The sequence below is a fragment of the Algibacter agarivorans genome (assembly GCF_039543245.1).
GTDB classification, from domain to species: domain Bacteria; phylum Bacteroidota; class Bacteroidia; order Flavobacteriales; family Flavobacteriaceae; genus Algibacter_G; species Algibacter_G agarivorans.
This window is the reverse complement of record NZ_BAABJJ010000001.1, coordinates 57,672-115,342: the sequence shown is the minus strand read 5'-3', so window position 1 is coordinate 115,342 and position 57,671 is coordinate 57,672. Positions and strand designations below refer to the sequence as shown.

Sequence of the window (57,671 nt, the reverse complement as noted above, 5' to 3'; positions counted from 1 at the left end):
GGTACTGTAGAATTTATGGTATGCGATGATAAAAGGTGTTTGCCTCCAACTGAAGTTGATTTGGTTTTTAGTTTAAATGAAACAAGTGCTACTGAAAAAATAAATATAACAGGTATTATAGATAATGATGCAGTAAACAATGCGCTTTACGGCATGGTTCCAGAGAATATTGAGTTAGCTGCTAGTACAGAAGTGGAAAAAAAATCACTTTGGACTATTTTTGGATTAGGTTTTTTAGGCGGTTTACTCGCTTTATTGACACCTTGTGTATTCCCAATGATTCCATTAACAGTTAGTTTTTTTACAAAAAGTAGCGGTCAAAGTAAAAGCTCAGGTGTTGGAAAAGCATTATTATATGGCTTTTTTATTTTATTAGTTTATTTAATATTAAGCATTCCTTTTCATCTTTTAGATTCTGTAAATCCAGATATTTTAAATGAGATTTCAACCAATGTATGGCTCAATGTTATTTTCTTCGCCATATTTGTTTTTTTTGCATTTTCATTTTTTGGATATTACGAATTAACACTTCCAGCAAGTTGGACAACTAAAACTACTCAAGGTGAAAACACAGGTGGGGTAATAGGTGTTTTCTTTATGGCTCTAACCTTAGCTATAGTCTCTTTTTCTTGTACAGGACCAATTTTAGGATCGCTATTAGCAGGTTCGTTAACAGCAGATGGAGGTGCATGGCAACTTACAGCAGGCATGGCAGGTTTTGGTGTGTCTTTAGGTTTACCATTTGCGTTGTTTGCCATGTTTCCAAATATGATGAATGCCTTACCAAAATCTGGAGGTTGGTTAAATACAACTAAGGTTATTTTAGGCTTTTTAGAATTAGCATTGGCTTTCAAATTTCTATCAAATGCCGATTTAGTAAAACATTGGGGGCTATTAAAAATTGAACCCTTTTTAATACTTTGGATTATTATTTTTGGTGGTTTGGCTATATATCTATTCGGGAAAATTAAGTTTCCGCATGACGCTCTTATAAAAAAGCTATCATTCTCTAGAATTTCGGGAGGGATACTGGTAGCTGCATTTACAATCTATCTAGTTTCTGGATTTAGAGTAAATAAAGAAACGAATACCTTTACGTCTTTAACTTTGTTAAGTGGTTTAGCGCCTCCTGTCGGGTATAGCTGGCTGTATCCTAGTGCTTCAACTAATAACCTTAAAACTTTTAAAGATTTAAAAGAAGGTATGGCTTATGCGAAACAAGTGAATAAGCCAATAATGATCGATTTTACTGGTTATGCTTGTGTAAACTGTAGAAAGATGGAAGAGCATATCTGGCCATTAGAAAAAATTGATAATTATTTGCGAAATGAATATGTTTTAATTTCTTTGTATGTGGATGATAAAAAAGATTTGCCAGCAGATGAAAAAGTTGAAGTAAACAGAGTTAACGGAGGTAAACGATTACTCAAGAATTATGGACATAAATGGGCTAATTTTCAAACACAATTTTTTAAGTCAAATTCACAACCATATTATGTGTTATTGAATTCTGAAGGAAATAAAGTTTTGACTGAACCAGTAGGTTATACTCCTGATGAAGATGAATATGCAAAGTTCCTCGAACATGGCTTAGAAATCTTTAAAAAGCACAGAATTAATAAATTTTCATTAGATTAAATATAAACCCATGTTTAAATCGCTTAGGGATATGGATATTGGGAATTACAGTTTATTAAAAGAATGAGTAAAATATATAAATGGGGTATTATTGGGTGTGGCAATGTTACAGAGCTTAAAAGTGGACCTGCTTACCAAAAAGTAGCTGGTTTTGAGTTGCATGCAGTCATGCGGCGTAATATTGAAAAGGCTGAAGATTATGCTTTAAGGCATCATGTTCCCAAATTTTTTGGAAATGCAGATGATTTGATTAATGACCCCGAAATTGATGCCGTATATATTGCCACGCCACCAGATTCTCATGGCTATTACGCATTAAAAGTTGCCGCAGCAGGAAAAATATGCTGTATTGAAAAACCAATGGCGCCAAGCTATAACGAGTGTTTATTAATTTATAACGCATTTAAAGTAAAGAAAATTCCATTGTTTGTTGCTTATTACAGACGGTCGCTTCCTAGGTTTAAACAGATTAAATTGTGGCTTGAGGAAAACAAAATTGGAACTTTAAGGCATGTAAACTGGCATTTAAGCAAGCCTGCAAATACAATTGATTTATCTAAAGCATACAACTGGCGCACAGATTTTAAAATTGCTCATGGAGGTTATTTTGATGATTTAGCATCTCATGGTATCGATTTATTTGCTCACTTATTGGGAGATATAAAACAAGCACATGGCATAGCAGTTAATCAACAAGGGCTCTATACGGCTATGGATTCAATTACTGGAAGTTGGATTCATAAATCTGGAGTAACAGGCTCTGGTAGTTGGAATTTTGGAACTGAAAAAAGAGAAGACCATGTTCAAATTTATGGTGATAAAGGAAAAATAAGTTTCTCTATTTTTGATGAAGCTCCAATAGTATTAGAACATGAATCTCATAAAGAAAGTGTAACTATAGAGAATCCTGAAAACATTCAGTTTTTCCATGTTCAAAATATGAAAAATCATTTATTAGAGAGTATTGAACATCCTTCAACAGGAAAAACAGCACTACACACTACGTGGGTTTTAGATCATATTTTAAATAAAACAACATGATTGTAATGATGATTCTCTAAGATTTCAGGAAATAATATATTGACTATTTTTTATGGATTTTGAAGAAGGCTTATCAGTTAAATAAGGATGAGTTGGATGTGTTTTATCTATAAATGCATCATTGATTTTTTTGTATTTGATGAATCTCTAACAACCAATTCAGCATCCAATATTATTTTATTCAATGTTTGCTTTGCAGCTGTTTTTTTAACACGCTTTAAAAATGTTTTAGCTGCTTGTTTTCCAATCTCTGCACTATGCTGATTAATACTTGTAATTGTTGGTGTAACCATAGCAGTAAATGGTTCGTCTCCAAAACCAACAAGCGCGATGTCATTTGGCATGTTAATGTTTTGTTCGTTCAGCACTTGAAGTGCGCCTAAGGCAGCATAATCACTAGCTACATAAACGGCATCGGGTCTGTTTTTTAATGTTAATAGACGCAACATTTTCTTTCTGCCATCTTCAATAGTAAGGCTACTTTCAATAAGAAGTTCGGTGTCTAAAGGTAAATCATGTTTTTTTAAAGCATCAATATAACCTTTAATTCTATTATTGAAAATCCGAGTATGTTTGTAGCCACCAATATGTGCAATACGCTTGCAACCTTGTTCAATAAGATGTTCAACAATCATGTGGCTACTGTTATAATCATCAATACCTATATAATCCACATTCAAATCATTTTCACCGCGATCAAATAAAATGAGAGGAATCCCTTTAGATTTTACTTTTTCATAATATTCTAAATCTATAGTTTCATTTGCCATGGATGCTATTATGCCATCAACTTGTGTAAATAGTAAGGTATCTATATTGGCACACTCCTTTTTATAGGATTCATTGGATTGGGTGATAATTATATTGTAACCTTCTTTATTTAAAACCTCTTCAATATTCTGAATAACAGAAGAGAAAAAATTGCTGTTTGTACGCGGAACAATAACACCTACCAAGTTACTTTTTCCTTTACGTAAGGCACTAGCAAGGTGATTTGGTTGATAGTTTAGGTTTTTAGCGACCTGTTTTACTGCTTTTTTTGTTTTTTCACTAATACGGGAGTCGTCGTGAAGGGCTTTAGAAACGGCAGCTGCAGAGATATTCAATACGTTAGCAATATCTTTTATGGTAGTTTTCTTTTTGGTATTCAATTTTTTTATATATTTGCTTAAACGTTTAAGCAAATATATTGCTTTAATTTTTATTATCAAAACAATAAGTTTATATATGGTTTTGATTTATTTTTTAAAAACAGGTTAAACGTTTAAGCAAAACTAAATAACATAAATAAGAGTATTAAAAATGGGAAAAGTAGTAACATTTGGAGAAATCATGTTAAGATTAGCTCCTCAAGGATTTTTAAGATTTTCACAAGCTAACAATTTTGACGCCATTTATGGTGGTGGAGAATCAAATGTAGCAGTATCATTAGCTAACTATGGTGTTGATGTTGATTTTGTAACACGTTTGCCAAAGAATGATATTGGTGAATGTGCCATGATGGAAATGCGTAAAAGAGGTGTAGGTGTTGATAAAATTGTTTACGGTGGTGATCGTTTAGGGATTTATTTCCTAGAAACTGGAGCTGTATCTAGAGGGTCTAAAGTAGTATATGACCGTGCACATTCAGCTATGTCTGAAATTGAATCAGGAATGATTGATTGGGATGTTGTTTTTGATGGTGTAGAGTGGTTTCACTGGACAGGTATAACACCGGCAATTTCTCAAGGATCTGCAGATGTTTGTTTAGAAGCTGTGAAAGCTGCTAGCGCAAAAGGAATTACTATTTCAACAGATTTAAATTACCGAGCAAAACTTTGGAATTTCTGTGATGACGCTCATAGAGAATCTATAATGACAGAATTGACTTCTTACTGTGATATTGTTTTAGGAAACGAAGAAGATGCAGAAATGCATTTTGGAATTAAACCTGCAGGAGCTGCAGTTCAAACGGCTGGACATGATGTAAAAGCAGAAGCTTTCTTATCCGTTTGTCAACAAATGATGGAAAAATTCCCTAGAGCTAAAAAAGTAATTACTACGTTAAGAGGGTCGATTTCTGCATCTCACAATACTTGGGCAGGCGTTTTATATGATGGTAAACAAATGTTACAAACACGTCAATATCAAATTACCGATATCGTAGATAGAGTTGGTGGTGGAGATTCATTTATGGGAGGTTTAATCTACGGATTGTTAAAATACCCAGAAGATGATCAAAATGCATTAGACTTTGCTGTTGCAGCATCTTGTTTAAAACACACCATTAAAGGTGATGCAAACTTAGTTACTGTTTCAGAAGTAGAAAAATTAATGGGAGGTGACGCTTCAGGACGTGTGGCTAGATAATATATTTTTTAAATCCGCAAGGTTTTAAAAACCTTGTGGATTTAACTAAATTTTAAAATCAACATATCCTATGAGAAAATCGATTGCAATAATGTGTGGAGGTGGTCCTGCACCAGGTATAAATACGGTTATAAGCACATTGGCCAAAACTTTCTTAAAGGATGGTTATGACGTTATAGGTGTGCACCATGGTTATAAAGGATTGCTTTCTGATGATCCATCAATAGTTTTTTTTGATTTTCATCGTGCGGATCGTATTTTTAGTCTTGGAGGTTCTACTTTAATAATGAGTAGATTTAAACCAAAAGACAGCGATTTTAAAGCAGATTTTTTTAAGAAACATAATGTAAAATTATTAGTTACTATTGGAGGAGACGATACAGCTTCAACTGCTAATAGATTAACTAAATATGTTAATAGTCAGGATTTGGATGTTGCACATGTTCATGTCCCAAAAACTATAGATAACGACTTACCTTTACCTGACAGAAATCCAACTTTTGGTTTTCATACAGCTAAAGACGAAGGAGTTCGTATTGGTAATACAGTTTATGAAGATGCTAGAACTAGTGAAAATTGGTTTATAGTTGCTGCAATGGGGCGTTCTGCTGGCCATTTGGCTTTTGGAATTGCTTCAGCTTGTCATTATCAAATGATGATTATTCCTGAAATGTTTAACAAAACCAATATCACATTCGAAAAAATCATTAATATGATTATTTCTTCTATAGTTAAATGTAAAATTCAAGGTATAGAATATGGTGTTGCTTTAGTTAGTGAGGGGGTTTTTCATTTTATGGAAGAAAAAGAAATTATCAACTCGGGTATAAATTTCACCTATGATGATCATGGACATCCTGAATTAGGAAACGTTAGCAAGTCTCATATATTTAATTATTTATTGCAAGTTAAATTAAAAGAACTTGGGTTGAATATTAAATCTAGACCTGTAGAGCTTGGCTATGAATTAAGATGTTGTAAACCAATTGCATTTGATTTAACCCTATGTACATTACTAGGTATAGGTGTAAAGAAACTATATGACCAAGGAGTTTCTGGTTGTATCGTTAGTGCAAATTCAAAGGGAGATATAATGCCATTGTATTTAAAGGATTTTGAAGATAATGAAGGTAAGATTCCACCTAGATTGGTCGACATTAATTCAGATATGGCACAACTGTTTATAAACAACCTTTTTTATATTAAAGAAAAGGATTATGAAGAAGCGAAAAAGTTTCTACCAAATCCGGAAGCATACGATTTTAAGAAAATATTAAACTGGAACTAAAAATTAAAAAATAATAAAATGGCACAATTTTCAAGATTAGAAGTAGCGCAAGCAATGAAAGACACAGGAATGATTCCTTTGTTTTTCCACAATGATATAGAATTAAGTAAAAAAGTATTAAAGGCTTGTTACGATGGTGGAGCAAGATTAATGGAATTTACAGCGCGTGGCGATTTTGCTCACGAAGTTTTTGGTGAGTTAACAAAATACGCGATCAAAGAATTACCAGGGATGATTATGGGGGTTGGTTCTGTTACCGATGGTGCAGCAGCATCTTTATATATGGCACTAGGAGCAAACTTTATTGTAACTCCTGTGTTAAGAGAAGATATTGCAATTGCATGTAACCGTAAAAAAGTACTTTGGTCTCCTGGTTGTGGAACTTTAACAGAAATAACAAGAGCAGAAGAATTAGGTTGCGAAATTGTCAAACTTTTCCCTGGAGACATTTACGGGCCACAATTTGTTAAGGGCGTTAAAGGGCCTCAACCATGGACAAGTGTTATGCCAACAGGAGGGGTTTCTCCAACAGAAGAGAACTTGAAAGGTTGGTTTGATGCTGGTGTAACTTGTGTTGGAATGGGATCTAAGTTAATCTCAAAAGACATTATTGCAAACAAAGATTACGCTAAGTTAGAGCAGGATGTAAGAGCTGCGTTGGCTATAGTAAAATCTGTTAGAGGATAAATCCTATTCAAGATATTAGGTAGAACTAAAACGAGTTAATAGATTATATTTTTTATAAAAGAACCTTCCAGATATTCTGGAAGGTTTTCTTTTTTTTACTCACCATAAATTTGTTACATTTGGCGTCAGAATAAAAAAAATAAACAAAAATGAAAATAATGAAATTTTTAAGTCTAGTAGCATTAGCTTTAGTAGTAGTATCTTGTAATAATAACGAAGTTTCTAATAAGCCCTTAAAAACAGAGGTTGATTCTGTAAGTTACGGAATCGGTCTTAATATGGGAAAACAATTAAAAACAGGTTTTGATGAAGCTAATATAGAAATCTATATTCAAGGCCTTAGAAATGCACTTGATTCAACTAATATTTTATTAGATGAACAGCAAACGCAAAAAGTGATTCAAACGTATTTTCAAAAGAAACAAAAAGAACAAGCGGCTATAGCTAAAGAAGAAGGAGAAAAAGCAAAAGCAGATGGCATTAAGTTCTTGGAAGATAATAAATCTAAAGAAGGTGTTAAAATTACTGAAAGCGGTTTACAATATATTGTTTTAAAAGAAGGATCTGGTGATAAACCAACAACAGCATCTAAAGTAAAAGTACATTACCATGGTACTTTAATTGATGGAACTGTATTTGATAGTTCTGTTGATAGAGGTGAGCCAACTGAATTTGGTGTTACTCAAGTTATAAAAGGATGGACAGAAGGTTTGCAATTAATGACTCCAGGTTCTAAATACAAATTCTTTATCCCTAGCGATTTGGCTTATGGAGCAAACCCAAGACCAGGTGGAGTAATTAAACCTAACTCAACATTAATTTTTGATGTAGAGTTATTAGAGGTTAAGTAATCTTAATATACTTTAATATAATTAAAAACAGGAAGTTTAACTTCCTGTTTTTTTTGTTTAAAATGTTTTATAACCAGTATTACAAATCAACATTGTAACTTTGCAACATATAAAAAAGAAGATCATGAAGCATAAAGCAGGTTTTGTAAATATTATAGGTAATCCTAATGTGGGTAAATCTACATTAATGAACGCCTTTGTAGGTGAAAAATTATCTATTATCACTTCAAAAGCACAGACTACGAGACATAGGATTTTAGGTATTGTAAATGGTGACGATTTTCAGGTTGTTTTTAGTGACACACCAGGAATTATCAAGCCAGCCTACGAGCTTCAACAATCTATGATGGGGTTTGTTAAATCTGCTTTTGAAGATGCTGATGTATTAATTTATATGGTTGAAATAGGTGAACAAGAATTAAAAGATGAAGCCTTCTTCAACAAAATAACCAATTCTAAAATTCCTGTTTTATTATTGCTGAATAAGATTGATAAATCTGATCAAGGTCAGTTGGAATCTCAAGTGCAATTGTGGGCAAAAAAAGTGCCCAATGCGGAAATTATTGCTATTTCAGCACTAGAAGGTTTTCAAGTAAAAGAAGTATTTGGTAGAATAATCGAGTTGCTTCCAGAGTCGCCGCCTTTTTATCCAAAAGATCAGTTAACAGATAAGCCAGAACGTTTTTTTATTAATGAAACCATTCGCGAAAAGATTCTTATTCATTATAAAAAAGAAATTCCATATGCTGTTGAAGTAGATACCGAAGAGTTTTTTGAAGAAGAAAACATTATCCGTATCCGTTCAGTGATCATGGTAGAGCGCGAAACACAAAAAGGCATCATCATTGGTCATAAGGGGAGTGCTTTAAAGCGCGTAGGGGTGGAAGCTAGAAAAGATTTGGAAAAGTTTTTCGGAAAGCAAATCCATCTAGAACTTTATGTAAAAGTGAATAAAAATTGGCGTAGCAATCAAAATCAGTTGAAACGTTTTGGTTACAATAACTAGTACATATGAATAACAGTTTTAGCCAAAAACACAAGATTGCTGTTAAGGCGCTTTGTCTTGCTCAATACCTAAAACGTTATACATAAAATCATTTAGTAAACGCATATCACTGGTGCTTGATGCCTTGCCAATACTACCAGCAAAGTATAAAACAACCCAAATGAGTACCATCAGAATCGTTATACTGGCTTGTATAGTAAAAGCTTGTCCTAAAGTCCAATTGGTATAAGTCCAAATTCCGAAGGCAATAAACACCCCTGCAACCATAAAATGCAGAAACATAAAAAGTGTCCAAACGGTTGGGTTGGGGCCAAATAAGCCATGGATTACACTATGGTTTTCGTCAACTTCATTAATTTCAAGATGCAATTGCGGGGACCAAAAACTTTGCTTGTCCTTTGGAAACCTTATAAAAACGTGGTCATCAACCCTAGTAATAATAAAATCTGATTGTGTTGTTTTAGCATTCCTGAAATCACTTAAAATAGCTTGATTATATCGTGGAATTTCCATTTTAAATCGAGGTCGTAAAACAATGTCATTTGGTAGTGGCATCAAATATGAGTTTAGCACAGTAAATTACTATTTTTTATTGAAACTTAAAATACTTTCAATCTTTATTAAAAAAGAACTTTGCGTCGTCTATATTTCCTATTTTTGCAAAATATTTCGGATAGAAATAATAACGGCATCAGATAAGGTGTATCATACAATTTAAAAATCATGAGTAATATAGTAGCCATAGTAGGAAGACCAAATGTTGGAAAGTCAACGTTTTTTAATCGTTTAATCCAACGTAGAGAAGCCATTGTTGATGCCGTAAGTGGCGTTACTAGAGACCGTCATTACGGAAAAAGTGATTGGAACGGAAAAGAGTTTTCTTTAATTGATACAGGGGGTTACGTTTTAGGGAGTGATGATGTTTTTGAGACAGAAATAGATAAGCAAGTTGAGTTAGCTATTGATGAAGCTGATGCCATTATTTTTATGGTGGATGTTGAGTCCGGTGTTACAGGCATGGATGAAGATGTTGCTAAACTTTTAAGAAAAGTAAATAAACCTGTTTTTCTTGTGGTCAATAAAGTGGATAATGGCAAGCGTGCCGAAGATGCCGTTGAGTTTTATGCCTTAGGTTTAGGTGAATATTATACTGTTGCTAGTATTAATGGTAGCGGAACAGGTGAATTGTTAGATGCGCTTGTTGAAGCTTTACCTGAAGTTGAAGAGGTAGAAGAAGTTGAAGCTTTACCGCGTTTTGCAGTAGTTGGTAGACCTAATGCTGGTAAATCGTCATTCATTAATGCTTTAATAGGTGAGGATAGGTATATTGTAACAGACATTGCAGGAACAACACGTGATTCTATCGATACCAAATATAATCGCTTCGGATTTGAATTTAATTTAGTAGATACTGCTGGTATCCGAAGAAAATCTAAAGTAAAAGAAGACTTAGAGTTTTATTCGGTAATGCGAAGTGTACGTGCCATAGAGCATAGCGATGTGTGTCTTATCGTTTTAGATGCCACTCGTGGTTTTGACGGTCAGGTACAAAATATCTTTTGGTTAGCCGAACGTAACCGAAAAGGCATTGTTGTTTTGGTTAACAAATGGGATTTGGTGGAAAAGGACCATAAGTCCATGAAAGAATATGAAAAAGCCATAAAAAAGCAAATGGAACCCTTTACAGATGTTCCCGTTATATTTATTTCGGTATTAACCAAGCAACGTATATTTAAAGCTATTGAAACAGCTGTTGAGGTGTATAAAAACCGTACCAAGAAAATTAAAACCAGTAAGCTTAATGAAATCATGTTGCCTATAATAGAAAGTTACGGACCACCAGCTTATAAGGCAAAATACGTGAAAATTAAATACGTTATGCAATTGCCAACACCGCAACCACAATTTGCGTTTTTCTGTAACTTGCCTCAGTATGTAAAAGACCCTTATAAACGTTTTCTAGAAAACAAACTACGTGAGCATTTCGATTTTAAAGGGGTTCCTATTAGTGTATATATGCGTAAAAAGTAATTTTTATAAAAGATTATAGTTTGATTACCATGCTAATTAATTATTTTTAGAAAAAATAATATAATCATTAGATGAGTCAAACTATTACTTTTGGAGAGGTGCTTATGCGTATATCACCTCGAGGAAACAGAAAATTTATTCAGTCCAATACTGTAGAATTTTATTTTGGAGGTACGGAATTAAATGTGGGAATTTCCATTGCTAATTTAGGAGGAAATGTAAAGCATATTACCTGTATTTCAGATGATTTTATTGGAAATACAGCTTTAGCGTATCTTAATAAATTTGATTTAGACACTACGGCTATTGTGCGTTCTAATAGACCATTAGGAGTTTATTTTTTAGAAGTTGGAGCCGTTATGCGTCCAAGTTCAATTTCTTATAATCGATCACATTCTGCTTTTTCTGAAATCAAACCTAGCATGGTTGATTGGGAAAAATCATTGGCAGATGGTAGTTGGTTTCATTGGACAGGAATAACACCAGCATTATCCAAAGGGAGTTTTGAAACCTTAAAGGAAGGACTGTTATTAGCAAGAAAAAAAGGCATGTGTGTGTCTGCTGATCCAACATATAGGAGTGGCTTATGGAATTATGGCGTTGATCCTAAAGAAGCATTAACAGAACTACTTCATTGTTCTACCATTTTTATAGGAGGTATTAACGAAATGAACGAAGTTCTAGGTACCGATTTTGGTTATAGCAATGATGAGTTTATTGAAGCTAGCAAACTACTTATTGAGAAATTTCCATCCATAGTTAAGGTGTTTGATAAAATAAGAACATCAATCAATTCTTCTTGGCATAAAATTCGAGCTAGAATGTGGAACGGCAAAAAGTTCTGTGAAACGGAAGATTTCGATATTACGCATATTGTTGACCGTATAGGTACTGGTGATGCCTTTGCGGCTGGTTTAATTTATGGTTTGCAGCATTATGATGGTGATACTAAGGATACTAAGGCCATGCAATTTGCAAGTGCCGCATGTGCCCTAAAACATACGTATGTGGGCGATGTCAATTATACTACAATTGATGAGGTTTTACGCATTGTAGATGGGAATGTGACTGGACGTTTTAATAGGTAAAAACCATAATTTTGAAATTAACATGCTTTAATGCCATTTTTTTATAATGGAATCTAAAGTATTATTAATCCCGTTATAGTATTCACCTTTTTTAAAACTAGGAACAATAGTATTGGTAATTAAGTTTTGACAAATAGAATCGGTAATAATTTTTTCGGTCCCATAACCAATACAAATAGAAATTTTTCGACAAGGATTGCACAATATTACTAATAAACCGTTGTTCTTTTCCTTGTCCCCTAAACCCCATAAATTAGCAACATCGGTTCCATATTTCTGGATATTATCATAAGGTTTTATAGAGTCTACAGTAAGTATAGCAATTTGATTCGTTGAAACCTTTTCATAATCAACAATCTTTTTGTTTAAAATCCGGGTTTCTGTAGAATCAAAAACAGAAGATAAATCATAAACCGCTAGTTGTTATTCGTTTATCGGAAGGCTTTGGTGATTAATTGAAGTATATTGAGTTGATGAGCTTTTTTTGGTTTTACAAGAAAAAACAACTGTTAAAAAGACAAGAATTATGACTAATTTTTTCATCTAAATAAATATTTGAGTTGAATAAAACTGAAAACTAACTTTTACCAACCACCAGAAGCGCCACCGCCACCAAAACCACCACCGCCGAAGCCGCCACCAAAACCACCGCCACCTGAACTGCCGCCAGAGCTACTGCCCCAACCGCCAGATGATCTTCTACGGTAATTACCGCGTCCCATGTTGCTAAGTATGATAGCTTCTAAAAGGCCACCTCCATTAGATCTATTACCACCGTTTCTACCGCCACCGCGTCTGCTTTTAGAAATAGAGATTAGAATAATAATAAATATAAAAACGAGAATAAATATAAATCCAATTGGAAACTCATTATTTGATGATACTCTAGAACCTTTATACTCACCATTAAGAACCTCAAAAATAGCATCAGCACCTCTATTTAATCCACCAGGGTAATCATTTTGCTTAAAATATGGGATAATATCGCGTTCTATAATCCTTTTTGACATAGCGTCAGTAAGCAAGTGCTCCACGCCATAACCTGTGTTTATAGCTATTCTTCTATCGTTTTTAGCCAGTAAAATTAAAATGCCATTATCTTCTTTTTCCTGACCAATGCCCCATGCTTGTCCCCATTTGGCACCTAAAAAGTTAATGTTTTCACCTTCGGTGGAATTGATTATAGCGACAACAATTTGAGTAGAAGTCGTATCTGAATATTTAATAAGTTTTTGTTCTAAATTTGATTTCTGAGAAGCAGAAAGTAAATTAACATAATCATAAACACTGGTTTGAAACTTTGGTTTTTCAGGGACTTCAAATTGCGCGAATGAAACACTAAAAGAGAAAAGTGCTATAAGCAAGGTGAGTATAACTTTGTTTTTTTTGTTATACTGTGATTGCGACTGAATACTGCCAACTGAATACTGCATAATGAAAACCTATCCTTTAGAAATCTCGTTAGTTAATTCATTAGTATCTAAATCTTTATAAGGAAAATGCTTTTTAAGTTGTTCGCCGGATTTTAAAATACCATCAACCAAACCTTGTTTAAAATCACCTTGTTTAAAATGCGATTGCATAAGGTCTTTAGTGCTATCCCAAAAATCAATGCCTACAACCTTATTAATGCCTTCATCACCATAAATTACAAACGATTTTTCTTCAACAGCTACATAAATTAAAACAGCGTTTTGAAGTTTCGTATTGTCCATTTTCAAAATGTGAAAAAGTTCTAAAGCACGATTTGTGGCATCGCTGTTAGAAGTTTTTTCTATATGCACACGTATTTCCCCCGACGTATTTAACTCTGCTAATCGAATTGCTTCAACAATGTCTTGCTCTTCGGCTGCAGTAAGAAAATCTTCAATTTTAGACATTAAAATTCTACTTTAGGAGTGTTTTCGCTACCTGGTGCACTTTTAAATCGTGCCATTTCTTCAAATCCAAATAAGCTGGCTAATAATTTTCCAGGGAATTTAGTTGTAAAGATGTCATATTTGTTTACCGCGTCGTTATAGCGGTCTCTGGTAACATTAATTCTGTTTTCAGTACCTTCAAGCTGTGATTGTAATTCTAAGAAACTTTTGTCTGCTTTTAAATCGGGGTAACGTTCTACGGTTACTAATAGCCTAGATAAAGCGCCACTTAAACCTTGTTGTGCCTGCTGAAATTGCGCCATTTTTTCTGGTGTTAGATCACCAGCATCAATAGTAGTTTTTGTAGCTTCAGAGCGTGCTTTAATAACGCCTTCTAAAGTTTCTTTTTCATGAGCGGCATATCCTTTTACGGTAGCTACTAAGTTGGGTATCAAATCTGCACGACGCTGGTAGGCACTTTCAACATTAGACCAAGCTGTTTTCGCATCAGCTTCATATTCTACGGCAGTATTGTTAAATCCTTTAGCCCAAGAATAGATTCCAATTACAACAATTGCTATAATAATTAATGGTAGAAATTTTTTCATAATAAATTATTTAGTGAGTGTTTTTTAATTCCTATTAATAAGACACTAAATTTATGAAAAAGTTACTTGTTTTAAGTGTTTTTTTGAATAAAGTAAGTAAATTAATGAACACATTTAAGCTTTTTGGATTGAAGCGAAAATTAAACATTTTGTGACCAGTTGAAGGTTTTTATGAGTTGCATAGCATCGTTACGGAACGAAAAAAAGACAAAAAATGGTTGCAAAAAGACAATTTTTTAGCCAATTAGAAAAGTTTAAATGAGTTCAATATGTCGTTTTAAAGTAATGATTAACGTTTACAGGTGTTGTTTTATTTTAATAAGTTGATTTCTTACATCTTCAAGCTTATTAATAATTTCAAAATTATTAAGCGCTTGTTTTTTTTCTTCTTTCAAATGCGTTTTCGCACCGTCAAGGGTAAATCCACGTTCTTTTACAAGATGATAGATGAACTTAAGGTTTTTTATGTCCTCAGGTGTGAATTTACGGTTGCCTTTAGCGTTCTTTTTGGGTTTGAGAACATCAAATTCTTTTTCCCAAAAGCGTATTAATGAAGTGTTTACGTTAAATGCTTTAGCAACTTCGCCAATGCCATAATATCGTTTTTCTGGTAAATCTATATGCATTAATCTAGAGATTGATTTTCTAAAGAAGCATGCTCCAATAGTTTATTGAATTCTTCCGCAGTTAAACTACCATAATAAAAGTTTATAGGGTTTATGCGGTTTCCGTCTTTAAATATTTCGTAGTGTAAATGCGGTGCTTGAGAACGTCCTGTGCTACCCACAAATCCAATTAGATCACCACGCTTAATTTTTTGGTTTCTTCTAACATTGTATTTGTATAAATGCGCATATAAGCTAGTGTAGCCATAACCATGGTCTATTCTTATATGCTTACCGTAACCACTAGAACCAGAATCGGCACGTACAACAATGCCATCGCCACTGGCATAAATGGGTGTTCCTCGTGGTGCGGTAAAATCCATGCCCCAATGCATTTTTCTAACTTTAGTAAATGGGTCTGAGCGCATGCCGTAACCCGATGCCATACGTGTTAAATCTTCATTGCTAACTGGTTGTATAGCAGGAATAGCAGCTAATAGCTTTTCTTTTTCTTCAGCGAGATCTGCAATTTCATCAAGAGATTTAGATTGGACTACAATTTGTTTTTGTAAAATATCTAAACGTTTGTTGCTTTCAATTATTAATTTAGAATTATCAAAACCTTCTAAGTTTTTGTACCTATTAATTCCGCCAAATCCAGCTTTACGTTGCTCATCAGGAATAGGGTTTGCTTCAAAATAAACACGGTAAATATTATTGTCTCTATCGGCAACATTTGCTAAAACAGCCTCTGCATGTTCCATTTTTTTGTTGATTAATCCAAACTGTAGTTGCGCATTTTGTAGCTCTCTCTTTAAAGCACGTTCTTTAGGTGATTCAATATATTGACTTGCAATAAAAACGAATATAAAAGCGAAAAGAACAGATGCTAAAATAAATATAGACGCATACTTAAAAGTAGTCCGTTTTTTGCGTTCTATTTTTCTGTAAGAAAGCGAATCAGAATCGTAATAATATTTTACCTTACTCATTTCTTAAATTATACTATTTTTGCGCTTTATAAACTTTAATTAAAGTGTGTAAATTTGTAATCTAACGAGCAAACAATAATAATATTATAAACAAAAATGTTAATGATATTTATCGTGTTGGTTTGCACTTTTCAAAAATCAATGCGATATTTTGGTGAGTAAAGATAAAAATTGTTTTGTAATTAATATAATATAACAGAAAAGAGCGTAATTTATATATGAAGTCTCAAGATATCCGATCTAAGTTTTTAAGTTTTTTTGAAGATAAAAAGCATAGTATAGTGCCATCTGCACCCTTGGTTTTAAAAGATGACCCTACTTTAATGTTCGTAAACTCGGGGATGGCACCTTTTAAAGAATATTTTTTAGGACATGCTAAACCTAAAAATAATAGAATTGCAGATTCTCAAAAATGTTTGCGTGTTTCTGGAAAACATAATGATTTGGAAGAAGTTGGTTATGATACTTACCACCATACCTTATTTGAAATGTTGGGTAACTGGAGTTTTGGTGATTATTTTAAAAAAGAAGCCATTGCTTGGGCCTGGGAGTTGCTTGTTGAGGTTTACGGCATTGATAAAGATATTTTATACGTTACGGTTTTTGAAGGTAGTGATGATGCCGACAACCTCGATATGGATACAGAGGCTTATGATTTTTGGAAACAATATATTTCTGAAGACCGTATTTTAAAAGGTAATAAGAAAGATAATTTCTGGGAAATGGGAGATCAGGGCCCTTGTGGTCCATGTAGTGAAATACATGTCGATATTCGTTCTGCTGAAGAAAAAGCAAAAATTCCAGGAAGGGATTTAGTGAATATGGATCATCCGCAAGTCGTAGAGATTTGGAATTTGGTTTTCATGCAGTACAACCGAAAAGCAAATGGCTCGCTTGAAATTTTACCAAATAAACATATTGATACAGGTATGGGATTTGAGCGTCTTTGTATGGTTTTACAAGGCGTTCAGTCTAATTATGATACCGATGTGTTTACGCCAATAATCAGAGAGATTGAAACCATTACCAATAAAAATTACGGAAAGGATGAAAAGGCAGATGTCGCCATTCGAGTTATTTCAGACCATGTTCGTGCGGTAGCATTTTCAATAGCCGATGGGCAGTTACCTAGTAATACAGGTGCGGGCTATGTGATTAGAAGAATTTTGCGTCGCGCAGTACGTTACGGTTTTACGTTTTTAGATAAAAAAGAACCTTTTATTTATAGGTTGGTTGATGTTTTAAGCAATAAAATGGGAGTCGCTTTTCCAGAATTAAAAGCGCAAAAACAACTGATTGAAAATGTTATAAAGGAAGAAGAACAGTCGTTTTTAAGAACCTTAGATCAAGGATTGGTTTTATTAAATAGAATTGTTGAAGAAACAAAAGGAGATATCGTTTCGGGTGAAAAAGCTTTTGAATTATATGATACTTATGGGTTTCCTATAGATTTAACAGCATTGATACTTTCTGAAAAAGGATTGAAATTAGATGAAAAAGGATTTAATGAAGAACTTCAGAAACAAAAAAATCGTTCTCGTGCAGCAAGTGAAATGTCTACTGATGATTGGACGATTTTAAATGATGACGCCGAAGAAGAGTTTATAGGATACGATACGCTTGAAGCTCATGTGAAATTAACCAAATACAGGAAAGTAACCTCTAAAAAGGATGGCGATATGTATCAATTGGTATTTAATTTAACGCCATTTTACCCTGAAGGCGGAGGGCAAGTTGGTGATAAAGGCTATTTAGAAGATACGCATGGCGATGTGGTTTATATTCTAGACACTAAAAAGGAGAATAACATCATCATTCATTTTACAAAAAATTTACCAGAGCATATAAACGAGGTTTTTAAGGCTGTTGTAGATAGTAAACAGCGCCATAGAACGGAGTGCAATCACACGGCTACACATTTGTTGCATCAAGCTTTAAGAGAAGTTTTAGGGACACATGTAGAACAAAAAGGATCTGCGGTACACTCTAAAAACTTGCGTTTTGATTTTTCGCATTTTTCAAAGCTAACAGTAGAAGAGTTACGTGAAATAGAAAATTTTGTAAACAGAAGAATAGAAGGGAAATTACCACTAGTAGAAAAACGAAATATCCCTAAAGAATCAGCCATTGCAGATGGTGCCATGAGTTTATTTGGTGAAAAGTATGGGGATACCGTACGCTCCATTCGATTTGGGCAATCTATTGAATTGTGCGGAGGTACCCATGTGAAAAACACAGCTGATATTTGGCATTTTAAAATAGTATCAGAAGGTGCAGTTGCCGCAGGAATTAGACGTATTGAAGCCATTACAAACGATGCTGTTAAAGATTTTTATTTTGAAAATAACAGAGCTTATTTTGAAATGAAAGATTTACTTAATGCGCAAGAACCAGTTAAAGCACTTCAGAATTTACAAGAAGAAAATGCCAATCTTAAGAAGCAAATTGAGGGTTTGTTAAAAGACAAAGCTAAAAACATAAAAGGCGAGCTTAAAAATGAATTAACCGAAATTAACGGTATTCAGTTTTTAGCTAAGAAATTGGATTTAGATGCTGGAGGCATAAAAGATGTCGCTTTTGAATTAGGCGGTCAGTTTGATAATTTGTTTTTATTATTTGGAGCAGAACAAAACGGAAAAGCATTGTTGTCGTGCTATATTTCAAAAGAATTAGTGGCGAGCAAAGGTTTAAATGCCGGACAAGTGGTTCGAGAACTTGGTAAATATATCCAAGGCGGCGGCGGCGGACAACCATTTTTTGCAACAGCGGGAGGTAAGAATCCTAACGGGATTGATGAGGCGCTAAAGAAGGCGCAAGAGTATTTGAAATAGTCGCGCAAAGACGCAAAGTTGAATGCAGAAAATAGGACGCAAAGTTGTATGAATGAAAAGGGGGCATTTTGAGAATTATTTGGCTACAATAATTGTTGATTGCTGTTATCAAATCCATGTTGGTTTAGGTCCTGGTTTATTAGAATCAGTTTATTAGGAAATTTTATTTTCTGAATTAACGGAAAGAGGATTAAAAGTAGAACAGCAAAAACAATTGCCTGTTATTTGGAAGGATAAAAAATTAGATTTAGGATTTAGAACCGATTTAATAGTCGAAAATAAAGTCATTATTGAAATTAAATCAGTACTAGAAATCTATCCAGTTTACTCAAAACAATTAATTACATATTTAAAGTTATCTGGGTTGAAATTAGGACTATTAGTTAATTTCAATAGTCCTTTAATAAAAACTGGAATTACAAGATTAGTAAATGGTTTAGAATAGAATTTCATGTTTTTAAACTTTGCGTCTTTGCGCCTTTGCGCGAAAAAATATTTATGAGATGAACCTTCAAACCAAAATACCATTAGAAAAGCAGTCTAAAAACCTAATAGACTACAATTCTAATATCTTATTAATGGGGTCTTGTTTTTCAGAAAACATTGGTAAAAAGTTAGAGTACTTCAAGTTTCAAAATCTTCAAAACCCTTTCGGGATTCTATTTCATCCAAAGGCCATAGAAACTTTAATTAGCAATGCGATAAATCAAAAAGAGTATTCAGAAGATGATATTTTTTTTCATAACGAGCAATGGCATTGTTTTAATGCACATTCAAAATTAAGTAACACTTCAAAAGAAGACTTACTTAATGCGCTGAACACACATATCAAATTAACGCATCAACAAATAAAAAAATCAACACATATCATAATCACATTAGGGACTGCTTGGGCGTATCGTTTTCTTGAAACCAATAATTTGGTTGCCAATTGCCATAAAGTGCCGCAAAAGCAATTTAAAAAAGAAGTGTTGTCTGTTGAAGATATATCGAGTTCGTTAAAGAATATTTCAGATTTAATCCAAAACATAAATTCAGAAGCATCTGTAATTTTTACAGTATCACCAGTCCGTCATTTAAAAGATGGTTTCGTTGAAAATACCCAAAGCAAAGCGCATTTAATTACCGCGATCCACGAGTTCTTTAATCAAAAATCGTCAATCGTTAATCGTCAATCGTCCTATTTTCCCTCCTACGAAATCATGATGGACGAACTTCGAGACTATCGTTTTTATAACCAAGACATGATTCATCCTAATCAAACAGCCATAAATTATATATGGGAAAGTTTTAAAATGGTTTGGGTTTCAGAAAAAACTTCAAAAGTCATGAATGAAGTTGATGCCATTCAAAAAGGACTTCAGCATAAACCATTCAATGCTGAATCTCAAGCACACCAACAGTTTCTTCAAAATTTAGAAGCTAAAATAAACCAGCTTCAATCTCAATATCCAAATATTAAGTTTTAATATGCATCACGCTAGTTTTTTGGTCTTGGTTGTCCCCTTGAGGGGACTTTAGGGGTGTTTTTTACTCGTTGATAAGTAGAGGGTTATAGATTGTGCCAATGGAAGAGAGCTTTAGGTTGTTTATAGGGGGGTATTGCTGTACTGTTTGTCAACTTCTACTATAAATAACAGGTAATCCATTTAAACTAAATAGTTTTTTTCTTCAGTTTTTATATTACGTATATCAAAATATACGTAATTCATCGTATTGATTTCACTTCCTTATTGTTGCAGTTTTGTAGAACTATTAACCAATAAAACATTCAACAATGAGACATTTAAAACAAATGATGTTATTCGTAATGGTGGGATCATTACTAACAATTACATCATGTTCAAAAAGTGATGATGGCGGAGGCGGAGGAAGTGCAGCTTCGGGAACTCTAACAGCAAACGTTGGCGGAGCATCTTTTCAGTCAATGGAAATTTCATCGAAAGCAACCCTAGCGAATGCTGGTGGAATTAGCAATTTAATCATTATTGCTTCTAATAGCGATGGTAACGCCTTTGCTATTACTATTTCTGGTTATACTGGTGAGGGAACTTACGATATTACAGGCGCTAGCATAGGAGGAGTTGTAGGGTCTTATACTGAAACCAATGTTAACTTAAGCAACCCAACAGCTTCAACAACTGAAATATGGCAAGCGCCTTATGACGATACTAAGGTTGGAACGATATCTGTTTCTGAAGAAACCGCTACAAATGTAATAGGTACTTTTAGTTTTAAGTGCAAGAATGTAAACGGTGATGGTTCTGTAAAGAATATTACTGACGGTTCTTTCAATTTATCAAAACAAACCATTTAGATATTAAATAATAGAGTTATGTGAATTTCACATAACTCTATTTGTTATTATTAACTAAACAAATTCAACAATGAGACATATAAAAATATTTGTTTTTCTATTAGCCGGATCACTAATGTTAAACGCACAAAAAGCAGAAACACCTGATTTTACATATGATATAGGTGGAAAAATTGATCAAATGACTTTGACTAGCTCAGGAGTCATGTTAATTACTCACGGTAAGGGTTTAGCTGGTGTAAAACCAGGACAGGATGGCTTAGTATTTAACTTTGATGATTACGGAAAAGTAAAACAGGAAGAAATATTTATAGTTCCAAATACTCCATATGTTATGGTTGGTCAAGCAGGTTTTGGTGGTATTGCCGCAAAACAAAGCGTTATAGACGTTGTTTCTGGAAAACGTTTGTTCGATACCAAAGCAAATGGATGGAAAGCTGCAGGCAGACCAACTTTAATGATGCCGGAAAATAAATTAATTGTTTCCGGACAACGAACAGCAAAAGAAAAGTACACTCAAGCAGTTGGTATTTATGATATGGGTACAGGTAAAGAAATAAAGCTGTTTAAATTAAAAGGTTCAAATTCACTTACAGGAAGACCAAGTATCATTGATGGAGGCGTTATACTGCCAACTTTTAAAGGTATTTATAGAATAGATATGAATACTGGAGCAGAAAATTGGGTAGTAGACTTAAAAAATGTGGCTTACGTTATTCCTGATAAGGATGGAAAATCTATGTATGCCGTTCAGGGCAAGGGTAAAAATCACATGGTTCATAAAATCAGTGCTTCTGGTGCTCAAATATGGGGAGAAGGTAAAAAACTTAAGGGTGTAGTGTCTAATTTTGAAGTGACTCCTAAAGGTTTGGCTATAGTTAGTGATGTGGCAGATTCTGGTAAAAAAGGTTTAGGAAAATTAGCGTCGGCCAAAGCACAGAGTAATATTTCATTTTTATCTTCAAGTACAGGCGAAGATTTATGGGAGAAAGCACCAAAAACTAAGGGCTATGTACAGCATTTTTATATTGTAGATGATGGTATTTTATTTGGAGTAGGCGAAGGTGGTATCAATAAAATTTCTTTTGATGGAAATCCATTATTCAAAAAACCTTTAAAGACAGGTGAAAACATTCATACGATGGCATTAACCAAACAGGGTATGATTTATATTACCGATACTGATGCGGATATCATTAATTTGGATACAGGGGAGTCTATTTGGAGTAAGCCAATTAAGTATAAAAAGGCAAAAGCGGTTACTAGTACTTATGATGAAGCACATAGTCGGTTTTTAATCAGCACAGGTGATGAAATGATTGCCATAGATGAAAACTCTGGTGATATTAGCACCTTAGCAACCTATAAATTTGATGAAAAGGAATATCCAACAGGTATTGATGCTAGAAATGGTGGTTTGTTATTAACATCAGATCAAAATATGATGATGCTAGATTTTGATGGTTCAGAAAAATTTCATGAGTATTATAGGTCTCCGGGTAAAAGTGCTTTTGCTATTGTTGCTTTAAGCGCATTAGCTTTAGCGTCAACAGCGGCAATGGCTGATGCCAGTTTTCAAGCAGGGGCTAATAAAAATTATTTAGGTCAGTACAATCAATATGGTGCTCAAAAACAAAGAGAGGCAGATGCTTTTGCCGCTATTGCTACAGCATCTTTTAACGAAATGGCAAAACGTTTTAATGCCACAGCAGCTACTGAAAACGCACAATTTATCTTAACTAAGCTTGATGATGGCATTGGCTTAGTAAAAGTTAATAAAGATAGTGGCGTTGTAGAAAAAGAAATTATCCTAAAAGATAAGAAACCAACGTATGAAGTTGATGGTTTTGGTGGGTACTTATATTATTTGGCTAATAGCAATAGTATTTACGCTTATAACCTTAAAAAATAAATCTTGTTGTTGAGATTTGTTGATTGGGCGTGATAATCAGATTATTGCGCTTAATCTTTTTTTATAATATTTGGTCGGAAATTTATCCAACATATCACTTTTAGTTGTAGATTTAAAATGCTATTAATCAGTTCATATCAAAAAACATCAATGATTTTAACCAATAAAATGGTTGATAATTGGTGTTTTTTTTTGCATCTATTTTTGATTTTAAAGTTTATAGAAAATCTTCATAAGGATGGACTTGGATTTTTTTAGCTTATTAATTTATTTACTCATAGTAGTATCAGTTGCTTTTGTGGTTAAAGCTTATTTAGATACTCAGACAATAAAGGAAAACACGTATAAAAACTATTTGTTATTGCAAGAACAGTTCGTGTTAGAAAAGAGTAAATCTAAAGTAAATATTGAAAAGCTGCAATTGGCCGACAACCTATATGGCTTACTTTTTAAAAGACTTTTCAAAATAACAAAAGAATTTCTTTTGTTACAAAAACTTATATTTGATAAGCAATCTTAATTTTTATGAAGCATAAGTGTCTTTTAGTCATATTGATATTGTTCAGTTTTTATAGTTTTTCTCAAAAACCTGTAAAAATTATTGATAGTTTAAAACAGGTAGTTTCTTCCAATATATCAGATTCTTTAAAAATATTAGCTTATAGCGATTTATGCTGGTATTATAGAAACATATCTATTGATTCTGCATTTAATTATGGTAATTCCACATTAAAGCTTTCTAAAGAAACAAATAGCAAGAAAGGTGAAGCTCAAGCCTATAACGATATTGGGATTCTGCATTATGGTTTAGCTGAATACGATAAGGCTTTAGGCTATTATAAAAAATCCTTAAGTATACGAGCAACTCTAAATGACACAATGGGTTTGGCAGCACTTTACAATAAGATTGGGCTCGTACATCAAAATAATTTTAAAATGGATTCCGCAATTTTTTATGCTACCAAGGCCTTAAAAATATATGAAGATAAAAACCATACTAGATATGCAGCATTAATTAAAAATAATATTGCAAATATTTATAAAGGATTAAAACAATATAGGAAAGCTTTAAATATTCATCTTGATTTAGCGAGAATAAATAAGGGAAATAAAGATTATTTAGCGCTTACAAAATCGTATAATAATATAGCCAACGCCTACTTGTTCTTAAAGGATACGATAGGTAGCATTGATTACTATAGAAAAAGTATTGAGTTAGCAGAAAAATACAATTATAAAAAGGAATTAGCCGCCTTATATAATAATTATGGTGGTGTTTTACACGCTAAACAAGAATTTATAAATGCTATAGAGTTTACTTCTAAATCTTTAAAATTAAGAGAAGAATTAAATGATAATTATGGTATTGCAAGTTCATCGCTTCATCTTGCTGGATTATATCTTGATTTAAAGGAATTTAATAAAGCAAAAGAATATTTGTATTCCGGATTGCAATTATCGGAAAAATTTAATGCTAATGAACTCAAATTAGATGCTTATGATAAAATGGTTTCCTACTACGCCTTTAAAAGGAACCCAGATAGCATTATATATTATAAAGAATTATTCAAAACGTTAAAGGATACTATTTTTAGTCAGCAAGTAATCAAAGAAGTGACCGAAGTTCAAGAAAAATATAATACAGCAGAGCGTGAAAAGAAAATCCTAACTCAGCGCACTGAAATTGCCGAAAATGAATTAAGCCTTAACAAAAAGAACACCCAGCTAATTGGTTTAGGGGTTCTAGCAATTGTTCTGTCTCTTTTAGGTTATTTATTGTATAACCAACAAAAACTTAAAAACCAACAACTTAAAAAAGAAAGCGAACTTAAGGAAGCTTTAGTTAAAATTGAAACCCAAAATAGATTGCAAGAGCAACGCTTAAGCATATCTAGAGATTTACACGATAATATTGGCGCACAACTCACTTTTATTATTTCGTCCATTGAAAATTTGCAATATGGATTTAAAATCAAAAACGAAAAGCTTATTAATAAACTTTCAAATATTGGTGTTTTTACTAAAGACACCATTTATGAGTTAAGAGACACTATTTGGGCCATGAATACAGGCGAAATTTCTTTAGAAGATTTACAAACTAGAATTTCAAATTTTGTTAGTAAAGCCAAGGTCGTGTCTAATAAAACAAGTGTTAGTTTTAATATTGATGAAAATGTTCCTAAAGATTTAAAATTCTCTTCAGTTAAAGGCATGAATATTTATAGAATCGTACAAGAAGCCATTAATAATGCTTTGAAATATGCCGATGCAGAAACGGTAACGGTTAATATTTCTAAAACCAATCAAGATTTTCTAATTGAAATAAATGATGACGGAAAAGGATTTGATGTTGGTAATCAAAAAGATGGTAACGGACTTAATAATATGAAAAAAAGAGCCCATGACATTGATGCTGAAATTAATGTTGTAAGCGAGTTAGATAAAGGAACTGTAATATCCCTTGTAATATAAAATATACGACAAATTACGTATGGTATAGTACGCTAAAAATGATGACTTTTATATTTGTAAACCAATCGAAATGAATATTAAAATAGCCATAGTAGACGATAATTCCTTTTTAATTACAGCAGTAAAAGAAAAACTTTCTTTTTTTGAAGATATTAATTTGAAGTATTCTGCAATGAATGGTTCAGATTTATTGGGAAAATTAGAAGATAATCACAACATAGATATTATTCTAATGGATATTGAAATGCCTGTTTTAAATGGTATTGAAACCACCGAAATTGTCAAACAAAAATATCCGCACATAAAAATTATAATGCTCACGGTTTTTGATAACGATGAGAATATATTCAATGCTATAAAAGCAGGAGCCGATGGTTATTTACTAAAAGAAGTAAACCCAAAAGATTTGCATGATGGCATTGTTGAAACTCTAAAAGGGGGCGCAGCAATGAACCCTTCCATAGCAATGAAAACCCTTAAGCTTTTACGTAATCCCATTCAAATTCAAAGCCAGCAAGACAAAGAAGATATTACCTTAACTAACAGAGAAACCGAGGTCCTAGAGCAATTAAGTAAGGGCCTAAGTTATAATGCTATTGCCGATAATTTAATTCTTTCAACAGGAACTATCAGGAAGCATATTGAAAATATCTATAAAAAATTGCAGGTTCATAATAAGTTAGAAGCGGTTCAAAAAGCAAAAAAGAATAACTTGATATAATGTTAGTTTAACGTTTTCATAATATAGGTTTTAGAAGTATTACGTATGTTTGTGCTGTTATTTAAAAATAACAAAATATGCATTGGTTAGACTTCTTATGTCGAAGGAAACTAATGTTTTTTTTGTTTAAAGAAGTTTCTACTGAGGTTTACGAAGAAGTAACCAACGAAAATGTCATTCCTCGAAAGGCGGGAATCTATCCTTGATAAATATTTGTCATTCAATAAAGTTGCTACATTTAAAATATTTCTAACTTAGCCTATGCGAAAAATTCTATTTGGTGTCATTATCACTTTAATTGTTTTGTTTACTTTCAAATATTGTGAAGATAAGAAAGAAGATAAAATAGTGCTTCAAGAAAGCTCTACACTCATCCAAGAGCAAATTAATAAGGTTGGAAAATTAATTGTAACCGAAGGCCATTTTAGTGAGGTTTTCAATTATAAAAATTCTAAAGATATTTTTGGCGATTATTTTACTTCCGAAAAAAAAGCACTTATCGTTGTAAATGCCGACGTTACTATTGCTTATGATTTGGGCAAAATTGAATTTGAAATAAATGAAAAAACTAAAACCTTAACTATTTTAAGTATTCCTGAAGAAGAAATAAAAATAAATCCAGATTTTGAATATTATGATATTCAATCCGATTTTTTAAACCCTTTTGAAGCTAAAGATTATAACGATATTAAAAATATTGTAAAACAATCCTTGAACAAAAAAATAGAAGCTTCGGATATTAAAACAAATGCAAAAAACAGGTTAATCAGCGAGCTTTCAAAATTTTATATACTAACCAATTCACTCGGTTGGACTTTACAATATAACAATACGCCAATCACTAAAAATGAAGAGTTGCAATTCATAAAGCTATAGTTTCTGAGTACATACCAAAAATTAAAAAGTGTGACATTGAGACACGAGAAAATAAATTCACAAGCGGTAGGAAAGACCTAAAATGAATATTTGTTTTCATATTTTTTAAAGCCCAACGATTTTTTTTATCAAATTGATAAAAAAAATGAAGTACAAAAGATAGCAAAGATAGTTTACGGAGTGATATTTATACGTTAAGTTTCTTGGTAAGGATTGTCCCCTTGAGGGTTATCGAAATGAAAATATATTTTCATTGAAGATACCGAGCGTAGCTCATTAGGGGTGTTTTTTTTGACAAGCTGATAAATAATATAGTAGCAAAACACGTCAGTGGTAGCGCACTCGAAACCTATAAAATTTAGACTCTACCCTAAAAATAGAATTGCTTTTATGTCGAACTCACCTGTTATAACTATAGCTTACTGTTTAAGCTTGCCCAGCCACCGCCGTTTACAGCGTCAATACCATTGTTTTTTAAAATTGAAGCAGCACTTCCAGAACGCATGCCACTTGCACAACAAGTAATAACTGGTTTGTTGAGTTTTTTTATCTCCTGAATTTTAGTGCTGATGTTTTGTAGCGGTATATTTTTTGAACCCTTAATAGCACCTTGGCTATATTCCTTAGTGGTACGAACATCTATAATAATAGCACCTCTAGTTTGAAAATCTTTAATCATGTTATTTTTATTACCAAATAGTAAATCTAATAAGCCCATAGTTTAATTTTTAATGCAAATTACTTTATTTTTTTTTAATGTGTACGTAACAAAAGTTGCATGACAATGCATTAAAATTTTATGTATATTCAACCTTTAAAATTTGAGTATTTATGGAAGCCTATGTTACGCTTACTATTGAAAATGAAGTTGGTTTTATCGAGTTTTTTCATCCTAACAGAAACTCAATGCCTAGTGCTATTTTAGCACTATTAGAGCAAACTATTATCGATGCTGGTAAAAATGATAATGTAAAAGTTATTGTTTTAAAAAGTGGTGGAGACAGAACCTTTTGTGCAGGAGCCAGTTTTAATGAAGTCATTGCTATTGAAAATGAAGCATCTGGAAAACGATTTTTTATGGGTTTTGCTAATGTTATCAACGCCATGCGTAAATGCCCTAAGTTGATTATTGGTCGTGTACAAGGCAAAGCTGTTGGTGGTGGCGTAGGATTAGCAGCTGCAACCGATTATTGTTTGGCTACAAAACATGCATCCATTAAGTTAAGCGAATTAAGTATTGGTATCGGACCATTTGTTATAGAACCGGCTGTTTCTCGTAGAATTGGAGCAACAGCAATGTCTCAAATGACCATTGATGCTGAAACTTTTTTTTCCACAGAATTTGCGAAAAGTAAAGGCTTGTATTCTGATGTTTTTGAAACTGTTGAAGCATTAGACGAAGCCGTTAAAACAATGGCTGAAAAATTAGCAAGTTATAATCCTGAAGCTTTAAAAGAAATAAAAACCGTTTTTTGGAAAGATACCGAGCATTGGGACACATTGTTAGCTGAACGTGCCGAAATAAGTGGCAAACTTGTTTTAAGTGCGTTTACTAAAAAGACTTTGAAGCGGTTTAGGTAATTGTATTTCCGCTTTTAAACATAAATACTTATGGCGTCCAGAACCTGCCAAACAGACATCGTGGCACAAATTGGCAATATCTTGAATTCAAGTTTCAAATAATCTTAAAACCCGGATAGTTTTCTGTTAGTGATTTTTGTTTTTTCGTACAGAAAATTAATTATCTTTACGGAGTAACAGTAACAAAAAAGTTACCATATCCTGATTTATTTACGGGATATCGGTAATAAAAGTTACTATATAACGAGTTTGCAGTAAGCTGAAAAAGAACTTAATTTAACAATGAGTATAATTACAAAATCACATCTTCGAGGATTTAGAAACGCAACAAGAACCTTTAGTAAAGGTATAAATGAAAGTTTGCTAGAATTTTCAAGTGAAACTAAAGCGGAAAAAGTAACAATTTTCTTATCTCATAAACACGATGAAACAGAAGAATTAGATAGTGCTATTTCTTTATTAAAAAGTTTTGGAGTATTAGTTTATGTAGATTGGCAAGATGATGGAATGCCAAAGCATACAAGTGGGACTACAGCTAATAGAATCAAAGAAAAAATTAAAGAAAATCAAAAATTTATATTTTTAGGAACAGAAGGTGCAATTTCCTCAAAATGGTGTAATTGGGAATTAGGTTATGGAGATTCTCACAAGTATCTAAAAAATATTGCGATTTTACCTATTAGAAATGATATTAACTCTAGTTATTCTGGTTCAGAATATATGCAAATATATCCTTCAATAGAACATTTAGATGGAACAAGAAAGAATAACGCAGGAGATTATATTCCAAAAGGTTACTACGTTCTTGAACCAGCAGATTCAAACGGAAGTCAATCATTCGTCACATTAAAAAAATGGATAATTAGATAAAAATGGAAAATAAAATTAAGCACCTTGAATTTATTCAATTAGTGATTACTAGAATGAATGTAAATTCATTTTTACTACGTGGTTGGTCTGTTACATTAGTAGCGGCCCTTTTTGCATTTGCTGCTAAAGACACTAATATTGAATATGTACTCATTACCTACATTTCTACACCTTTGTTTTGGATTCTTGATGGCTACTATTTAGGCCAAGAAAGAAAATATAGGGATTTATATAATTCAATTAGATTAAAAGATGAAAGCGAAATTGATTTTGATATGAATGCAACTATTATGAACAATAATAAAAATAGTTGGATATCAAGTTTATTCTCAATTACAAATTTGATATTCTACGGAACATTAATAGCGATAACTTTGGTAGTAATGCTTATAATTAATTAAGATGGCAAAAAGAATATTTTTTAGTTTTCATTATCAGGATATTATAGATTTTAGAGGCAATGTTGTAAGAAATCATTGGATGACAAAACCTAATAGAGAAACAGCTGGTTTTTTTGATGCTTCAATATGGGAAACAGCAAAGAAAACAAGTGTAATGGCTTTAAAAAGATTAATTAATAGTGGTCTTAAAAACACTTCAAAAACGTGCATATTAATAGGTTCTGAAACTTATAATAGACGTTGGGTTAGATATGAAATTTTTAGAAGTATTTATGACGGAAACGACTTAATTGGAGTTCATATAAATAAAATTAAAGGAAAAAATGGTCTCACTAAAAATTATGGTCCAAATCCTTTCGAATATTTAGGTTTAGAATTTAGTTCTGATGGTTGGTATGCACAACCAAGAGAATATAAAATTAGTTCGTGGGGAAATAGTCGAGATTTTGATAGATATAAACTTAATGTCAGAATATCAGAGGATTTAAGAGGAAAGTCAATAAACCTTACTCGATGGTCTACTACATATAAATGGATAAAAGACGATGGGTATAACAACTTTGGAAAATGGGTTTCGTAAAAAGCCTACTGCCAACAAAGTACTGTATAAAACATAGCTAGTAAGTGCTAAATCGTAAGGTTTGTGCCTATTTTCATAGACCGCCAAATTTTTAAATTTGGCTTTTAAAATAAAAAAGATAAAACAAAATATAAAAATTCGGCTCTGTGTTTATCCGAAAAGTTAGCGTTTATTTATACGCTACGTTTCATACACAAGACCGTTAGGTAACATATCGCTGAATATGATAGCAGAAATCAATAATAAAATTCCATCTAAACTTTCGAATAGCGAAGATTTATTAACAGGTAACTTTTTTGGTATTATGAGATATACTAATATTGAAAATACAATTCCTTGTATATTTGAAGCAAGTACTTTTAATAAAGCAGAAGACAAAAATATTTTTGACAAAGCAATAAAATCGATTTGTAAAACACAAGATCCATTTATTTTTTGGCCTAAATATGAGGAAAATGAAATCGATTTAATTATTGAATTAAGTGAATATGTAATAGGTGTAGAAATAAAATACAATTCGGGTTTATCATCTGATGATGAAGTTTCTAATCTCGAGAATAATGAAATTCAAAATAGTTGTAATCAGCTAGCCAGATATTCCAGAATGTTAGAAAGCAAATATCCCTTTAAAAAAAAGGTATTATTATTTTTAGCCAAAGAAAACAATGCATCTCATATATATTACTCTGTATTAAATCGAAATATAATTAGTAATAATGTTTCATTTGGGTTTCTATCTTGGCAAGAAATTCTCATTTCTTTAGAAAAATACAACCCATCTTCAAATGAATTAATAATAATAAATGACTTAATTATATATCTTAATCAAAAAGGATTTGATACTTTTAAATCCTTTATTACAAAGGAAAACATTTCTAGAAATAGCTTCTTCAAATTTAACTTTAATGAAAAATTTTCCTTTCAATTAAAAAGAAAAACATCTAAATTATTCTATAAATATGAATGATACAGCAAAAAATATAGACAATGCGTTTTTAGTAGTCAGAGAAACTTATACTAACCTAAATAAATTATTCTCTGCACTTGATAATGAATGTATTGAGAATGGATTTATTAATATTATTAAGGACCAAAAACCCTTTTTAAGATGGAAATCAGATAACGAACCTTTCGGTTGGTTAATTAATTCATTTGTGAAATTATATCAAAAGAAAGATTCTCCAAGAAAAAATGAGGATTCGCTATCAAACGAAATAAGAAAAGATAATAATATTTACGCATTAGAATTTAATTTAGAAAGTTCTCCTGTTATTAGAATTGCTAAATTTTCATTTAGTTCAAATAGTTGGACAACATCACCTACAGTTTCTGAACATTGGATATTTTATTGGCCGTTAAAAAAAACGAATTCTAAGGAATTTGAATTTTCAACTGATAACGATTTACAAACCTCCACACCTAAAAACGAAACAACCATAAAAAAATTCAAAAAGCTAAAAAGTGTAGAGTATAAAGAAATATTACTTACAGAAATTACATCTAAAAATTTTAGTGAAAAAATATTTAAGGTATTTGATGAATTATAAAAATACGTTACCTAACATGCGTATAAAACAAATAAAAAAATAACTCGATAGCATTCGTCTGAAACGAGTGCCGTTACAGTAATAATAAAAACTTAATTTTACTGTCATGTCGAACGATAGCGAGACATCACATCATATATAGAAAAGCTGAGTGCATGACAAAAATTAATTTTTGAGAAATAAACTTTTCGCAATTTTATGGATAACCAAGACCTCACAGGTTTTTAAAACCTGTGAGGTCTATATGCCGAAGTAGTCTAAAGGTGTTAAATATGGCGGTTTATATTTCTATTCTAAATTTTTGTCCTGTACTAAAATAGAAAAGTTAAATTGAACTGATTCGATTTGTCTTTACAATCTCCAACCCATCATCAATCAACCGACCTAATTCTGGTTTATTTTGTTTTATAGTTTCTAAATGGTTTACTATTTTTTCACACAATTTAGTTTCATTTCCTAGGTGTGCTAATTCATAAAGTTCAACAGGTAACAGCCAATCATTAGGGTGTTTTTCAATAAGTTGTTCTAAAACTTTAGTTCTGGAAATCGTTCTGTTTTTTCCTTCTCTATAATCTCTAACTTGTTGGTATAAAGCTTCAAGCTGAATACGTTCCTCAGATTTTTTTACATGAATGGTATGTGTAGAAGGGACATGTGTAATTAAATTAAAGCTATTTAAGTCTGCAGGCCCTGAAAAAGCTGAGACAATATTTTTGCCAACAGCCATATCATAAACGCCCCATTCAGGTTTAAATAGCGTGTTATCATGATGCGTTACCATGCAGTTTTTAAAACTAATCAATATTATTTTTCCTTGAAGGTTTCTTTTGCCCGTAATAATTTCTCCCGAAACCGTTATCCCGCCTTCAAATACAAGCGTTACAATCTTCTCTTCATAAATGTTATAGGCAGCCAAATCGCGTGGACTCATATCTTCAATTGCAATATTAATGCCCTTTAGTTTTCCTATGGGGGAGCCAAAACCTTTAGTATGATATGCTGTGCCATGACCCACCAATTCTTTTTCTCTGTATGATAAAGCCGTTTTTCCTTTGGTTTGAATATAAATGGCGTTCCCGTCGGCATCAATAACATTAGAAAACACGCCAGAAATTTGAAGTCCTGTACTCAGTTCAATGGTGCCTAAAGCTTTTGAGTGTATCAACTTTTTAACTCCTGAAAGGCCCCCCCTTCGTAATGCCATGGTATTGGCAAATTCTTCTAAAATCAAACTTAAATGCGCAAAATCGGGTGTTACAAATAGTTGGGGTTGCGGTTTTGTAATATCAAAATCTTTGTAAGCTGCATTGATGTTGTACGGGAGTTTTTTAACGGCGTCGGTCATGCACCAAGCACTTTCGCCAATAGATGATAATAAGCCAGCACCGTATATTTTGGGATTCTCAACGGTGCCAATCAAACCATATTCAACGGTCCACCAATGCAGGTTTCTAATCAGTGCCATTTCACTAGGTTTGCCCATGTTTTGTTGCAAATCTTCTACTTTTTTTTCAGCGGAAGCGATATCTGTTTCTAAAGAATTCGGGGCTTCTTTAATAATGGATAAATGCCTTACGGCTTCATACAGTTCGTAATCTTTAGCCGATGATATGGCTTTACATCCAATTTCGCCAAAGCGTCTTAAATATTCAGCATATTCCGGATTAGCAATAATAGGAGCGTGTCCAGCACCTTCATGAATAATATCTGGCGCAGGTGTGTATTCAATATGCTCCAATTGTCTAATATCACTAGCAATAACCAATACATTGTAAGCTTGAAATTCCATAAAAGCATTTGGTGGAATAAAACCATCTACAGCTACTGCTGCCCAGCCAATATCCTTTAAAATGCGGTTCATGCCATACATGTTTGGAATGCTATCAATAGAAATGCCTGTTTGTTTTAAACCTTCTAAATAGGAGTTGTGCGCCACCTTACTTAAAAAGTCTACATTTTTTCGCATCACGTAACGCCACACGGCTTGGTCGACAGCTGAATAGTCCTCGTAATTTTGAGGTTTTATAAACTGTTTCAAGTGTTTTGGTAACTTTTGTAGTATTTCGTTAGATTCAAATAAATTCGACATTGCTGATTTTTATATGATAAACCTATATAAAAATACGAATAATTCATTAAAATAGTAAATTTTTAACTTTTCTTTCAATAATGCTGTTTAAGAATGATGTCTGATTAATTAATCATTAAAGATTTCCATATATTTAGTAAACAAAATTTCAATTAATAAAACATGTATACCAGACGTATATTTCCTGTTGCCGGAGTTTTAAAATGGACACGCAGGCACATTTTTTTATTCCTAATTATAGCTTTAATTCCTGTAGTATTATTTGATGTTGTGGGTTTAAAATGGTTGCATGTGCCATGGTTGCCCTTGGGTGTTTTGGGTACAGCCGTAGCGTTTATTGTAAGTTTTAAAAACAATGCGTCGTATGACCGCCTTTGGGAAGCTCGTAAAATTTGGGGTGGCATTGTAAATGCATCGCGTTCATGGACCATTATGGTAAAGGATTTTATAGATAACACGCATGTAAAACAAGTAAGAACGGATGCAGAATTACAAACTATTAAACGCGAATTAGTGCACAGGCATGTGGCTTGGTTAACGGCATTGCGTTATCAAATGCGCCAAGATAAGCCTTGGGAGATGCATTTGAAGTCGCAGCGTTCTAATCAAGAATTTAGGGCTTCTCACTTTAGAGTTTGCGAGGATGAAATTACGGTTGAAGATGAGATAAAAAATTATCTATCTGAAGATGAGTTTAAAGCTGTTTTTGCTAAAGGAAATCAGGCATCACAGATTTTGGGAATTCAATCCAAGCGGTTAAAAGAATTAATGGATGACGGGTTGATTGAAGATTTTAGACACATGGAAATGGTTAATTTACTAGTCGAGTTTTATAGTTTACAAGGGAAATCTGAACGGATTAAAAATTTTCCATATCCAAGACAGTTTGCAACGCTAAATTATATGTTTGTCTGGATATTCATCATTCTGTTGCCATTTGGTATCATGGAAGGTTTTGAGGTTATTGGCGATCATATTCTGGAAGATTTAGCGATGCATGAAGAACATACGTCTTTGGCGCATAGAATACAAGAGTTTATCGCCAAGCATTTTGTTTGGTTTTCTGTTCCATTTAGTGCTTTAATAGCTTGGGTGTTTCATACTATGGAAGTTATTGGAGAAAATACAGAGAATCCTTTTGAAGGCGGTCCAAATGATATTCCTATAACCGATATGAGCAGGGGCATTGAAATTGATATCAGACAACTTATTGACGATACCGATATTCCAGAACCTTATATTTGGACAAATGATATTGTAATGTAATAAAAAATGCAACTCAATAAGTTGCATTTTTTATGGAATTTAGTATTTGTCTTTTTTGAATTTTAACACCTCGTGGGCTTGCCCAGAGGTAGTTTATTGCTGTGCTCCAGGAGGATATTTCTCCATAATTTTAGTAACAAACTCTTTTATACGTTCCTCTTTTTTCTCCATGTTTCTGCTTAAATAGCCTGTTCCCATACCTTGCCAAACCAGTTCTTTTTTATTAGCATCAATCAAATCTACATACAATGTGCCCTGAGTACTTGTTGATACACTAGGTTGGTTCCAACCCCAGCCCCAACCAGGACCAAAGCCGCCGTAACCACCCCAACCCCAGCCACCATAGCCCCAGGAGTTGTTGTAAACATCAACACGTTGTTGTGATTTTGTAAAAAGACTGACTAACAAATCTGGGTTGTCAGATTTTGTAAAGCCTTTAGCTAAAAGTTCAGCTTCAATAGCACGCAGAATTCGGCGTTTATCTAAATCGCTAATTTCTGCTTTGTCAATACCTGTCTTAAAAAATGCAAAGGTTTTGTATTCGCTAAACTTTGCTGCTTTATCGTAATCTGCTGCAACTCTTACGGAGCTACAAGACGAAACCACTATTAGTAACGCTAAGAGTGGCAGTATTTTTAAAAGTTTTTTCATAGTACAATTTTTTAATGGTTATAGTGAATTTAACAAACTATCATCAACAGTGTTCGGTAATGTTACTTTTAAATTAGGCTCAGCTTCCATAGCGCGTTTTATTGCAAAAATGGCCTCTTCGTTTCTTGCCCAACTTCGTCTTGATATACCGTTATTTACATCCCAGAATAACATAGACTTTAAACGCTTTTCGGCTGCTTTAGTACCATCAAGAACCATACCAAATCCGCCGTTAATCACCTCGCCCCAGCCAACGCCACCGCCGTTATGTATGCTTACCCATGTTGCCCCTCTAAAGCTATCGCCAATAACGTTGTGAATAGCCATATCTGCAGTAAAACGTGAGCCGTCATAAATATTACTGGTTTCCCTGTATGGCGAATCGGTTCCGGAAACATCATGGTGGTCTCGACCTAAAATAACATATCCAATTTCATTTTTTGCAATAGCGTCGTTAAAAGCTTGTGCTATTTTCATGCGCCCTTCAGCATCAGCATATAAAATTCTAGCTTGCGAGCCAACCACTAATTTGTTCTCTTGAGCCCCCTTAATCCATTGTATGTTGTCTGCCATTTGTTGCTGGATTTCTTGTGGTGCATGTTTTTTAATGTCTTCTAAAACACGACAGGCAATAGTATCTGTTTTAGCCAAATCTTTTGGTTTTCCTGAAGCGCAAACCCAACGGAATGGTCCAAAACCATAATCAAAACACATAGGCCCCATAATGTCTTGTACATAACTCGGGTATTTGAATTCTCTACCTAAACTAGGGTCTTCAGACAGCACATCTGCACCCGCCCGAGAGGCTTCTAGTAGAAATGCGTTTCCATAATCAAAAAAGTAAGTCCCTTTTTTAGTATGTTTATTAATTGCAGCAGCATGTTGACGCAGGGATGCTTGTACTTTCTCTTTAAATACTTCAGGGTTAGTTGTCATTAAGCTATTGGATGCTTCAAAAGAAAGTCCAACAGGGTAATACCCGCCAGCCCAAGGATTATGAAGTGATGTTTGGTCGCTTCCTAGGTCGATATAAACATTAGCTTCATCAAATTTCTCCCAGACATCTACAATGTTTCCTAAATAAGCAATGGACACCGTTTCTCTTTCAGCTTTAGCTTTATTGACTCGAGTAACTAATGCATCTAAATCGGTAATTTTTTCGTCAATCCAACCTTGGTCTAATCGAACTTGGGTGATTTTAGGATTCACTTCTGCACAAACCGTAATGCAACCCGCAATATTTCCAGCCTTTGGTTGTGCACCGCTCATACCACCTAGTCCAGAAGTAACAAATAAGTTGCCTTTAGGTGGTTTGCTTATTTTTCTAAAGGCATTTAATATGGTAATGGTGGTACCGTGAACAATACCTTGCGGACCAATGTACATATAGCTTCCAGCGGTCATTTGCCCATATTGTGATACGCCCATGGCATTGAATTTTTCCAAGTCGTCTGGTTTGGAGTAGTTAGGGACCATCATCCCGTTTGTAACCACGACTCTTGGCGCTTCTTTATGACTAGGAAATAAGCCCATAGGATGACCAGAATACATAACAAGCGTTTGCTCATCATACATTTCTGCTAAGTATTTCATGGTAAGCCTGTATTGTGCCCAATTTTGAAAAACTGCACCATTGCCACCATAGGTAATCAATTCATGAGGGTGTTGCGCCACGGCATAATCCAAGTTGTTTTGAATCATAAGCATGATGGCGGCAGCTTGTTTTGATTTTGCTGGATACGCATCTATAGGACGCGCATACATTTGGTAATCAGGACGAAAACGGTACATGTAAATACGCCCGTAAGTATCCAATTCGTTTTTAAATTCAGTGATTAATTTGGCGTGATGTTTTTTGTCAAAATACCTTAGTGCGTTGCGTAGTGCTAGTTTTTTTTCTTCAACAGATAAAATGTCTTTTCGCTTTGGTGCATGATTAATGGAGGCATCATAAGGTTTTACTGAAGGTAATAAAGTAGGGATGCCGTCCAGTATTTGTTCTTGAAATGTCATTTTATGAATATTTTAATTACTACTAATTTGTCCTGTAAATTAGTGTTAACTATGGGAAGCGAATATCTACACGGTGGTAGGTGTTCGCGACTTTAATTCTATATGTCATTAACATAATATCCAAATCTATTTTTTATTAATGGAGTTGGTTGCTTTGTTATATCCGTATGGGCAATGTCTGCATCCGCTTTCGCAACAATAGCCACGTTTTAAGTGGTATTGCTCGGTAAAACAGCGATAACCTTCAGGTGTTAGGTAGTAATCGCCTTCTTCAATGGGGATTATTTTTTTCAATTTTTGCTATTTAGCCAAGAATACACGAATAATTACTTTTAAAAGCTTGTTTTCGGTATATTTATTAATCATAAGATTTGTGAATTCGTGGCAATAAAAACAAAGATACTATTATTTGGATTGATTTTTGAAACCCTTTAAATTATGATTTTTATTTCGAAATATTTAGTACCCAAAGGATATACGGGAATGACCATTTTTCCTTTTGTTTTTTTAAAATCCAAGCCATTGAAAGCTAATCGTGTCTTAATAAACCATGAGAAAATTCATTTAAGACAACAAATAGAATTGTTGATAATACCCTTTTATGTATGCTATATATTCGAATTTTTAATAAGACTAATTCAGTATAAAAAATGGCATAAGGCCTATAAGAATATTTCATTTGAAAGAGAAGCTTATTTCAATGAAAATAATTTAGAATATATCAATAATCGCCCATTATGGGCTTTTTTGAAGTACCTTCGCACGTATGATATTTGAGTTCGAAAATACCGTAAATGAACTGGTAAATCTTCCTAAAGAAACCGGTGTAGAATTATTTATAAAACGTGAAGACCAATTGCATGCGTTTGTGTCTGGGAATAAATACAGAAAACTTAAATACAATCTTCTGCAAGCTGAAAAATCAGGTTTTAAAACCTTATTGACATTTGGAGGGGCGTTTTCAAACCATATTGCTGCTGTATCTTCCGCTGGAAATATTTTGGGTTTTAAAACTATTGGAATTATTAGGGGAGAGGAGTTACGAGATAAGATTTCCGAAAATCCAACCTTAAATTTTGCAAAGGAAAACGGGATGCAATTTAAGTTTGTTTCAAGGGGATTGTATAGAAATAAAACTTCTGATGATTTTTTAAATGAGCTAAAAAACGAGTTCGGAAACTTCTATTTAATTCCTGAAGGCGGGACAAATAGTTTGGCTATAAAAGGTTGCGAAGAAATTTTAACAGATAATGATGAAACTTTTGATTATATCTGTTGTGCAGTTGGAACGGGCGGAACAATTTCAGGACTCATAAATTGTTTAAAACCTAGTCAACAAGTTTTAGGTTTTCCTGCCTTAAAAGGCGACTTTTTACAACAAGATATTAGTAAATTTGCAAGACAAACGAATTGGAAATTAATAAGTGATTATCATTTTGGCGGTTATGCTAAAATAAATGAAGAATTAGTAACGTTTATCAATCAGTTTAAAATAGATTTTGATATACCCTTAGACCCTGTTTATACTGGTAAAATGCTTTATGGAATTATGGATTTAATAGAAAAGAACTATTTCCCTAAGGGTTCCAAAATTTTAGCCATTCACACAGGTGGCTTACAAGGTATAGATGGTATGAACGTGGTTTTAAAAAATAAAAGTTTACCAATAATTGAGTGATTAATTGAGTAATTAAATGAAGAGAATACTGTTGTTATTTTGTTTTGGGTGTTTGCTTTTTAGTTGCAAGTCTAGAAAAGGTATTGTAACTAAAAAACCTAGAGATGCTTCAAAACAAGTAGAAGTAAAACAAGAAGAAAAAGTAACGCCTAAAGTTTACGCTAATAATACCGAGCGTTATATTGATACTCACAAAAGCACTGCGCAACAAGAGATGAGCCTATACGGTATTCCTGCAAGTATAACTTTGGCTCAGGGTATTCTTGAGTCTGGTTCTGGAAAAGGAAGGCTTTCTGTTAAGGCAAACAATCATTTTGGAATTAAATGTCATGAATGGACGGGTAAAAAGATTTACCATGATGATGATAAAAAACAAGAATGTTTCAGGAAATATAAAGATGCTAAATATTCGTTTCGGGACCATTCTTTGTTTCTAACAGAGCGAAAACGGTATTCAAAACTTTTCAAATTAAAAAAGGAAGATTATAAAGGTTGGGCTAAAGGCCTGAAAGCTGCTGGTTATGCAACAGATAGAAAATATCCGCAAAAGCTGGTTAGCTTGATTGAACGTTATGAATTATATGCGTACGATAAGGAAGTTATGGGCGATGACTATGTGAAATATGATAATCCTGTAACGCAAGAACGAACAACATATAAGGTATTAAAAGGAGATACGTTGTATTCCATTTCAAGAAAATATAAAATTACAGTAAAAGAACTTCAAAACATAAACGGTTTAAATGATACAGCTCTTAATATTGGACAGGTATTGGTCGTTAAACCATCATCAAAAAACTAATTCATGATTTATAAGAGAAGCAGTGCGTTGTTTGCTGAGGCAGAAAAAGTAATTCCAGGAGGTGTAAATTCCCCAGTAAGGGCATTTAAAGGTGTTGGCGGAACACCTATTTTTGTTAAAGAAGCCAAAGGCGCTTACTTATATGATGAAGATGGAAACCGTTTAATTGATTACATAAATTCATGGGGTCCTATGATTTTAGGACACGCTTATGCCCCTGTAGTAAATGCCGTTGTTGAAAAAGCTAAGAAAGGAACGTCTTTTGGCATGCCAACAGAAATTGAAACGCAAATAGCAGAATTGGCTGTTTCTATGGTGCCAAATATTGATAAAATCCGTTTTGTGAATTCAGGAACCGAGGCCTGTATGAGTGCCGTGCGTTTAGCTAGAGGCTACACCGGAAAAGATAAAATCATCAAGTTTGCAGGTTGTTATCATGGACATTCAGATTCGTTTTTAATTCAAGCAGGAAGTGGAGCAAGTACTTTTGGAACACCAAATAGCCCTGGAGTAACAAAAGGAACTGCTAAAGATACTTTACTGGCGCGTTACAATGATATTGAAAATGTGAAAGGGTTGATTGATGCAAATAAAAACGAAATAGCCTGTATTATTATTGAGCCAGTTGCTGGTAATATGGGGTGTATTCCTCCCAAAGATGGTTTTTTGAAAGGATTGAGAGATTTATGTGATGCGAATGATATACTGTTGGTTTTTGATGAGGTGATGACTGGTTTCCGTTTAGCCAAAGGCGGGGCGCAACAATTGTTTAATATACATGCTGATATTGTTTGCTTCGGAAAAGTGATTGGTGGCGGATTGCCTGTTGGTGCTTTTGCAGCAAAAAATGAAATCATGAATCATTTAGCACCATTGGGACCTGTTTATCAAGCGGGGACTTTAAGTGGAAATCCGTTGGCCATGGCAGCAGGTTTAGCCATGCTTACGGAATTGAACAATGACGCTGAAATTTTTAATCGATTAGCTAAAAAAACCGAATATCTACATCAAGGAGTTTCTAAAGTTTTAATAGAAAATAATATTACACATACCATTAATAGAACAGGTTCTATGATTTCTGTACATTTTGATGAAGGCCATGTTGTAGATTTTGAAACCGCAGCCAAAGGTAATAATGATACTTTTAAAAAATTCTTTCACGGGATGCTTCACGAAGGTGTTTATATTGCGCCTAGTGCTTTTGAAACTTGGTTTATAACAGACGCTTTGAGTTACGAGGATTTAGACTTTACCATAGCAGCTGTAAATACTGTTTTAAAAACGCTATAAAAGGGGGTGGGTATCAAATAATTATGAGCTAGACCAGAATTGGCTTAGGTTTATGTTACTGTTCCTCGAAAAGATTAACAGGAGATAGGTTCGTAAGATGAAATAATAAAAAAGTGTTTTTACAGGATAATAGTCACAAAAAAACCCATTATATCCTGACCTATTTACTGGATATAATCAATAAAAGTTATTATATGACACGTTGTCCAACATTTGAGGAATTAATAAACCGAAAGACCAATTTTCAAGATTTAGAATTGCTTGTAGACAAGCAATTCAAAAAGACTTAATAAGCGTAAAACAAAAATATTTTAAGAAAAATGCTAAAAAAAGTAAAGTGAAATGTCAAGAATCAGGCGAATATTTAACTTATGAAGAATTAAATGTAGACCATCGACAGCCGAACACTTTTTCTGTAATTGTAGATAGATTTATTGAAATTAAAAAACTGAATGTAAAAGAAATCGAATTATTGCAAATCGAAGGAGGACCAAATGAAATTGCAAATAAAGATTTAAAAACTGAATTTAGAGAATATCATAAAGAAAAAGCGAATTTAAGGTTAGTAAAACGTGAATTAAATTTAAGTAGAACTTATCAAGGAAGATTAGGAAAAACAATAAAGGATTTAACAATTGAATAAAAACTTCATGTCCTGATAGTTATGTCTAATCCTAAAATACTGCTAAATGTTAAAACTAAACTTTTCTTTCAAACCTAAAAACTTTCCCACTTTGCTTTACATGAAAGAATTTACAATTTGAATAATGTATAAATTCGAATTCTAAATCATAATCAAAAGTATCGTCTTCAACAATAAACCTATCATGCACATCAATATTCCCATAGGGTGAGATACGTTTAAAATGATACTCTAAGTTATGTCCTGTTTTATGTAATTCAAACCAAGCACCAGCAGCAATACCAGGTAGCCATTGTGCTTTTTTGTGCAAATCAACTACAGGTTTTGATTCTAAGGTTCCAACAAAATTGACTTTATGGTCTTTCAGTTTATCCAAAAAACAGCGCACATTTTCACTTTTTTGAGAGCCTTTAAATTCTGAAATAACTCCAGTTTCTGAGACTTCATAAGGATGGTTTTCAGTGTCAGCAAGTAACACATTACCAACAGTACTTGGTGTAAACCATTTGGAGTTTTCAAGATTCTTTTTCATTTTAGAATCTGTTACCGAAGCAATCAAAGTATCCGTTACAAAACGCGCACAATTACAGGCGTCTTTTATAAACGCTGCATATCTAATAAAATGCTTTTCTTGCATTTTGGTAATGTGGGTTCGTGCTTTTTTATAATTAACCGCATTACAAATCGAAGCTACTAATTTACCCTCACCATGTGTAAGCTTTGGATGCGTTCCTAAAAATTCTAGAATGTTGTCTAAATTTTTAATGTCATTGTTTTCAATGTCTGCTTTTAAAGGAAAATGTAACTCATTATCTGTATCGCTACCTCGAACTCTTCCATTAGGTTCAGAGGTGATATATCGTCCGAAATCATGATATTCTAAAATGCCTGTTTCTTTATCGATCAATACCAAAGCGGCATGACCTGCTCGTAAATAATTTTTTTTTCCAACCCCAATAAATCGTAAATACGGAGAAAACCATTCTTCAGAAACCATAACAATAGTCTCTGGATATGCCAATGTTAAAATAATACCTGTATTATCCATTGACTACCTGTGGAAGATTGAATGTTTTAGTGGTTACCATCTTGTTTTCAATATTTTTATATCGCATGTCAACATCATTACCTCGTTTTTCAATTTGTGTAATACTTGTTGTTTTTACAAAACCACGATTCATAACTACACCATAATCCATATTATCGGCATCAGCAGTACTATGGAATTCTAATATAGAATCGGCATTTAATTCATTAAACGCTTCAAAATTTTCAAACCATTGCTGACGTTCCTTCATCATCCCTTCAGAATATAATGTAGAAGACGACCATATTCTTGAGTCTTTAGGCAATTCAATAAAATGTTTGTTTTTTCCATCCCAAACCAATTCATAAAACTTTAATGTTGCATTCCAATCCGCAATAACTATGGTAAATGGTTCAATATCTTCAAGATTATAAGCCTCAATGGTTGCAACAATATCATTAGATATCATAAAATCATTAGCCACGATACCTCTACTCTTTCTATAACTCGATTGTCGCTTGTGTTTTTCAAAAGCCCCATTAAGTACACAAACAACTCGATTTTTTTCGCTTACACCAATCCAAGTGCCTCCCATTTTGTCTTTTGGAAACAATAATTTGGTGTTGTCGATAGTATAAAAATCTGGAACTAGTGATACTCTGTCTGGAGCTTCGTCTCGATTTGTGGTTAACACAAAATCATTATTGCCAATGGGGATTATTGTAACTGTACACATATAAAACGTAGTCTTAAAACGCTTTGGCAACTTACAAAAAATAAATAAAATTTAACGCACTTTTAAAAACTGCAAAATTCAAATTATCATTTAATAATTCGTAAATTTGTACCGTGTTTAATGAAAATACAATAATGAAAAACCAATAATCATGGGAAAAGGCTTTTTTAACGTACCAATTGCTATAAACGAACCTGTAAAATCTTATGCTCCTGGGTCACCAGAACGTGATGCAGTACTTAAGACCTACAAAAACATGTTTAATAGTAAAATTGATGTGCCTTTATATATAAACGGTAAAGATGTAACTACTGGAAATACCAGAACGATGTCGCCACCACATGACCATAAACACGTAGTCGGAACGTATCATTTAGCTGAACAAAATCATATTGATGACGCTATTTCTACTGCGTTAGAAGCTCGGAAATCTTGGAGTCAAATGCCTTGGGAGCAACGTGCTGCTATCTTTTTAAAAGCTGCCGAACTTATTGCTGGTCCTTATCGTGCGAAAATAAATGCCGCAACTATGATTGCGCAATCTAAAACCATTCATCAAGCTGAAATTGATGCTGCCTGTGAGTTTATAGATTTCTTGCGTTTTAATGTGCAGTTTATGACGGATATTTACATGGAACAACCAGAAAGCACAAGTGATGCTTGGAATAGAGTTGAATACCGTCCGTTAGAAGGATTTACCTATGCCGTAACCCCATTTAACTTTACTGCTATTGCCGGAAACTTACCAGCATGTATGGCATTAATGGGGAATGTAGTAGTTTGGAAACCCAGTGATAGCCAAGTGTATTCCGCAAAAGTTATTATGGACGTTTTTGAAGAGGCAGGTGTACCTCCCGGAGTAATTAATGTGGTTTTTGGCGACCCGGTTATGATTACCAATAGGGTTATGGCGAGTCCCGACTTTTCAGGATTGCATTTTACGGGTTCAACGTTCATCTTTAAAGAACTTTGGAAACAAATAGGCGACAACATACACAATTATAAAACCTACCCACGCATAGTTGGTGAAACAGGCGGAAAGGATTTTATTGTTGCACATAAATCAGCTAATGTGAAACAAGTAGCCACTGCTATAGTTCGTGGTGCTTTTGAGTTTCAAGGTCAAAAATGTAGTGCTGCATCCCGTGCATATATTCCAAAGAGCCTATGGAGCGATGTGAAGAATTATGTTTTAGAGGATTTAAAATCATTTAAAATGGGGTCTCCCGAAGACATGAGCAATTTCATAACTGCCGTAATCCATGAGGGTTCATTTGACAAGCTAGCAAAATATATTGATGGCGCAAAAGCTGATACCGATGCGGAAATTATTGCTGGCGGGAATTACGATAAGAGCAAAGGTTACTTTATAGAACCAACGGTTATTCTAGCTAAAGATCCAAAATACACCACCATGTGCACGGAGTTATTTGGCCCAGTGATTACTATTTATGTTTATGAAGATAATGACTATGTAGAAACATTGCAATTGGTAGACGGCACCAGTGAATATGCCCTTACAGGTGCTATTTTAGCTAAAGACCGATATGCGATTACTCAAGCTACGGAAGCATTACAAAACAGTGCCGGTAACTTTTATATTAACGACAAACCAACAGGAGCCGTAGTTGGTCAGCAACCATTTGGTGGTGCTCGAGCATCGGGCACGAACGACAAAGCAGGAAGTGCGCAAAACTTATTAAGATGGGTGTCCCCACGATTGATAAAGGAAACGTTTGTGACGCCTACAGATTACAGGTATCCGTTTTTGGGGGAATAAATAATCCGCAAAACAAGCTCTCAAGAAATCAAACTAGATTGAGAATAAAATGAGTGTAAAAAAATCCTTCATGTTAAATTAATTTGAAGGATTTTTTTAATACCTTAATATCATATTTCAAAATAAATAATCATGGTAAAAAAATACATTTTAGGATTACTATTATTTCCTGTTATTGCTTATACGCAACCTGGTACTGAAAGCGCAGTTACCATAATAAACTCGACACTTACTCACCAAGGTTTTGGTGAGACTATGGCTCATGCTGGAACAGCAGAATATAAAATTTATTACGATAATGTTGATGGTGTTTTAGACAAACCCATTTTTATTTTGGACGGTTTCGACCCTGGGGATTCCAGAGGTATTACTGCATTATATAATTCATTTTATAATGCTCCAACAACAGATAACATGGTGACTGAAGTTAGAAATGAAGGTTATGATTTAATAATTGTGAATTTTCCATCTTACACAAGTTCTACCGATGGCACAACTTTAATTGATGGAGGAGCCGATTTTATACAGCGAAATGCTTATTCTGTAATCGCATTGCTACAACTCATTAACGGCATGACAGACGCTACAAGCGAAAATGTTGTGATTGGAGCAAGTATGGGTGGGCTCATTGCCCGATATGCTTTAAGCTATATGGAGCAAAATACGATTACTCATGATACACGATTATATATCTCTTTTGATTCGCCACATCAGGGTGCCAATATTCCGATTGGTATACAATATTTATTTAATTATATGGTAAATGGTGTTGGTTTAACTGCATTTCAATCTGGTTTAAATGATTTAGATAGTGCCGCTGCAAAGCAAATGTTAGTCGATCATTATTTAGCTCATGTTGGAGGAGATGGTATTTCACAAGCAGGTTCTAATCTGCCAATGGGAGCTCCTAATTTTAGAGATGCATTCCAGTCAGAGTTAAATGCGATGGGTTTTCCACAAACCGTACGTAATGTAGCCATGATAAATGGCAGTGGCTTAGGAGCAACTTCAGGCTCTGCAGGAGCCAACGTTATTAATCATACATTTGTAACAACCCTATTACCAATTATCATAAATCTCAACTTTGCACCAGTTGCTGCGCAATCAAATACTGCCGTATCTGTGGGCACAATACTTGGCACTTATACCGCAATTGCCGAATCCCCAATATTTACGGACGGTGTTGATAGTTCGCCAGGTGGGACCACAAACTTAAATACGCTTAGCGGAGATGGAAGTAATGCAACTCTTAACGAATTTGTTGCTAATTTAACTGAAACTGAATATTGTTTTATCCCTACCGTTAGTAGTTTAGCAATGGCTTCAACTAACAATTGGTATACATTGCCTGATAATACTACACCTTTTGCAAACACATATATTCCAGATACAAATGAAGGACATGTTATGGTTACCAATGGCAATGTGGCTTTTGCTTTGTCTGAAATTAGAGAAGAAAACTTAAGTAGTACTGATTTCTTAGCGGAACAAATGGTTAAACTCAGTTTAAACCCTATTAGCAACTCGCTTGTTTTGTTGAATAGTTCGTATCAAACACAAGCTCAAATTTCTATTGTGGATATTACCGGTAAGTTGGTATTTCAAAATAAAATAGAGCTGCAAGAGCGCACAAACATTCCTTTAAGTTTATCCTCTGGATTGTATATACTCGATGTGAGAGCTGAAAATATGTCTTTATTAAAAACAAAGTTAGTGGTGAAATAAAATTTAAACATGTCCTTCCAAATAAAATGAACTCTCTGTATTCAAAGGGGGGGGATAGTCGTTCTTTCTGGGGCTGAAGATATCAATTTTAGACATTATTCAGATTACGATTTGGAAGGTACTTTAGAGATTTGTGAAGTTAAGGTTTATTACGCCAATATTTCTGCTATTTCGTAACTTGGTTTTTTATTTTTAAACTCAAATAATTTGGTGTAATCCATAATATTTGAAACATTATCCATGTTACATAAAAGTTTAACCACTTCTGATAATCCATTAAACAAGCTATCTTTATTTGTTGGGTTTTGTGGTTTGTTGTTTTTATAATGAAGTGGAAGTTTGTAACCACATGCCTTTAAAAAAGTGGCTTCAATCTGTAATAATTCCAGAGGAGTATAACCATTAAATTTACGTCCTAAGTTTTGATGAACAATACCAACATAATTTAATTTTAGGTCACCATGAAGGTCTGAAAGGTGTTTCCAGCTATCCTTATTATCCAAAATATTACCGACTGCACATTGCTTACAACATTCTGGGTGTAATGTGTTATTATGAAAAGCAACATATAGTTTTTTTAAAGCCTGCTCTAAGCGAATGGGAGTTTTCATCTTTTTTTGTTATTAAATTACAAAAAATAAAATTGAATGATAAAAAATATTGAAATGGAAGTGTTAACTTTAAAATAAATCCTATTCCATTTCAAATTTTTTATAAGTTCTCTGTTCGTATTTCTTGAACTCTTCTATCAAGGAAACACCCCTGTGCAAAGCTTTCATTTGGTTAAGAATTTAGAAAATTCAAATATATCGCCTCGGTACAAACTAAATAAAGACAGCATTCTTCCAGTTTCCAATGACGAATTTGGGAGTTCTAAATTTGTAAGGTTCAAATGATTTTTAAATTTTTTATGCTCACATTTTATGTTTTCGCCGATGTAGTAATAATGAACAATAAATTCGATCAAAGTGTTAGTCTGTCAGTTCTAAAAGAACTGTTTTGCCTTTATCTGTATTACTTAAACTAAGATGTTTTTTTGCAAGCTCTAAATTCCCTTCTTTTAAATAGGCTAATCCTAAGTAAAAATACGCATCATTTAAAAATACAAAATTATCTTCTGCTTCTACTGAGCGTTCCAAAAAAGGAATGGCTTCAATAATATTTTTATTTGCTAAGTGAGCAACTCCTAAAAAATAATTTATAGTATCATTTTCAGGTTTGTTTTCGCTTAAAATTTGCCATTTATCAATAGCCGTTTTATAATCACCGTGTTTGTAATTTACCATAGCGTCGTAAAAATCAAAATTATCTGCACTACTCATGGTGGTTGGTAATCCTGGGGCTGGTTTAAAATACTTGTTATAGAGGCTTCTGTTTGGGATATTACTAAAAAACCAAATACTACCAACAGCTATAACAATTGCAGCCGCAATAGCTATTTTACTATAGTTTAAGAAAGGTTTTTTTTTTGATGAAGATTGTTGTGTTTTTAATTCTGGAATATTTTCATGAAAGTTGCCTAACTGTGGCTTCAAAGACTTTGTTTCTGTGTCAAGAAGCATGGTTTTAATGTCTTCAACTTGAGCTTTGAATTCTGCATCAATTTTAAGATAGTCATTAAAATCTTTCAATTCTTTAGCATCCATAGTCCCATTGACATAGCGCTCTATGGCTTCAAACAATTCTTGTGGTATGTCGCTATTGTTATTCAACTTTTAATTATTTTGAGGGTAAAAAAGTAGCGCATAATTTTCCCATCCATATGTGTTTTTTTATTCGTGCTGTTGTTTCTTCAATATTAAATTTTGTTGCGTACTCTCTCAAGGATTTCTTGTCAAAATAGATTCGACTAATTAGTTGTTTGTATGGTTGTCCCATAATTTAAACCGAAAAATTATAAGAAAAATACAATTATTTCATGCTAATACAAATACAATGCTATTAAAGGATTAATAATTCGTTTATCTACTTCGTGTCATTTGTTTTTAATTGCTTTAGTTTGTGTTTAAGGTTTTTTTTAAGACAACGGAATTAAACTAAAATGTAATCAATTTTTTTGTAAAATCAGTTTTCAACCTCTTTATTCATCCCTTTTTTAAGGGTTGTAGTGTCGTCCGTCAGTAGGTTTGTAAAGCGGGTTTTTGATAATGTATAGAAACAGGTTAAAAATGTCATAAACACTTCAACTTTTATATTAAATTTGCATTATGAGCAAACCACTTACAGAACAAGAATTACATAATCTAGCCATGAATCATGTTGGTAAAGACTTAGAACAACGTGGTTTTGAGTTTATTGCCGTAAATAGCAAGCTTAAAAAACATCCACAGTTTGTGTGTATGGATAAAACTAAGCAATACTATTTTGTGATTGTGCGCGCCATAATATTACCCGAAAACCCAAATAATTACGACGTGGTTTGGATGGAAAGTTTTAAAAAGCATGCTCGAGAAAATGATGCCAAAGTGCTATATGCAGGGGTTGGAATTGGAAGTGTTGATGGTGCCGAACAGCCTATTTATCTTGATGAGGAATATTTATTAGAATATAATGGTATTCAGGTATTAGAAACAAATTTGAATTAGGATTCCATGCTAAAATCAAAATATAAATCATTTCGAACAAAAGGAGAATTCACATTATTTTTAATGAAGAGTTTTGTCTTATGGTTATTCGTTTTGTCAGTTTTTGTTTCTTGCGAAAAAGAACAACGCAAAAATATTAAGCTTTCGGGAACCGTTTTCGGAACAAGTTATTCCATTATTTATGATTCTAAAGTTAATTATGAAACGCAATTTGATAGTTTGTTCTATGTTATTAATAAATCGATGTCTACCTATCAAGCAAACTCAGATATTTCAAAATTGAATAGGAATGAAAGCAATGTTGTAGATGATCATTTTATTAAGGTTTATGAAACATCTAAAACCATTCATAAGGCAACTGAAGGGGCTTTTGATCCTACAATAGGAGCGGTTGTTAATGCATGGGATTTTGGTCCTGAAGAAAAAATAATGAATTTGAATAAGCTTAAAATTGATAGCTTAATGATGTCTGTTGGTTTTAATAAAGTGCAACGTATTCAAAATAGAATTAATAAACCAAGTGGGACTTTTATTGATTTTAATGCCATAGCAAAAGGCTACGGTGTTGATGTTATTGGAGCGTATCTAGAATCTCAAAAGGTTAGAAATTATTTAGTTGAAATTGGTGGCGAAATTCGAGTTAAGGGCAAAAATACCGAAAAGCAATTGCCTTGGAAGGTAGGTGTAGAGAGCCCAAATTTTGATGAGAAACAATCTATCTTAAAGACTGTTAGCTTGCATGATGAAGCCATGGCAACTTCTGGAACGTATAGAAAATTTAAGATTGATGAAAATGGCAATCGTTATGCTCATATTATCGATGCCAAAACTGGCTATCCAAGTAAAACTAATCTATTAAGTATTTCGGTAATTGCTGAAAATTGTATGACAGCAGACGCTTATGCCACTGCTTTTAAAGCTATGGGCGTTCAAAAAGTAAAATCATTTTTAAAATCGCATCTAGAACTTAAAGTGTTTTTGATTTTTGAAAATAACAAAAAAGAATTGGAAACCGTATCATTTAATAACTTCCCTGAAAGTTAAATGTGTACTATTTATGTACTACAGGAATAACCTCTCCCTTAGCTAAACAGTACTTGGTAATATCTACTTCGGAAAGTTTTGAAGTGTAATCAACTGCTTCAACCTTGAAACCGATACTTCGAAGTTTGTCAAAATAATCTAAACCATAAACCCGAACATGGTCATACTGTCCAAAGATTTTGGCACGTTCTTTTTTATCAGTAATCGTATTATCTTCAAAGGTTTTTTCTCGGGATAAATCTTGAGGGATTTGAAATATGCCCATACCACCAACTTTCAAAACACGATACAATTCTTGCATGGCTTTTGTATCGTCTGGAATGTGTTCTAAAACATGGTTGCAAAAAATAATATCGTAACTATTATCTTCAAAAGGTAGATTGCAAATATCTGCTTTTACATCTGCAATTGGAGATTCTAAATCGGTAGTTGTATAATCTAAATGGGTTAATTTTTTAAAACGTTTTAAAAAACATTGTTCAGGTGCAAAATGAAGTACTCTAAGTGTTGTTTCGAAAGCTTTCGGGGTTGTGTCGGTATCTTTTGAAAAGAAGTTTGTTTCATTCTGAAGATACAACCATAATAATCTATGGCGCTCTAATGAAAGGGTAGAAGGTGATAGCACATTATGTCTTTGTTTTCCATATCCGTAAGGTAAAAACGTTTTAAAGCTTTTTCCATCAATAGGGTCAGTGAATGTATCTCCTTTAAGAAAAAATGCTAAAATAGGACGTACTAAATAACTTAACCTGATTAATAAAGGTCTGGGGACTGAATTTAATATGAACTTGAAGAGTTTTTTCATAGTTGTACACCGAGATTCGCAGAGAGACACAGAGGCTCACAGAGTTCTTACTCAGTTGAGTTTATGAATCGTTTAATCCCGTTTTTTAAAAGTTTAGTATTAAAGTTGATCAACAATCCTAAAGGGTAATTACCTAGTTTCATATATGTTAAGATTTGAGCATAGTGGACATCGGTAAATTTCTCTACAGTTTTTAATTCTATTTTCAATGAGTAGATCAATTCTGTATCCTTGATTTAACTTTAAATCTTTGTAGATGATAGGTCGTGAAACTTCTTTTTGAACTGAATATCCAATAGATTTTAATTCGTAATACAAACATTCTTGATAAGCAGATTCCAACAAGCCAGGGCCAAGTGTCTTATGAACATCAATAGTGGCTCCAATAATATTTTCTGTAATCTTGTTATACATTAATGTTTTTTAATAGAAGTTGAGAATTCTCTGTGTCTCTCTGCGAATCTCAGTGTAATGACTATAATATCAAGGCTTTTTGACGAAACTCATCCTCCTCATTAGAAATAATTCCCAATGCCTCATAAATATATGCAAAGGTTGATAGCAATTCAGGTTTACCATCAACAAGGGCTACATCGTGCTCGAAATGTGCAGATGGTTTATTGTCTAAAGTAGTAATTGTCCAACCATCTCTATGTTGTTTAATACGATGTGTTCCCATATTAATCATAGGTTCAATAGCGACAACCATGCCTTCAACAAACTTTTTGCCTTTGCCACGTTTTCCGTAATTTGGCATTTCTGGGTCTTCATGCATTTTACTGCCTAACCCATGTCCAACTAATTCTCTTACTACGCCATATCCATGGTCTTCGCAATATTTTTGGATAGCATAACCTACGTCTCCCACGCGATTATTGGCCTTAAATTCTCTTATTCCAACGTATAATGATTCTTTAGTGACTTGAAGCAATTTTTCGGTTTCAGTAGCAATTTCCCCAACAGCAAAAGTGTATGCATGATCGCCATAAAACCCATTTTTAAGCGCACCACAATCAATGGAAATAATGTCACCTTCAATCAAAGGGTCTTCATTTGGTATACCATGAACTACTTGTGTATTAGGACTCATACATAGCGTATTAGGGAAATCGTATAAGCCTAAAAAGCCTGGTGTGGCACCATGGTCTCTTATGTGTTCTTCAGCAATTTTATCTAACTGAAGTGTAGTAACTCCTGGTTTTATTGCCTTTGCAACTTCTCCTAGTGTTTTAGATACAATTAATGCACTTTCGCGCATTAACTCAATTTCTTCTTTTGTTTTTACTATAATCATACTTGAAAAATATTGGCAAAGATACTTAATTTTAGCAATTGTTTTTTTAGCTGTTTTTATGACTTTTGACATTTTTTTTCATATTTGAAATGAATAGTTTTGGTAAACTAAATTAAGGACGATGTATCAGGTTGTAAATCTAGAAGACGCAGTTAAGGTCATAAAAAGCAATGATAGGGTTTATGTTCAAGCTGCCGCTGCTGCTCCTCAGTTATTAATGAAAGCTATGTCTGATAGGTATGAGGAACTTCAAAATGTTGAGGTTTGTCATTTGCATGTTGAAGGAGAAGCACCTTATGCTAATCCTGAATTACGTGATAGCTTTCATGTAAATTCTTTTTTCATTGGAAATAATGTCCGTCATACATTAGCTGCTGGCAATGGGTCTTATACTCCCGTTTTTTTAAGCGAACTTCCTTTATTGTTCAAAAGGAATATTTTGCCATTGGATGTCGCTTTAATTCATGTTTCGGTTCCAGATAAACACGGGTATTGCTCATTAGGGGTTTCGGTAGAAGCAACTTTAGCTGCAATTGATAATGCTAAAATTGTAATAGCACAGGTAAATGAACAGATGCCAAGAACTCATGGAGATGGAATTATTCATTTTACTGAAATTGATTTGTTTGTAGCATGTAACGAACCTATACCAACGCATATTTATGGAAAACCCAGCATTATAGAAGATAAAATTGGCGATTATATTGCCAATTTGATTGAGGATAGAAGTACTTTGCAAATGGGAGTTGGAAACATACCAAATGCCGTATTATCGCGACTTACAAATCATAAAGATTTAGGGTTACATACTGAAATGTTTTCTGATGGTGTTATTGATTTAATTCTAAGCGATGTCATAAACGGAAATTATAAAAGTATTAATCCAGGGCGTGCTTTAACAACATTTATAGCAGGATCTAAGCGTTTATATGACTATATAGATGATAATCCATTTATAGAAATGCGCGCTTCAGATTATGTCAATGATGTTTCGATTATTAAGCAAAATCCCAGAATGGTGGCAATAAATTCTGCTATTGAAGTGGATGTTACTGGTCAGGTTTGTGCAGACTCTTTAGGTGCAAAAATGTATTCAGGAGTTGGTGGACAAATGGATTATATAAGAGGAGCTTCTTTAAGCGAAGGCGGTAAGGCTATTATAGCATTGCCTTCTGTTACTAAAAAAGGTATTAGTAGAATTGTACCATCGTTAAAACCGGGAGCTGGCGTGGTTACAACAAGGTCTCATGTACATTATGTGGTTACAGAATATGGAGTTGCTAATTTGTATGGAAAAACAATTAAAGATCGAGTAAAGGCGTTAGTTAACATTGCACATCCTGATCATAGAGAATCTATTGATAAGGGCTATTTTAATTTAATATAATATTAAGCTATTTAAAGAAACTGAATAACCCTTTTTTCTTTTCCGGTATAGGTGGCGTTGAGTTTGTTAGCAATTGATATATTTCGCCCCAGCCATAAAAGCCACCAATATTTCTATCGTCAATAAATAAATCGGCATTAATTTTTCTGCTCACCTCATTACTGTATTCTTCTTCTGGGAAACTACTATTTACAGCATAAAAATGAATGTCGTTATCTTCACAAAATTTTACAGCTTCATCTAATCTATGACCAGATCTGTACGTCCATAAAATAAGGCGATGCCCTTCGGATTGAAGTTTTTTTAAAGTTTCGAACGCAAACAAGATAGGCTTACCTATTCTCGGGTAGGCATCCTCTACAATAGTACCATCAAAATCGACTGCAATTATCAGCGTATCACTAAAATTCATTTAAATCAAAGACTTGAGTTGAATGCAAAATTAAACAATTTATTTTTTGATAATTATACTAGTGGATGCTGTGTCATGGCTTCCGGTTGTTCTACGCCCATAAGTTTTAAAATGGTCGGGGCCATATCTCCTAATAGGCCATCTTTTATAGTCTCTAATTCATTGTCGATTAAAATAACTGGAACAGGATTTGTTGTATGCGCCGTATTTGGCGAGCCATCTGGGTTTATCATAGTTTCGCAGTTTCCATGGTCGGCAATAAGAAGTGTGGTATAACCATTTTCAAGAGCTGTGGTTACTACGTCTTTTACGCACTCATCAACAACTTCGCAGGCTTTTATTGCAGCTTCCATAACTCCAGTATGTCCAACCATATCACCATTTGCAAAATTTAAACAAACAAAATCTACATCCCCTTTTTCTAATTCAGGAATTAATGCATCACGTAATTCGTAAGCGCTCATTTCAGGTTTTAAATCGTATGTGGCAACCTTAGGGGAATTTCTTAAAATTCTTTTCTCTCCTTCAAAAGGGGCTTCTCTTCCGCCAGAAAAGAAAAATGTAACATGAGGATATTTTTCTGTTTCAGCAATTCTGATTTGTTTTTTTTTGTTTTTTTCTAAAACTTCACCTAAGGTTTCTGTTAAATTTTCTTTGTTGAAAATAACGTTAATATTCTTATAGGTATCGTTGTAATTTGTGAGCGTTACGTAATGCAAATTAAGTTTATGCATATTTTGTTCGTGGAAATCGGTTTGCGATAAAGCTTCCGTTAATTCACGTCCACGATCTGTTCTGAAATTGAAAAAGATAACTACATCATCATCTTTAATATTAGCTACGGGGTTACCAGAATCATCAATCATTATGATTGGTTTAATGAATTCATCTGTAATATCATTATTGTAATGTTTTTGGATAGTGTCTGTAACATTGGTGGATTTTTCTCCAACACTATTAACCATACCATCATAGGCTAGTTTTACACGTTCCCATCGTTTATCTCTATCCATGGCATAATATCTTCCAGTAACGGTTGCCAATTTGCTATTGGTTTTTTCTAAATGACTTTCTAATTCTGTTAAGAAACCATACCCAGCTTTTGGATCTACATCGCGTCCATCTGTAAAGGCATGAACATACGTGTTAGTTAGTCCAAAATCGTTAGCAGCATCTAGTAAGCCGTATAAGTGATTGATGTGAGAGTGTACACCGCCATCACTTAATAGTCCTAAAAAATGAACATCCTTATTATTAGTTTTCGCATAATTAAAAGCATCAACTAAAACTTTCTCTTGATTAAGTGTTTTGTTTTTAACAGCTAAATTAACTTTAACCAAATCTTGATAAACAATTCTACCTGCACCTAGATTCATGTGGCCGACTTCGCTATTTCCCATTTGACCTTCTGGTAAACCAACATGTAAACCATCCGTTCGTAAAGTAGCGAATGGGTATTTTTTATATAAAGTGTCTATAAAAGGTGTATTGGCATGATCGATTGCAGAAACTTTTGGGTCTGGAGAATTGCCCCAACCATCAAGTATCATTAAGATGACTTTTTTGTTCATTTTGTTAAAATTTTAATATTCAACAAAGATAGCTAAGTTTAATAAAATAAGCTTAAAAATATACTTGAAATACCCCGATATTCAAGGCTTTTTATGATTTTTTAATAAAGCAATCATTTCGTTAATGTTATGTAAATTAAACGTTAAAAATGTGTTATAAATCATTTTTTCTGTAACGAATTAAAATTATTATCGTCTCTTTAGTATATCAAAAAACGTAAATCAATAATCAAATTAAAATCTTTCATCATGAAAAAAACAATCATTATTTCCGCAATCGCATTATGCTTTTCAATGGTATCTGTAAATGCTACCCCAGTAAATCCAACTGTTAAAAATTACGATGTAGAAACGTATTTTAAAGTAAACTCATTTTGTGTTTCCATAGCAAAAGGTGATTTAGAAACTGTACAAAAACTGATTAGCAGAGGTGCAGATGTTAATGCTAAATCCGATGGGATGACACCTGCAATGTATGCCGCAAAATTTAACAGAGTTGAAATTTTAAAATTGTTAATAGAACAAGGAGCTAATTTAAAAGTGAAATCTGATAAAAAGATGACAGCAGCTAAGTACGCAGAATTACATGGAGCTACAGATGCAGTTGTAGTTATAGAAGCGGTATTAGCAAAATCTAAAAAGAAAAAATAATTATAAACGTATCATAATTATTTTGAGTTAGTCACTCGTAAAAGCCTTGTTTTTAAGGCTTTTTTTATTTT

General features: G+C 33.4%; 56 protein-coding genes and 2 pseudogenes (2 of these 58 cut by a window edge). 35 read left to right on the top strand and 23 right to left on the bottom strand.

Translation table 11 applies throughout. From position 1 onward, the window contains the following. Both ABD935_RS00590 and ABD935_RS00585 read left to right on the top strand, forming a co-directional pair. On the top strand, positions 1–1,638 hold the 3' portion of the coding sequence (locus ABD935_RS00590; protein ID WP_345189514.1) for a protein-disulfide reductase DsbD family protein. Its footprint begins 366 nt before the window's first position; 1,638 of the gene's 2,004 nt are visible here — the last part of the coding sequence; the start codon falls outside the window, past its left edge; the stop codon is at positions 1,636–1,638. 63 nt (positions 1,639–1,701) lie between these two features. After that, positions 1,702–2,679: a Gfo/Idh/MocA family protein gene (locus tag ABD935_RS00585; RefSeq protein WP_345189513.1), complete on the top strand. Its 978-nt coding sequence runs from the start codon at positions 1,702–1,704 to the stop codon at positions 2,677–2,679. A gap of 107 nt (positions 2,680–2,786) precedes the next feature. On the opposite strand, the gene ABD935_RS00580 is transcribed toward ABD935_RS00585, so the two are convergent. Beyond that, positions 2,787–3,830: a LacI family DNA-binding transcriptional regulator gene (locus ABD935_RS00580; RefSeq protein WP_345189512.1), complete on the bottom strand. Its 1,044-nt coding sequence runs from the start codon at positions 3,828–3,830 to the stop codon at positions 2,787–2,789. A gap of 151 nt (positions 3,831–3,981) precedes the next feature. On the opposite strand from ABD935_RS00580, the gene ABD935_RS00575 reads away from it, so the two are divergent. From ABD935_RS00575 to era, 5 genes are all read left to right on the top strand, one after another. After that, entirely contained in the window at positions 3,982–5,028 is a 1,047-nt protein-coding gene (locus ABD935_RS00575; protein WP_345189511.1) for a PfkB family carbohydrate kinase, read from the top strand. 70 nt (positions 5,029–5,098) lie between these two features. Further along, complete coding sequence (locus tag ABD935_RS00570; protein ID WP_345189509.1) at positions 5,099–6,316, top strand: 6-phosphofructokinase; 1,218 nt, start codon at positions 5,099–5,101, stop codon at positions 6,314–6,316. 18 nt (positions 6,317–6,334) lie between these two features. After that, complete coding sequence (locus ABD935_RS00565) at positions 6,335–7,003, top strand: bifunctional 4-hydroxy-2-oxoglutarate aldolase/2-dehydro-3-deoxy-phosphogluconate aldolase (protein ID WP_345189508.1); 669 nt, start codon at positions 6,335–6,337, stop codon at positions 7,001–7,003. A gap of 158 nt (positions 7,004–7,161) precedes the next feature. Beyond that, entirely contained in the window at positions 7,162–7,854 is a 693-nt protein-coding gene (gene bamJ, locus ABD935_RS00560; protein WP_425550186.1) for a BamJ family beta-barrel-assembly machinery protein, read from the top strand. 124 nt (positions 7,855–7,978) lie between these two features. Further along, positions 7,979–8,860, top strand: coding sequence for a GTPase Era (era, locus tag ABD935_RS00555; RefSeq protein WP_345189506.1), 882 nt, complete (start codon positions 7,979–7,981; stop codon positions 8,858–8,860). A gap of 42 nt (positions 8,861–8,902) precedes the next feature. Here era and ABD935_RS00550 read toward each other — a convergent pair whose 3' ends face one another. Next, positions 8,903–9,415 (bottom strand): GTP-binding protein, encoded by a 513-nt coding sequence (locus tag ABD935_RS00550; protein WP_345189505.1) that lies wholly within the window; start codon positions 9,413–9,415, stop codon positions 8,903–8,905. Positions 9,416–9,583: 168 nt separating this feature from the next. Between ABD935_RS00550 and der the strand changes: the two genes are divergently transcribed. Continuing rightward, positions 9,584–10,891 (top strand): ribosome biogenesis GTPase Der, encoded by a 1,308-nt coding sequence (gene der / locus ABD935_RS00545; protein WP_345189504.1) that lies wholly within the window; start codon positions 9,584–9,586, stop codon positions 10,889–10,891. Between the two features lie 71 nt (positions 10,892–10,962). Further along, on the top strand, positions 10,963–11,979 hold the full coding sequence (locus tag ABD935_RS00540; RefSeq protein ID WP_345189503.1) for a sugar kinase: 1,017 nt from the start codon (positions 10,963–10,965) through the stop codon (positions 11,977–11,979). Between the two features lie 27 nt (positions 11,980–12,006). Here ABD935_RS00540 and ABD935_RS16565 read toward each other — a convergent pair. The 6 genes and pseudogenes from ABD935_RS16565 to ABD935_RS00515 form a co-directional block, all read right to left on the bottom strand. Further along, a pseudogene (locus tag ABD935_RS16565) lies at positions 12,007–12,381 on the bottom strand (TPM domain-containing protein); the annotation flags it as partial. Between the two features lie 182 nt (positions 12,382–12,563). Further along, positions 12,564–13,412: a TPM domain-containing protein gene (locus ABD935_RS00535; protein ID WP_345189502.1), complete on the bottom strand. Its 849-nt coding sequence runs from the start codon at positions 13,410–13,412 to the stop codon at positions 12,564–12,566. A 9-nt stretch (positions 13,413–13,421) separates the two neighbouring features. Next, entirely contained in the window at positions 13,422–13,859 is a 438-nt protein-coding gene (locus tag ABD935_RS00530; RefSeq protein WP_345189501.1) for a TPM domain-containing protein, read from the bottom strand. Further along, positions 13,859–14,446 carry a LemA family protein gene (locus ABD935_RS00525; RefSeq protein ID WP_345189500.1) on the bottom strand — a complete coding sequence of 196 codons (588 nt, stop codon included), beginning with the start codon at positions 14,444–14,446 and terminating at the stop codon, positions 13,859–13,861. The genes ABD935_RS00530 and ABD935_RS00525 overlap by 1 nt, the downstream gene beginning before the upstream one ends. 296 nt (positions 14,447–14,742) lie before the next feature. Further along, positions 14,743–15,072 carry a MerR family transcriptional regulator gene (locus tag ABD935_RS00520; protein ID WP_345189499.1) on the bottom strand — a complete coding sequence of 110 codons (330 nt, stop codon included), beginning with the start codon at positions 15,070–15,072 and terminating at the stop codon, positions 14,743–14,745. Then, positions 15,072–16,043, bottom strand: coding sequence for a M23 family metallopeptidase (locus ABD935_RS00515; RefSeq protein WP_345189497.1), 972 nt, complete (start codon positions 16,041–16,043; stop codon positions 15,072–15,074). Before ABD935_RS00515 ends, ABD935_RS00520 begins: the two co-directional genes overlap by 1 nt. Positions 16,044–16,261: 218 nt before the next feature. Between ABD935_RS00515 and alaS the strand changes: the two genes are divergently transcribed. The 8 genes from alaS to ABD935_RS00475 all read left to right on the top strand — a co-directional run bounded on the left by alaS (position 16,262) and on the right by ABD935_RS00475 (position 27,172). Next, a complete protein-coding gene (alaS, locus tag ABD935_RS00510; RefSeq protein WP_345189496.1) occupies positions 16,262–18,874 on the top strand; it encodes an alanine--tRNA ligase in 2,613 nt (870 codons plus the stop codon). A 160-nt stretch (positions 18,875–19,034) separates the two neighbouring features. Next, positions 19,035–19,319 (top strand): GxxExxY protein, encoded by a 285-nt coding sequence (locus tag ABD935_RS00505; protein ID WP_345189587.1) that lies wholly within the window; start codon positions 19,035–19,037, stop codon positions 19,317–19,319. A 58-nt stretch (positions 19,320–19,377) separates the two neighbouring features. Next, positions 19,378–20,343: a GSCFA domain-containing protein gene (locus ABD935_RS00500; protein ID WP_345189495.1), complete on the top strand. Its 966-nt coding sequence runs from the start codon at positions 19,378–19,380 to the stop codon at positions 20,341–20,343. 308 nt (positions 20,344–20,651) lie between these two features. Beyond that, complete coding sequence (locus tag ABD935_RS00495) at positions 20,652–21,191, top strand: hypothetical protein (RefSeq protein ID WP_345189494.1); 540 nt, start codon at positions 20,652–20,654, stop codon at positions 21,189–21,191. Between the two features lie 70 nt (positions 21,192–21,261). Beyond that, positions 21,262–23,103: an outer membrane protein assembly factor BamB family protein gene (locus ABD935_RS00490; protein WP_345189493.1), complete on the top strand. Its 1,842-nt coding sequence runs from the start codon at positions 21,262–21,264 to the stop codon at positions 23,101–23,103. Between the two features lie 525 nt (positions 23,104–23,628). Then, entirely contained in the window at positions 23,629–25,575 is a 1,947-nt protein-coding gene (locus tag ABD935_RS00485; RefSeq protein ID WP_345189492.1) for a tetratricopeptide repeat-containing sensor histidine kinase, read from the top strand. 70 nt (positions 25,576–25,645) lie between these two features. Further along, the gene (locus tag ABD935_RS00480; protein WP_345189490.1) at positions 25,646–26,296 is read left to right on the top strand and encodes a response regulator; all 651 of its coding nucleotides are present in this window, start codon (positions 25,646–25,648) and stop codon (positions 26,294–26,296) included. Between the two features lie 261 nt (positions 26,297–26,557). Beyond that, the gene (locus ABD935_RS00475; RefSeq protein WP_345189489.1) at positions 26,558–27,172 is read left to right on the top strand and encodes a DUF4230 domain-containing protein; all 615 of its coding nucleotides are present in this window, start codon (positions 26,558–26,560) and stop codon (positions 27,170–27,172) included. 412 nt (positions 27,173–27,584) lie between these two features. Here the strand turns inward: ABD935_RS00475 and ABD935_RS00470 are convergent, their stop codons facing one another. Next, the gene (locus ABD935_RS00470; RefSeq protein WP_345189488.1) at positions 27,585–27,890 is read right to left on the bottom strand and encodes a rhodanese-like domain-containing protein; all 306 of its coding nucleotides are present in this window, start codon (positions 27,888–27,890) and stop codon (positions 27,585–27,587) included. Positions 27,891–28,003: 113 nt separating this feature from the next. Between ABD935_RS00470 and ABD935_RS00465 the strand changes: the two genes are divergently transcribed. From ABD935_RS00465 to ABD935_RS00440, 6 genes are all read left to right on the top strand, one after another. Next, positions 28,004–28,753 carry an enoyl-CoA hydratase/isomerase family protein gene (locus ABD935_RS00465; RefSeq protein ID WP_345189487.1) on the top strand — a complete coding sequence of 250 codons (750 nt, stop codon included), beginning with the start codon at positions 28,004–28,006 and terminating at the stop codon, positions 28,751–28,753. A gap of 282 nt (positions 28,754–29,035) precedes the next feature. Further along, a complete protein-coding gene (locus ABD935_RS00460) occupies positions 29,036–29,623 on the top strand; it encodes a TIR domain-containing protein (RefSeq protein ID WP_345189486.1) in 588 nt (195 codons plus the stop codon). 2 nt (positions 29,624–29,625) lie between these two features. Next, the gene (locus ABD935_RS00455) at positions 29,626–30,024 is read left to right on the top strand and encodes a hypothetical protein (protein WP_345189484.1); all 399 of its coding nucleotides are present in this window, start codon (positions 29,626–29,628) and stop codon (positions 30,022–30,024) included. A 1-nt stretch (position 30,025) separates the two neighbouring features. Beyond that, complete coding sequence (locus ABD935_RS00450) at positions 30,026–30,604, top strand: TIR domain-containing protein (protein ID WP_345189483.1); 579 nt, start codon at positions 30,026–30,028, stop codon at positions 30,602–30,604. A 223-nt stretch (positions 30,605–30,827) separates the two neighbouring features. Beyond that, positions 30,828–31,571: a hypothetical protein gene (locus tag ABD935_RS00445; protein WP_345189482.1), complete on the top strand. Its 744-nt coding sequence runs from the start codon at positions 30,828–30,830 to the stop codon at positions 31,569–31,571. Further along, complete coding sequence (locus tag ABD935_RS00440) at positions 31,564–32,151, top strand: hypothetical protein (RefSeq protein ID WP_345189481.1); 588 nt, start codon at positions 31,564–31,566, stop codon at positions 32,149–32,151. The genes ABD935_RS00445 and ABD935_RS00440 overlap by 8 nt, the downstream gene beginning before the upstream one ends. Positions 32,152–32,476: 325 nt before the next feature. Here the strand turns inward: ABD935_RS00440 and ABD935_RS00435 are convergent, their stop codons facing one another. Continuing rightward, positions 32,477–34,240 carry an aromatic amino acid hydroxylase gene (locus tag ABD935_RS00435; RefSeq protein ID WP_345189480.1) on the bottom strand — a complete coding sequence of 588 codons (1,764 nt, stop codon included), beginning with the start codon at positions 34,238–34,240 and terminating at the stop codon, positions 32,477–32,479. A 162-nt stretch (positions 34,241–34,402) separates the two neighbouring features. On the opposite strand from ABD935_RS00435, the gene ABD935_RS00430 reads away from it, so the two are divergent. Next, the gene (locus ABD935_RS00430; RefSeq protein ID WP_345189479.1) at positions 34,403–35,506 is read left to right on the top strand and encodes a bestrophin family protein; all 1,104 of its coding nucleotides are present in this window, start codon (positions 34,403–34,405) and stop codon (positions 35,504–35,506) included. Between the two features lie 93 nt (positions 35,507–35,599). Here the strand turns inward: ABD935_RS00430 and ABD935_RS00425 are convergent, their stop codons facing one another. The 3 genes from ABD935_RS00425 to ABD935_RS00415 form a co-directional block, all read right to left on the bottom strand. After that, a complete protein-coding gene (locus tag ABD935_RS00425; RefSeq protein WP_345189478.1) occupies positions 35,600–36,157 on the bottom strand; it encodes a DUF4136 domain-containing protein in 558 nt (185 codons plus the stop codon). A gap of 18 nt (positions 36,158–36,175) precedes the next feature. Continuing rightward, positions 36,176–38,170, bottom strand: a complete 1,995-nt coding sequence (locus ABD935_RS00420; protein WP_345189477.1) for a urocanate hydratase — start codon at positions 38,168–38,170, stop codon at positions 36,176–36,178. 126 nt (positions 38,171–38,296) lie between these two features. Then, entirely contained in the window at positions 38,297–38,464 is a 168-nt protein-coding gene (locus ABD935_RS00415) for a C1orf53 family protein (RefSeq protein ID WP_345189476.1), read from the bottom strand. 144 nt (positions 38,465–38,608) lie between these two features. Here ABD935_RS00415 and ABD935_RS00410 point away from each other — a divergent pair, with 144 nt between their 5' ends. The 5 genes from ABD935_RS00410 to ABD935_RS00390 all read left to right on the top strand — a co-directional run bounded on the left by ABD935_RS00410 (position 38,609) and on the right by ABD935_RS00390 (position 42,583). Further along, positions 38,609–38,947: a hypothetical protein gene (locus tag ABD935_RS00410; RefSeq protein WP_345189475.1), complete on the top strand. Its 339-nt coding sequence runs from the start codon at positions 38,609–38,611 to the stop codon at positions 38,945–38,947. After that, complete coding sequence (locus ABD935_RS00405) at positions 38,937–39,848, top strand: 1-aminocyclopropane-1-carboxylate deaminase/D-cysteine desulfhydrase (RefSeq protein ID WP_345189474.1); 912 nt, start codon at positions 38,937–38,939, stop codon at positions 39,846–39,848. Before ABD935_RS00410 ends, ABD935_RS00405 begins: the two co-directional genes overlap by 11 nt. Before the next feature lie 16 nt (positions 39,849–39,864). Next, positions 39,865–40,650 (top strand): glucosaminidase domain-containing protein, encoded by a 786-nt coding sequence (locus ABD935_RS00400; RefSeq protein ID WP_345189472.1) that lies wholly within the window; start codon positions 39,865–39,867, stop codon positions 40,648–40,650. A 3-nt stretch (positions 40,651–40,653) separates the two neighbouring features. Beyond that, on the top strand, positions 40,654–41,940 hold the full coding sequence (hemL, locus tag ABD935_RS00395; protein ID WP_345189471.1) for a glutamate-1-semialdehyde 2,1-aminomutase: 1,287 nt from the start codon (positions 40,654–40,656) through the stop codon (positions 41,938–41,940). Positions 41,941–42,277: 337 nt separating this feature from the next. Next, entirely contained in the window at positions 42,278–42,583 is a 306-nt protein-coding gene (locus tag ABD935_RS00390) for a hypothetical protein (protein WP_345189470.1), read from the top strand. A gap of 55 nt (positions 42,584–42,638) precedes the next feature. Here the strand turns inward: ABD935_RS00390 and ABD935_RS00385 are convergent, their stop codons facing one another. Both ABD935_RS00385 and ABD935_RS00380 read right to left on the bottom strand, forming a co-directional pair. Then, the gene (locus ABD935_RS00385) at positions 42,639–43,631 is read right to left on the bottom strand and encodes a DUF6695 family protein (protein ID WP_345189467.1); all 993 of its coding nucleotides are present in this window, start codon (positions 43,629–43,631) and stop codon (positions 42,639–42,641) included. Then, positions 43,624–44,346 carry an NRDE family protein gene (locus tag ABD935_RS00380; RefSeq protein ID WP_345189465.1) on the bottom strand — a complete coding sequence of 241 codons (723 nt, stop codon included), beginning with the start codon at positions 44,344–44,346 and terminating at the stop codon, positions 43,624–43,626. The genes ABD935_RS00385 and ABD935_RS00380 overlap by 8 nt, the downstream gene beginning before the upstream one ends. 151 nt (positions 44,347–44,497) lie before the next feature. On the opposite strand from ABD935_RS00380, the gene pruA reads away from it, so the two are divergent. Together pruA and ABD935_RS00370 are read left to right on the top strand one after the other, a co-directional pair. Continuing rightward, on the top strand, positions 44,498–46,126 hold the full coding sequence (gene pruA / locus ABD935_RS00375) for an L-glutamate gamma-semialdehyde dehydrogenase (RefSeq protein ID WP_345189463.1): 1,629 nt from the start codon (positions 44,498–44,500) through the stop codon (positions 46,124–46,126). Between the two features lie 132 nt (positions 46,127–46,258). After that, positions 46,259–47,851 (top strand): T9SS type A sorting domain-containing protein, encoded by a 1,593-nt coding sequence (locus tag ABD935_RS00370; protein ID WP_345189461.1) that lies wholly within the window; start codon positions 46,259–46,261, stop codon positions 47,849–47,851. A gap of 149 nt (positions 47,852–48,000) precedes the next feature. Here the strand turns inward: ABD935_RS00370 and ABD935_RS00365 are convergent, their stop codons facing one another. Continuing rightward, the gene (locus tag ABD935_RS00365; protein ID WP_345189459.1) at positions 48,001–48,462 is read right to left on the bottom strand and encodes a Na(+)-translocating NADH-quinone reductase subunit F; all 462 of its coding nucleotides are present in this window, start codon (positions 48,460–48,462) and stop codon (positions 48,001–48,003) included. Between the two features lie 360 nt (positions 48,463–48,822). Beyond that, positions 48,823–49,563: a tetratricopeptide repeat protein gene (locus tag ABD935_RS00360; RefSeq protein WP_345189458.1), complete on the bottom strand. Its 741-nt coding sequence runs from the start codon at positions 49,561–49,563 to the stop codon at positions 48,823–48,825. Between the two features lie 495 nt (positions 49,564–50,058). Between ABD935_RS00360 and ABD935_RS00355 the strand changes: the two genes are divergently transcribed. Further along, positions 50,059–50,436: a Na(+)-translocating NADH-quinone reductase subunit F gene (locus ABD935_RS00355; RefSeq protein WP_345189456.1), complete on the top strand. Its 378-nt coding sequence runs from the start codon at positions 50,059–50,061 to the stop codon at positions 50,434–50,436. Between the two features lie 6 nt (positions 50,437–50,442). Beyond that, complete coding sequence (locus ABD935_RS00350; RefSeq protein ID WP_345189453.1) at positions 50,443–51,480, top strand: FAD:protein FMN transferase; 1,038 nt, start codon at positions 50,443–50,445, stop codon at positions 51,478–51,480. A gap of 7 nt (positions 51,481–51,487) precedes the next feature. On the opposite strand, the gene ABD935_RS00345 is transcribed toward ABD935_RS00350, so the two are convergent. The 3 genes and pseudogenes from ABD935_RS00345 to map form a co-directional block, all read right to left on the bottom strand. Next, positions 51,488–52,285: a class I SAM-dependent methyltransferase gene (locus tag ABD935_RS00345; RefSeq protein ID WP_345189451.1), complete on the bottom strand. Its 798-nt coding sequence runs from the start codon at positions 52,283–52,285 to the stop codon at positions 51,488–51,490. Positions 52,286–52,332: 47 nt separating this feature from the next. Beyond that, a pseudogene (locus ABD935_RS00340) lies at positions 52,333–52,699 on the bottom strand (GxxExxY protein). Positions 52,700–52,760: 61 nt separating this feature from the next. Then, on the bottom strand, positions 52,761–53,579 hold the full coding sequence (gene map, locus ABD935_RS00335) for a type I methionyl aminopeptidase (RefSeq protein WP_345189586.1): 819 nt from the start codon (positions 53,577–53,579) through the stop codon (positions 52,761–52,763). Positions 53,580–53,700: 121 nt separating this feature from the next. Here map and ABD935_RS00330 point away from each other — a divergent pair, with 121 nt between their 5' ends. Continuing rightward, positions 53,701–54,966, top strand: a complete 1,266-nt coding sequence (locus ABD935_RS00330) for an acetyl-CoA hydrolase/transferase family protein (RefSeq protein ID WP_345189449.1) — start codon at positions 53,701–53,703, stop codon at positions 54,964–54,966. 7 nt (positions 54,967–54,973) lie between these two features. Here ABD935_RS00330 and ABD935_RS00325 read toward each other — a convergent pair whose 3' ends face one another. Continuing rightward, positions 54,974–55,378 carry a BT0820 family HAD-type phosphatase gene (locus ABD935_RS00325; protein WP_345189447.1) on the bottom strand — a complete coding sequence of 135 codons (405 nt, stop codon included), beginning with the start codon at positions 55,376–55,378 and terminating at the stop codon, positions 54,974–54,976. A 53-nt stretch (positions 55,379–55,431) separates the two neighbouring features. After that, the gene (gpmI, locus tag ABD935_RS00320) at positions 55,432–56,949 is read right to left on the bottom strand and encodes a 2,3-bisphosphoglycerate-independent phosphoglycerate mutase (RefSeq protein WP_345189446.1); all 1,518 of its coding nucleotides are present in this window, start codon (positions 56,947–56,949) and stop codon (positions 55,432–55,434) included. A 249-nt stretch (positions 56,950–57,198) separates the two neighbouring features. Between gpmI and ABD935_RS00315 the strand changes: the two genes are divergently transcribed. Beyond that, positions 57,199–57,600: an ankyrin repeat domain-containing protein gene (locus tag ABD935_RS00315; protein ID WP_345189445.1), complete on the top strand. Its 402-nt coding sequence runs from the start codon at positions 57,199–57,201 to the stop codon at positions 57,598–57,600. A gap of 69 nt (positions 57,601–57,669) precedes the next feature. Here ABD935_RS00315 and ABD935_RS00310 read toward each other — a convergent pair whose 3' ends face one another. Next, positions 57,670–57,671 carry a 2-nt sliver of a M48 family metalloprotease gene (locus tag ABD935_RS00310; RefSeq protein ID WP_345189444.1) on the bottom strand. The gene runs 766 nt beyond the window's last position, so a 2-nt sliver of its 768-nt coding sequence is all that appears in the window; its start codon lies beyond the right edge, outside the window; its stop codon straddles the right edge of the window (only 2 of its three bases are visible, at positions 57,670–57,671).

Bases quoted from the DNA above. Each gene is read 5' to 3' on its own strand.
- ABD935_RS00315 (WP_345189445.1), top strand. From the start codon at position 57,199: ATGAAAAAAACAATCATTATTTCCGCAATCGCATTATGCTTTTCAATG.
- ABD935_RS00500 (WP_345189495.1), top strand. From the start codon at position 19,378: ATGAACCTTCAAACCAAAATACCATTAGAAAAGCAGTCTAAAAACCTA.
- ABD935_RS00490 (WP_345189493.1), top strand. From the start codon at position 21,262: ATGAGACATATAAAAATATTTGTTTTTCTATTAGCCGGATCACTAATG.
- ABD935_RS00430 (WP_345189479.1), top strand. From the start codon at position 34,403: ATGTATACCAGACGTATATTTCCTGTTGCCGGAGTTTTAAAATGGACA.
- ABD935_RS00585 (WP_345189513.1), top strand. From the start codon at position 1,702: ATGAGTAAAATATATAAATGGGGTATTATTGGGTGTGGCAATGTTACA.
- ABD935_RS00485 (WP_345189492.1), top strand. From the start codon at position 23,629: ATGAAGCATAAGTGTCTTTTAGTCATATTGATATTGTTCAGTTTTTAT.
- ABD935_RS00440 (WP_345189481.1), top strand. From the start codon at position 31,564: ATGAATGATACAGCAAAAAATATAGACAATGCGTTTTTAGTAGTCAGA.
- ABD935_RS00455 (WP_345189484.1), top strand. From the start codon at position 29,626: ATGGAAAATAAAATTAAGCACCTTGAATTTATTCAATTAGTGATTACT.
- ABD935_RS00405 (WP_345189474.1), top strand. From the start codon at position 38,937: ATGATATTTGAGTTCGAAAATACCGTAAATGAACTGGTAAATCTTCCT.
- ABD935_RS00385 (WP_345189467.1), bottom strand. From the start codon at position 43,631: ATGGATAATACAGGTATTATTTTAACATTGGCATATCCAGAGACTATT.
- ABD935_RS00480 (WP_345189490.1), top strand. From the start codon at position 25,646: ATGAATATTAAAATAGCCATAGTAGACGATAATTCCTTTTTAATTACA.
- ABD935_RS00435 (WP_345189480.1), bottom strand. From the start codon at position 34,240: ATGTCGAATTTATTTGAATCTAACGAAATACTACAAAAGTTACCAAAA.
- ABD935_RS00530 (WP_345189501.1), bottom strand. From the start codon at position 13,859: ATGTCTAAAATTGAAGATTTTCTTACTGCAGCCGAAGAGCAAGACATT.
- ABD935_RS00460 (WP_345189486.1), top strand. From the start codon at position 29,036: ATGAGTATAATTACAAAATCACATCTTCGAGGATTTAGAAACGCAACA.
- ABD935_RS00370 (WP_345189461.1), top strand. From the start codon at position 46,259: ATGGTAAAAAAATACATTTTAGGATTACTATTATTTCCTGTTATTGCT.
- gpmI (WP_345189446.1), bottom strand. From the start codon at position 56,949: ATGAACAAAAAAGTCATCTTAATGATACTTGATGGTTGGGGCAATTCT.
- ABD935_RS00410 (WP_345189475.1), top strand. From the start codon at position 38,609: ATGATTTTTATTTCGAAATATTTAGTACCCAAAGGATATACGGGAATG.
- ABD935_RS00450 (WP_345189483.1), top strand. From the start codon at position 30,026: ATGGCAAAAAGAATATTTTTTAGTTTTCATTATCAGGATATTATAGAT.
- der (WP_345189504.1), top strand. From the start codon at position 9,584: ATGAGTAATATAGTAGCCATAGTAGGAAGACCAAATGTTGGAAAGTCA.
- ABD935_RS00445 (WP_345189482.1), top strand. From the start codon at position 30,828: ATGATAGCAGAAATCAATAATAAAATTCCATCTAAACTTTCGAATAGC.
- ABD935_RS00355 (WP_345189456.1), top strand. From the start codon at position 50,059: ATGAGCAAACCACTTACAGAACAAGAATTACATAATCTAGCCATGAAT.
- ABD935_RS00325 (WP_345189447.1), bottom strand. From the start codon at position 55,378: ATGAATTTTAGTGATACGCTGATAATTGCAGTCGATTTTGATGGTACT.
- ABD935_RS00550 (WP_345189505.1), bottom strand. From the start codon at position 9,415: ATGCCACTACCAAATGACATTGTTTTACGACCTCGATTTAAAATGGAA.
- map (WP_345189586.1), bottom strand. From the start codon at position 53,579: ATGATTATAGTAAAAACAAAAGAAGAAATTGAGTTAATGCGCGAAAGT.
- alaS (WP_345189496.1), top strand. From the start codon at position 16,262: ATGAAGTCTCAAGATATCCGATCTAAGTTTTTAAGTTTTTTTGAAGAT.
- ABD935_RS00365 (WP_345189459.1), bottom strand. From the start codon at position 48,462: ATGAAAACTCCCATTCGCTTAGAGCAGGCTTTAAAAAAACTATATGTT.
- ABD935_RS00330 (WP_345189449.1), top strand. From the start codon at position 53,701: ATGTATCAGGTTGTAAATCTAGAAGACGCAGTTAAGGTCATAAAAAGC.
- ABD935_RS00470 (WP_345189488.1), bottom strand. From the start codon at position 27,890: ATGGGCTTATTAGATTTACTATTTGGTAATAAAAATAACATGATTAAA.
- ABD935_RS00520 (WP_345189499.1), bottom strand. From the start codon at position 15,072: ATGCATATAGATTTACCAGAAAAACGATATTATGGCATTGGCGAAGTT.
- ABD935_RS00425 (WP_345189478.1), bottom strand. From the start codon at position 36,157: ATGAAAAAACTTTTAAAAATACTGCCACTCTTAGCGTTACTAATAGTG.
- ABD935_RS00420 (WP_345189477.1), bottom strand. From the start codon at position 38,170: ATGACATTTCAAGAACAAATACTGGACGGCATCCCTACTTTATTACCT.
- ABD935_RS00575 (WP_345189511.1), top strand. From the start codon at position 3,982: ATGGGAAAAGTAGTAACATTTGGAGAAATCATGTTAAGATTAGCTCCT.
- ABD935_RS00350 (WP_345189453.1), top strand. From the start codon at position 50,443: ATGCTAAAATCAAAATATAAATCATTTCGAACAAAAGGAGAATTCACA.
- ABD935_RS00400 (WP_345189472.1), top strand. From the start codon at position 39,865: ATGAAGAGAATACTGTTGTTATTTTGTTTTGGGTGTTTGCTTTTTAGT.
- era (WP_345189506.1), top strand. From the start codon at position 7,979: ATGAAGCATAAAGCAGGTTTTGTAAATATTATAGGTAATCCTAATGTG.
- ABD935_RS00495 (WP_345189494.1), top strand. From the start codon at position 20,652: ATGAGACATTTAAAACAAATGATGTTATTCGTAATGGTGGGATCATTA.
- pruA (WP_345189463.1), top strand. From the start codon at position 44,498: ATGGGAAAAGGCTTTTTTAACGTACCAATTGCTATAAACGAACCTGTA.
- ABD935_RS00565 (WP_345189508.1), top strand. From the start codon at position 6,335: ATGGCACAATTTTCAAGATTAGAAGTAGCGCAAGCAATGAAAGACACA.
- ABD935_RS00345 (WP_345189451.1), bottom strand. From the start codon at position 52,285: ATGAAAAAACTCTTCAAGTTCATATTAAATTCAGTCCCCAGACCTTTA.
- ABD935_RS00540 (WP_345189503.1), top strand. From the start codon at position 10,963: ATGAGTCAAACTATTACTTTTGGAGAGGTGCTTATGCGTATATCACCT.
- ABD935_RS00525 (WP_345189500.1), bottom strand. From the start codon at position 14,446: ATGAAAAAATTTCTACCATTAATTATTATAGCAATTGTTGTAATTGGA.
- ABD935_RS00515 (WP_345189497.1), bottom strand. From the start codon at position 16,043: ATGAGTAAGGTAAAATATTATTACGATTCTGATTCGCTTTCTTACAGA.
- ABD935_RS00465 (WP_345189487.1), top strand. From the start codon at position 28,004: ATGGAAGCCTATGTTACGCTTACTATTGAAAATGAAGTTGGTTTTATC.
- ABD935_RS00535 (WP_345189502.1), bottom strand. From the start codon at position 13,412: ATGCAGTATTCAGTTGGCAGTATTCAGTCGCAATCACAGTATAACAAA.
- hemL (WP_345189471.1), top strand. From the start codon at position 40,654: ATGATTTATAAGAGAAGCAGTGCGTTGTTTGCTGAGGCAGAAAAAGTA.
- ABD935_RS00475 (WP_345189489.1), top strand. From the start codon at position 26,558: ATGCGAAAAATTCTATTTGGTGTCATTATCACTTTAATTGTTTTGTTT.
- ABD935_RS00570 (WP_345189509.1), top strand. From the start codon at position 5,099: ATGAGAAAATCGATTGCAATAATGTGTGGAGGTGGTCCTGCACCAGGT.
- bamJ (WP_425550186.1), top strand. From the start codon at position 7,162: ATGAAATTTTTAAGTCTAGTAGCATTAGCTTTAGTAGTAGTATCTTGT.
- ABD935_RS00380 (WP_345189465.1), bottom strand. From the start codon at position 44,346: ATGTGTACAGTTACAATAATCCCCATTGGCAATAATGATTTTGTGTTA.